General features: G+C 69.4%; 40 protein-coding genes and 2 pseudogenes. 16 read left to right on the top strand and 26 right to left on the bottom strand.

What is annotated here, in order from left to right:
• Positions 1-20: 20 nt before the first annotated feature.
• The 4 genes from ACYVK3_RS05485 to ACYVK3_RS05470 all read right to left on the bottom strand — a co-directional run bounded on the left by ACYVK3_RS05485 (position 21) and on the right by ACYVK3_RS05470 (position 5,641).
• Positions 21-1,325: an ABC transporter substrate-binding protein gene (locus ACYVK3_RS05485; protein ID WP_460496249.1), complete on the bottom strand. Its 1,305-nt coding sequence runs from the start codon at positions 1,323-1,325 to the stop codon at positions 21-23.
• Positions 1,326-1,362: 37 nt separating this feature from the next.
• Entirely contained in the window at positions 1,363-2,274 is a 912-nt protein-coding gene (locus tag ACYVK3_RS05480) for a carbohydrate ABC transporter permease (protein ID WP_460496248.1), read from the bottom strand.
• Positions 2,264-3,253, bottom strand: coding sequence for a carbohydrate ABC transporter permease (locus ACYVK3_RS05475; RefSeq protein ID WP_460496247.1), 990 nt, complete (start codon positions 3,251-3,253; stop codon positions 2,264-2,266). The genes ACYVK3_RS05480 and ACYVK3_RS05475 overlap by 11 nt, the downstream gene beginning before the upstream one ends.
• 216 nt (positions 3,254-3,469) lie before the next feature.
• On the bottom strand, positions 3,470-5,641 hold the full coding sequence (locus ACYVK3_RS05470; protein ID WP_460496246.1) for an MMPL family transporter: 2,172 nt from the start codon (positions 5,639-5,641) through the stop codon (positions 3,470-3,472).
• A 155-nt stretch (positions 5,642-5,796) separates the two neighbouring features.
• On the opposite strand from ACYVK3_RS05470, the gene ACYVK3_RS05465 reads away from it, so the two are divergent.
• Positions 5,797-6,564, top strand: coding sequence for a TetR/AcrR family transcriptional regulator (locus tag ACYVK3_RS05465; protein WP_460496245.1), 768 nt, complete (start codon positions 5,797-5,799; stop codon positions 6,562-6,564).
• A gap of 42 nt (positions 6,565-6,606) precedes the next feature.
• On the opposite strand, the gene ACYVK3_RS05460 is transcribed toward ACYVK3_RS05465, so the two are convergent.
• Positions 6,607-8,157 (bottom strand): Rieske 2Fe-2S domain-containing protein, encoded by a 1,551-nt coding sequence (locus tag ACYVK3_RS05460; protein ID WP_460496279.1) that lies wholly within the window; start codon positions 8,155-8,157, stop codon positions 6,607-6,609.
• A 132-nt stretch (positions 8,158-8,289) separates the two neighbouring features.
• Between ACYVK3_RS05460 and ACYVK3_RS05455 the strand changes: the two genes are divergently transcribed.
• Positions 8,290-8,508, top strand: a complete 219-nt coding sequence (locus ACYVK3_RS05455; protein WP_460496244.1) for a DUF2631 domain-containing protein — start codon at positions 8,290-8,292, stop codon at positions 8,506-8,508.
• Positions 8,509-10,141: 1,633 nt separating this feature from the next.
• Here the strand turns inward: ACYVK3_RS05455 and ACYVK3_RS05450 are convergent.
• The 7 genes and pseudogenes from ACYVK3_RS05450 to rpsB all read right to left on the bottom strand — a co-directional run.
• A pseudogene (locus tag ACYVK3_RS05450) lies at positions 10,142-10,414 on the bottom strand (DivIVA domain-containing protein); the annotation flags it as partial.
• Between the two features lie 21 nt (positions 10,415-10,435).
• Positions 10,436-11,590, bottom strand: coding sequence for a 23S rRNA (adenine(2503)-C(2))-methyltransferase RlmN (rlmN, locus tag ACYVK3_RS05445; protein ID WP_460496243.1), 1,155 nt, complete (start codon positions 11,588-11,590; stop codon positions 10,436-10,438).
• Positions 11,591-11,690: 100 nt separating this feature from the next.
• On the bottom strand, positions 11,691-12,635 hold the full coding sequence (locus tag ACYVK3_RS05440; protein ID WP_460496242.1) for a phosphatidate cytidylyltransferase: 945 nt from the start codon (positions 12,633-12,635) through the stop codon (positions 11,691-11,693).
• The gene (gene frr / locus ACYVK3_RS05435; protein ID WP_460496241.1) at positions 12,635-13,192 is read right to left on the bottom strand and encodes a ribosome-recycling factor; all 558 of its coding nucleotides are present in this window, start codon (positions 13,190-13,192) and stop codon (positions 12,635-12,637) included. Before frr ends, ACYVK3_RS05440 begins: the two co-directional genes overlap by 1 nt.
• Positions 13,193-13,249: 57 nt before the next feature.
• The gene (gene pyrH, locus ACYVK3_RS05430; RefSeq protein ID WP_460496240.1) at positions 13,250-13,975 is read right to left on the bottom strand and encodes a uridine monophosphate kinase; all 726 of its coding nucleotides are present in this window, start codon (positions 13,973-13,975) and stop codon (positions 13,250-13,252) included.
• Positions 13,976-14,094: 119 nt separating this feature from the next.
• Complete coding sequence (gene tsf / locus ACYVK3_RS05425; RefSeq protein ID WP_460496239.1) at positions 14,095-14,907, bottom strand: translation elongation factor Ts; 813 nt, start codon at positions 14,905-14,907, stop codon at positions 14,095-14,097.
• 11 nt (positions 14,908-14,918) lie between these two features.
• Positions 14,919-15,752 carry a small ribosomal subunit protein uS2 gene (rpsB, locus tag ACYVK3_RS05420; RefSeq protein WP_460496238.1) on the bottom strand — a complete coding sequence of 278 codons (834 nt, stop codon included), beginning with the start codon at positions 15,750-15,752 and terminating at the stop codon, positions 14,919-14,921.
• A gap of 426 nt (positions 15,753-16,178) precedes the next feature.
• Between rpsB and ACYVK3_RS05415 the strand changes: the two genes are divergently transcribed.
• The 4 genes and pseudogenes from ACYVK3_RS05415 to dprA all read left to right on the top strand — a co-directional run bounded on the left by ACYVK3_RS05415 (position 16,179) and on the right by dprA (position 19,786).
• Positions 16,179-16,706: a murein hydrolase activator EnvC family protein gene (locus ACYVK3_RS05415; RefSeq protein ID WP_460496237.1), complete on the top strand. Its 528-nt coding sequence runs from the start codon at positions 16,179-16,181 to the stop codon at positions 16,704-16,706.
• Positions 16,598-16,996 (top strand): annotated as a pseudogene (locus tag ACYVK3_RS05410) (YraN family protein); the annotation flags it as partial. The gene ACYVK3_RS05415 and the pseudogene ACYVK3_RS05410, both read left to right, overlap by 109 nt.
• A 73-nt stretch (positions 16,997-17,069) precedes the next feature.
• Complete coding sequence (locus ACYVK3_RS05405) at positions 17,070-18,614, top strand: YifB family Mg chelatase-like AAA ATPase (protein WP_460496236.1); 1,545 nt, start codon at positions 17,070-17,072, stop codon at positions 18,612-18,614.
• A gap of 8 nt (positions 18,615-18,622) precedes the next feature.
• Complete coding sequence (dprA, locus tag ACYVK3_RS05400; RefSeq protein WP_460496235.1) at positions 18,623-19,786, top strand: DNA-processing protein DprA; 1,164 nt, start codon at positions 18,623-18,625, stop codon at positions 19,784-19,786.
• Positions 19,787-19,802: 16 nt separating this feature from the next.
• Here the strand turns inward: dprA and ACYVK3_RS05395 are convergent, their stop codons facing one another.
• Positions 19,803-21,026 carry a hypothetical protein gene (locus ACYVK3_RS05395; protein WP_460496234.1) on the bottom strand — a complete coding sequence of 408 codons (1,224 nt, stop codon included), beginning with the start codon at positions 21,024-21,026 and terminating at the stop codon, positions 19,803-19,805.
• 79 nt (positions 21,027-21,105) lie between these two features.
• Positions 21,106-22,137, bottom strand: coding sequence for an SIS domain-containing protein (locus ACYVK3_RS05390; RefSeq protein ID WP_460496278.1), 1,032 nt, complete (start codon positions 22,135-22,137; stop codon positions 21,106-21,108).
• Positions 22,138-22,424: 287 nt separating this feature from the next.
• On the opposite strand from ACYVK3_RS05390, the gene ACYVK3_RS05385 reads away from it, so the two are divergent.
• The gene (locus ACYVK3_RS05385; protein ID WP_374209694.1) at positions 22,425-22,499 is read left to right on the top strand and encodes a 50S ribosomal protein bL37; all 75 of its coding nucleotides are present in this window, start codon (positions 22,425-22,427) and stop codon (positions 22,497-22,499) included.
• Between the two features lie 104 nt (positions 22,500-22,603).
• Positions 22,604-23,215, top strand: coding sequence for a TetR/AcrR family transcriptional regulator (locus tag ACYVK3_RS05380; RefSeq protein WP_460496233.1), 612 nt, complete (start codon positions 22,604-22,606; stop codon positions 23,213-23,215).
• A gap of 44 nt (positions 23,216-23,259) precedes the next feature.
• Here the strand turns inward: ACYVK3_RS05380 and rsrA are convergent, their stop codons facing one another.
• From rsrA to ACYVK3_RS05360, 4 genes are all read right to left on the bottom strand, one after another.
• Positions 23,260-23,559 carry an anti-sigma factor RshA gene (gene rsrA, locus ACYVK3_RS05375; protein WP_460496232.1) on the bottom strand — a complete coding sequence of 100 codons (300 nt, stop codon included), beginning with the start codon at positions 23,557-23,559 and terminating at the stop codon, positions 23,260-23,262.
• Positions 23,556-24,350, bottom strand: a complete 795-nt coding sequence (locus ACYVK3_RS05370; protein ID WP_460496231.1) for a sigma-70 family RNA polymerase sigma factor — start codon at positions 24,348-24,350, stop codon at positions 23,556-23,558. The genes rsrA and ACYVK3_RS05370 overlap by 4 nt, the downstream gene beginning before the upstream one ends.
• A gap of 365 nt (positions 24,351-24,715) precedes the next feature.
• The gene (locus ACYVK3_RS05365; protein WP_460496230.1) at positions 24,716-25,066 is read right to left on the bottom strand and encodes a WhiB family transcriptional regulator; all 351 of its coding nucleotides are present in this window, start codon (positions 25,064-25,066) and stop codon (positions 24,716-24,718) included.
• A gap of 139 nt (positions 25,067-25,205) precedes the next feature.
• Complete coding sequence (locus ACYVK3_RS05360) at positions 25,206-25,913, bottom strand: SOS response-associated peptidase (protein ID WP_460496229.1); 708 nt, start codon at positions 25,911-25,913, stop codon at positions 25,206-25,208.
• Between the two features lie 65 nt (positions 25,914-25,978).
• On the opposite strand from ACYVK3_RS05360, the gene aroA reads away from it, so the two are divergent.
• Genes aroA through hisN form a run of 3 tightly spaced genes read left to right on the top strand, consistent with a single transcriptional unit; the run spans position 25,979 to position 29,102 of the window.
• Positions 25,979-27,301 (top strand): 3-phosphoshikimate 1-carboxyvinyltransferase, encoded by a 1,323-nt coding sequence (gene aroA / locus ACYVK3_RS05355; RefSeq protein ID WP_460496228.1) that lies wholly within the window; start codon positions 25,979-25,981, stop codon positions 27,299-27,301.
• Complete coding sequence (gene rsgA, locus ACYVK3_RS05350; protein ID WP_460496227.1) at positions 27,301-28,293, top strand: ribosome small subunit-dependent GTPase A; 993 nt, start codon at positions 27,301-27,303, stop codon at positions 28,291-28,293. Before aroA ends, rsgA begins: the two co-directional genes overlap by 1 nt.
• Before the next feature lie 14 nt (positions 28,294-28,307).
• On the top strand, positions 28,308-29,102 hold the full coding sequence (gene hisN, locus ACYVK3_RS05345) for an FIG domain-containing protein (protein WP_460496226.1): 795 nt from the start codon (positions 28,308-28,310) through the stop codon (positions 29,100-29,102).
• A gap of 17 nt (positions 29,103-29,119) precedes the next feature.
• Here the strand turns inward: hisN and ACYVK3_RS05340 are convergent, their stop codons facing one another.
• Positions 29,120-30,088, bottom strand: coding sequence for an acetylxylan esterase (locus ACYVK3_RS05340; protein WP_460496225.1), 969 nt, complete (start codon positions 30,086-30,088; stop codon positions 29,120-29,122).
• A gap of 335 nt (positions 30,089-30,423) precedes the next feature.
• On the opposite strand from ACYVK3_RS05340, the gene ACYVK3_RS05335 reads away from it, so the two are divergent.
• Together ACYVK3_RS05335 and ACYVK3_RS05330 are read left to right on the top strand one after the other, a co-directional pair.
• Positions 30,424-31,419, top strand: coding sequence for a pectate lyase family protein (locus ACYVK3_RS05335; RefSeq protein WP_460496224.1), 996 nt, complete (start codon positions 30,424-30,426; stop codon positions 31,417-31,419).
• A 183-nt stretch (positions 31,420-31,602) separates the two neighbouring features.
• Complete coding sequence (locus ACYVK3_RS05330; RefSeq protein ID WP_460496223.1) at positions 31,603-33,015, top strand: RICIN domain-containing protein; 1,413 nt, start codon at positions 31,603-31,605, stop codon at positions 33,013-33,015.
• Positions 33,016-33,090: 75 nt separating this feature from the next.
• Here the strand turns inward: ACYVK3_RS05330 and ACYVK3_RS05325 are convergent, their stop codons facing one another.
• From ACYVK3_RS05325 to gcvT, 6 genes are all read right to left on the bottom strand, one after another.
• Positions 33,091-34,206, bottom strand: coding sequence for a Gfo/Idh/MocA family protein (locus tag ACYVK3_RS05325; RefSeq protein ID WP_460496222.1), 1,116 nt, complete (start codon positions 34,204-34,206; stop codon positions 33,091-33,093).
• Positions 34,206-35,579: a mannitol dehydrogenase family protein gene (locus tag ACYVK3_RS05320; protein WP_460496221.1), complete on the bottom strand. Its 1,374-nt coding sequence runs from the start codon at positions 35,577-35,579 to the stop codon at positions 34,206-34,208. The genes ACYVK3_RS05325 and ACYVK3_RS05320 overlap by 1 nt, the downstream gene beginning before the upstream one ends.
• Complete coding sequence (locus ACYVK3_RS05315; protein WP_460496220.1) at positions 35,567-36,859, bottom strand: enolase-like domain-containing protein; 1,293 nt, start codon at positions 36,857-36,859, stop codon at positions 35,567-35,569. The genes ACYVK3_RS05320 and ACYVK3_RS05315 overlap by 13 nt, the downstream gene beginning before the upstream one ends.
• The gene (gene uxaC / locus ACYVK3_RS05310) at positions 36,859-38,292 is read right to left on the bottom strand and encodes a glucuronate isomerase (protein WP_460496219.1); all 1,434 of its coding nucleotides are present in this window, start codon (positions 38,290-38,292) and stop codon (positions 36,859-36,861) included. The genes ACYVK3_RS05315 and uxaC overlap by 1 nt, the downstream gene beginning before the upstream one ends.
• A gap of 8 nt (positions 38,293-38,300) precedes the next feature.
• Positions 38,301-39,611: a Gfo/Idh/MocA family oxidoreductase gene (locus tag ACYVK3_RS05305; RefSeq protein ID WP_460496218.1), complete on the bottom strand. Its 1,311-nt coding sequence runs from the start codon at positions 39,609-39,611 to the stop codon at positions 38,301-38,303.
• Positions 39,612-39,722: 111 nt separating this feature from the next.
• A complete protein-coding gene (gene gcvT / locus ACYVK3_RS05300; protein ID WP_460496217.1) occupies positions 39,723-40,814 on the bottom strand; it encodes a glycine cleavage system aminomethyltransferase GcvT in 1,092 nt (363 codons plus the stop codon).
• 74 nt (positions 40,815-40,888) lie between these two features.
• On the opposite strand from gcvT, the gene ACYVK3_RS05295 reads away from it, so the two are divergent.
• Positions 40,889-42,343: a leucyl aminopeptidase family protein gene (locus tag ACYVK3_RS05295; RefSeq protein WP_460496216.1), complete on the top strand. Its 1,455-nt coding sequence runs from the start codon at positions 40,889-40,891 to the stop codon at positions 42,341-42,343.
• Between the two features lie 72 nt (positions 42,344-42,415).
• On the opposite strand, the gene ACYVK3_RS05290 is transcribed toward ACYVK3_RS05295, so the two are convergent.
• A complete protein-coding gene (locus ACYVK3_RS05290; RefSeq protein ID WP_460496215.1) occupies positions 42,416-42,748 on the bottom strand; it encodes an oxidoreductase in 333 nt (110 codons plus the stop codon).
• 248 nt (positions 42,749-42,996) lie between these two features.
• On the opposite strand from ACYVK3_RS05290, the gene lpdA reads away from it, so the two are divergent.
• The gene (lpdA, locus tag ACYVK3_RS05285; RefSeq protein ID WP_460496214.1) at positions 42,997-44,385 is read left to right on the top strand and encodes a dihydrolipoyl dehydrogenase; all 1,389 of its coding nucleotides are present in this window, start codon (positions 42,997-42,999) and stop codon (positions 44,383-44,385) included.
• Between the two features lie 30 nt (positions 44,386-44,415).
• On the top strand, positions 44,416-46,236 hold the full coding sequence (sucB, locus tag ACYVK3_RS05280) for a 2-oxo acid dehydrogenase subunit E2 (protein WP_460496213.1): 1,821 nt from the start codon (positions 44,416-44,418) through the stop codon (positions 46,234-46,236).
• Positions 46,237-46,255 lie beyond the last annotated feature (19 nt).

Here is a 46,255-nt window from a genome sequence, read left to right as displayed (position 1 = left end):
CGGACGGGCCGCCGGCGCACCTAGCCGATGGCGGCCTCGGCCTCGCTCATGAACTGTTCGGTCGTCTGCTCGGGGGTGGCGTCGCCGAACAGCAGGGGTTCGTAGACCCGCAGCGAGATGTCGGCGATCTGACCGGCCCCGATCGGCGGGACGGGCGGTCCCTCGCCCAGGCCGGGGCTGATCTCCGCGATGAAGTCGGCTCCCTTCTTGTCCGCCTCGGCGAGGTCGGGAAGGATCCGCTCGCGCTGTTCGAGGTTCGCGGGCAGGCCGCGGTCGGTGAGCATGAGATCGATCGACTCGTCGCTGTTGAGGAGGAAGTCGACCAGCTTGCCCGCCGCCTCGGCGTCCTCGGTTTCGGCCGAGACCGCCCAGAACATGGCGGGTTTGAGGTACATGCCCGGCTGCGTGGCCTCGGCCTCGCCGGGGAGGCGCAGGAGCTGGAGGTCGCCGCCGAGGACCTCTTCGAGCGCGGAGACCTGGTTGGACCAGTAGAACTCGGTGACGCCGGTGCCGGTCGCCAGCGGCGCCTGGTCCTGGCCGGCCGCGGTGGCCTCCACGATGACGGTGGCCTCCGGGATGGCGCCGGCCGACTGCAGATCGGTGACCATGGACCACCAGGCGGTCATGGTCTCGGCGGTGAATCCGAGGCCGCCGTCGGGGGTGTAGAGGCCCTCGCCCCGCTGCCGCGCGAAGACGTTGAACAGCGCCTCGTTGTTGAACGACAGTCCCGAGTTGCCGATGGCGTCGCCGCCCGCGGACAGGTCGCTGACGAAGGTCATGAAGTCGTCCCAGGACCATGTGGTGTCGTCGGGCATGGAGACCCCAGCGGCGTCGACGAGTGCCGGGTTCACCAGCAGGCACAGGGCGTTGACGCCGGTGCCGATGCCGTAGGTGGTGCCATCGAGCTGGCCGCCCTCCAGCACGGCCGGGTCGAGGTTGCTCATGTCGATGCCGATGTCGTCGAGGGCCAGCAGCGTGTTGCGCTCGGCGTATTCGCGCAGGTACCGCTCCTCGTGCTGCATCACGTCGGGTGCGTTGCCGCCGGAGACCGAGACGTTGAGCGCGTCCCAGTAGCCGGACCAGTCGGCGACCGACTCTTCGATGGTGATGTCGGGGTTGGCGCTCGTGAAGGCCTCGATGATCTGGCGCGTGTACTCGTGCCGGGGGTCGGACCCCCACCACATGAAGGTGAGCTCTCCGGAGCCGCCGTCGCCGCCGCCGTCGTCGTTGCCGCAGGCGGCGAGCAGCGGTGCCGCCGCCGCTCCGAACAGGCCGGCCTTGGCGAGTGTTCGCCGGCTCAGGCCTGAGGGGTTGGATGAATGCATCGTCTCGTCCTTTCAGAGGATGAGGTTGGTTGCCGTGTTACTTGATGCCGGTGGTGGCGATGCCTCGGACGAGGTACCGCTGGCCGGCGAGGAAGAACCCGAAGATCGGGCCCAGTGCCACGATGGACATCGCGAAGAGGGCTCCCCAGGACGTCTGGCCCTGGGAATCGAGGAATAGGCGCAAGGCCAGTGGCACGGTCTGCAGGTCGATGTCGCGGATGTAGATCAGCTGGGAGTAGAAGTCGTTCCAGGTCCAGATGAACGTGAAGATCGCGGTGGTGGCCAGCGCGGGGGTGCACAGCGGCATGATCACGCGGAGGAACACGCCCCAGTGGCTGCATCCGTCGATCTTGGCGGCCTCGTCGAGCTCGCGGGGCAGGCCGCGGATGAACTGCACCATCAGGAAGATGAAGAAGGCGTCCGTGGCCAGCAGTTTCGGCACGATGAGCGGCCAGAAGGTGTCGATCCAGCCGAAGTTGTTGAAGAGGATGTACTGCGGGATGATCACCACGTGGATCGGCAGCATGATGGTGGCCAGCATGATGGCGAAGAGCATGCCGCGCAGCGGGAATCGCAGCCGCGCGAAGGCGTAGGCGGCCATTGAGCAGGCGACCAGGTTGCCGATGATGGAGCCGGCGACGATGACCATCGAGTTGAAGATGTACCGGTGGAACGGGTGCGGCAGGGCGGTCCAGCCGTCGTAGTAGTTCCGCCACTCGATGCGCGAGGGGATCAGGCTCGGGTCGGAGAAGATCTCCTCGAGTGGTTTGAACGAGGCCGACAGCATCCACAGCAGCGGGTAGATCATGATCATCGCGAATACGATGAGGCCCAAGTGGATCAGGAGGCGTCGCAGCGATCCCAGCTCCGATCGGCCGCTCTTGCGGCGCCCGGTCGGCCCGGAGGCGGCGGGAGCCTGGTGGACGGGGGTCCGAGTCTTAGTCGCCATAGAACACCCAGAATTTCGACATGAGGAAGTTGAGGGCCGTGAACACGCCGATGATCAGGAGCAGGAGCCAGGCGAGGGCCGAGGCGTAACCCATCTCGAAGGCGGTGAAGCCGCGGTCGTAGAGGTACAGCGTGTAGAACAGCGTCGAATCCGATGGGCCGCCCTTGCCTCCCGAGACGATGAACGCCTGGGTGAACGCCTGGAACGCGTTGATGATCTGCAGCACCAGGTTGAAGAAGATGATCGGGGTCAGCAGCGGTACGGTGATGTTGAGGAACCGCCGCACCGGTCCGGCGCCGTCGACCCTGGCCGCCTCGTAGTACATGGCGGGGATCTGCCGCAGGCCCGCCAGGAAGATCACCATGGGCGAGCCGAAGGTCCACACGTTGAGGATGATCAGCGTGTCGAGCGCGAAATCGGGGTGGGAGATCCATCCTTGTCCTTGGACGCCGAACAGGGCCAGGACCTGGTTGACCAGTCCTTCGGTGCCGAAGACCTGGCGCCACATGATGGCGATGGCCACCGAGCCGCCCAGGAGCGAGGGCAGGTAGAAGATCGAGCGGTAGATCGGCAGGCCCCGCACGCCCCTGTCGAGGACCATCGCCAGGCCCAGCGCCATCGCGAGCTGGAGGGGCACGGAGATGAAGACGTACCGGAAGGTCACTCCGAGCGAGGTCATCAGGCGCGGGTCGTCGAGCATCCGCTCGTAGTTCGCCAGCCCGATCCAGTTGGCGTCCCCGATGAGGCTGTAGTCGGTGAACGACAGGTAGAAGGAGGCGACCATCGGCCCGATGGTGATGACGGTCAGGCCGATGATGAAGGGTGTGAGGAAGCTGAGGGCGGCCCAGCGCTCGCGGCTGCGAGCGGACCTGCCGAATCCCCGCTGGACCCGTCGCCGCGGCGCGGAGGCCGGGGGAGGCTTTGCGTCGTCGGGGTTGCGCGTTTTCGTTGGCACAACAGCGACTTCGTTGTCGGTCATAGAGTATTGAGGCCTTTCGGAGGGGGTTGGCTCCAAGTCACACCAGGTTATGCAACCGCTTGCTTCGTTGTCAATGGGTCAACTTAAATTCCTCAATATCTTTAGTAACTATGGCCCAACTGATTCGTCATCGCAACATGCGTCACATGCGGCTCGCGTGCAACGAGCAGCGGCCCGCCCCGGTGAGACCGGGACAGGCCGCTGAGGCTGCAGTGGTCAGACGTTCGCGGGCACCTTGCGGTCGGCCGGCGGTTCGACCGCCTCCTCGGTCTCCTTGAGGCCGTACTTCGAGTACAGGCGGGCCAGCGGGCCCGGCACCCACCAGTTGGCTCGGCCCAGCAGCCGCATCGCGGCCGGGACCAGGAGCATCCGCACCACGGTGGCGTCGAGGAAGATCGCCACGGCCATGCCCAGGCCGATCATTTTCATGAACGTGATGCCGCCGAATGCGAAGGCGCCCACCACGACGATGAGGATCGCCGCCGCCGCGGTGATGATCGAGCCGGTCTTCTGCATGCCGCGCAGGACGGCGGTCCGGTTGTCGGCGCCGTTGTCCCACTCCTCGCGCACCCGCGAGAGCAGGAAGACCTCGTAGTCGGTGGAGAGGGCGAACAGCAGTACCACCATGAGCAGCAGGTTCGAGGGGTTGAGGTATCCGGTCGCGGTGAAGTCGAGCAGGCCGGACAGGTTGCCCTCCTGGAAGATCCACACCACGATGCCGATCGCGGCGCCCAGAGACACGAAGTTCATCAGGACCGCCTTGACCGGCAGCACGATCGAGCCGAAGGCCAGGAACAGCACGATCATCGTGACGGCGACGATGTAGCCGACCATGGCCGGCAGGCCGTCCGCGATCGCGTCGAACATGTCCACGAGGTCCGAGGCCCCGCCGGTGACGAACAGCTCGCCGCCGGCCACGTCGATGTCGCGGACGTCCTCGATGAGGTCGCGGGACTCGGCGCTGAACGGCTCGACACCGTAGTGGACCTGCAGGAGCGTCGAGGCGCCCGATGCGTCCGCCGGGACGACCCGCTCGACGTCGTCGAGCCCTTCGAGCGTTTGCACGGTCTCGGCCAGAGCGGCCTCTCCACCGCCGGTCACCATGACGTCGAAGGTCTCGGAGTCCCCGCCGGGGAACTCGGCCGCGACGGTCTCGGTGACCACGCGGGACTCGGCGTCGGCGGGCATGTCCCGCTCATCGACGCCGCCGAACTCGGCGCCCGCGACCGGCCAGGCGAGGAACACCATGAAGGCGAGGACCGGCAGCAGGACCAGCACGGGACGGCGCATGACGCCGGCGGCCAGGCCGTGCCAGAAACCGGTGTCCGTCTTGGGCACGCTGTCCCTCCTCCAAGGCAGCCTTCCCTTGTCGACGCGGTGGCCGAGCATGTAGAGCAGGGCCGGGAGGGCCACCAGGGCCGAGAGCATCGCGACGCCGACGGCGGACATGACGCCGTAGGCGATGCCGTGCAGGAACGGCACGTCGACCAGGAGCAGACCGCCCATCGACAGGACGATGATCATGCCGGAGACCATGACGGTGCGCCCGGCGGTGGCCACGGTCCCGAGCACGGCCGCGCGCTTGTCACGCCCGTTCGCCAGCTCCTCGCGGAACCGCCGCAGCACGAACAGGGCGTAGTCGATGGACATGCCCAGGCCGATGATGGTGATGACGTTGGCCGCGAAGATCGAGACGTCGGTGAACTCGGTGATGACGCGGGTGATGGCGAAGCCGCCGAGGATCGCCATGCCGCCGATGAGCAGCGGGAGCGAGGCGGCCACGAGGGCGCCGAAGACCACGATCATGATGAGCAGCAGCAGCGGCATCGAGATCAGCTCGGCGATCTCGAGGTCCTCTTGGACCTGCTCGTTGATGTCGAAGAAGGTCGCCGCGCCGCCGCCGAGGGCGACCTCGAGGCCGTCGGTGTCGCCGGCCGCGCGCAGATCCTCGTGGACGGCCTCGTAGGTGTTCGCGAGGGCCTCGTCGGAGCTGCCTCCGGCGAGGGAGACGGCGACGAAGGTGGAGTGCCCGTCGTTCGAGACGAAGGTCGGTGCACCGGTGTCGTAGTAGGAGACCGCGCTGTCGACCTCGTCGAGGGCGGCCATGTCGGCGGCGGCGCCGGTGACGGCCGATTGGAAGTCGGGGTCCGCAACGGTCGAGTCGTGTGAGGTGTAGAGGACGACGACGTCGGCGCCGGTGGAGCCGAACTCCTCCTCGATCGCTTCGGCGTCGGTGACCGAGCGCGCCTCCTCGGAGACGAAACCGCCGTCGGTGAACGCATCGAAGACGCCCAGGCCCCAGGTCGAGCCGACCGCGAAGACCGCGACGATCCCGACGACGATGAGCCAGCGGGCCTTGATGACCGCGCGGCCTAGCAGGGAATACATATGCTTCTCCTCTTGGGGAGGCCGTGACCGCTGGTTTCGGGGGGCCGAACAGCGGTAGGATAGTGAGCATTGAATATTTAGCTAACGGCGTTAACCCTAATGAACGGTGATCGTAAAATCAACGGCGTTAACACGATTGTTCCAAGAGGAGTGCAGTGAGTTCCAACACCACGGGTGGCCCGAGCCGTCGCGAGCGGATGCGCGCCGAGACGATCGCCGAGATCAAGGCGAGCGCGCGCGGCCAACTCCTGGAGCTCGGCCCGAGCGGGATCTCACTGCGCGCCATCGCCCGCGAGGTAGGGGTCTCCCCCGCTGCGCTGTACCGATACTTCGACAGCCTCGATTCACTGGTGACCGAGCTGTGCTGCGACTTCTACGACGAGCTTATCGAGGAGACGCGCGCGGCCATGGACCAATCGCCGCCGGAGCACCACCTCGATCGGCTCAAGTCCTGGATCTGGTCGTTCCGGGTCTGGGCGGTCGCGCACCGGCGCGAGTTCGAGCTCATGCTCAACACCCCCGACGGCGAGAGCTCGATGTCGCTGCCGGCCGACATGACCGGCATGGCGTTCGAGGACCTCCACCCGGTCATCCGGAAGTCCCTCGAGCACGCCAAGATGTGCGGGCAGGAGTTCGCCGCCTACTACCGCCAGACCAAGGGCGAGGGCTTCGACTTCGCCCAGGTCGAGATGCCCCAGATCTCCGAGGACCTGCAGCGGGAGCTGCGGGAGAAGTGCGCGGACATGATCATCGGGGAGCCCCTGCCGCTGTCCTGGGTCTTCGCGTTCACCTCGGCCTGGGTCCGGGTGTTCGGCCTGGTCGCCATGGAAGCGTTCGGTTCCCTGCCGGTGCAGGCGAACGTCGACGAGTTCTACAAGACGCAGATCATGTCGATGATGAGGGACTTCGGCATCGAAAAGTGAGCGATGGCGGACCGACCGCGAAGGACCGGCCGCTCAAGTCGGCTACCCGGCCTCAGCGCGAGCGCTTCTGATGTCATGCCCGACGCTCGTCATGCACTTGCCGGAGCTCAGGTTCCACTTCCAGCCGTGCATCTGGCAGGTCAGCACGCCTTCCTCGACCTTGCCGAAGACGGACAGGTCGGCCTTGAGGTGCGGGCAGCGGCGCTGCATCGTCCAGCCCTGCATCGTGATGTCCTCGTCGTCCGGGCGCTGCTCGGCGTACCAGCCCTCGGCGTACTGGATGCGCTCCTCCGAGAGGCACTTGAAGAACGCGTAGACGAACTCGTTGTACTGGCCGATGCGCGCGGCGGTGAACCGGCACGACAGGAACAGCGAATTGACCCAGTCGACCTCGCGGATGTGCAGCAGATGCTCGATGAGGCGCCGCTCGGTGCGGAAGCGGTAGCGGACCTTCGCCCCGTCGTCCGGGTAGATCTTGCGCTCCAGGAAGTCGAAGATGATCGACTCGACGACCTCGTCGGAGTCCGGCGCGGTCAGGTCGAACCGGACCGGGCCGCCGACGCCGGTGGCGATGTGCTCGGCCTGGGCCATGAGCGGCTCGATGCGCTCGCGCAGCGTCTCGAGGATGTCGATCTCCGGGTGCGACCAGGACGCCTTCTCGACCGCGATGCGCTCGGCCTGGCGTTCCTTGTAGGCGTCGAGGTGCTGCTTCTTGTTGGCGAACCACTCGCGCACGTCCTCGACCGGGTGCGCGACGTTCGCCGAGCCGTCGGCGACGATCTCGGCGACCGAACCGGGCAGCAGGATGATGTTGTTCTTGCGTCCCTGCTCCTCCAGCCAGTCGGTGTAGGCGAGCTGGTCTGGGAAGATGTTGCCCTCGTCGCCGAAGACGTCGTTGAACTGGTACAGCTCGTCGTCGAGGAAGCAGGGCGGGCCGGCGATCGGGAAGACCCAGTCGCCGGCGACGTCGTCGATGTAGCGCAGGGACCGGTCGAAGCCGCGCTCGCGCTTCTGCTTGCCGAAGGCGCGCTTGGCGTTGTCGGGCAGCTCGTAGACCATCGGGAACCAGATCGCGCCGGAGAACTGGAGCATGTGGGCGTGGATCTTGCCGTGCTGGAGGAAGACGCTCATGTCGGTGGGACGGGCGTCGTTCTGATTGAGCAGGCGGGTGCCGTCGGCGTCCTCGACCCACAGCGACGAGTCGCCGATCGGGCCGTCGGTGGGACTGGTCAGCGCCTGGATCATGACCTTGACGCCGCCGGGCAGCTCGACGATCTCCTCGGAGACGGTCTTGATGAACTTGTGGAAGCCCAGCGCCCGCAGCTCCGTCTCCAGCTCGGAGGTAGGGTACTCCGGCAGCAGGACGGTGGTGTCCTTGCTGATGTGCTTCGAGAGGTTCTCCTCGTCGAAGTGGTCGCGGTGCAGGTGCGAGACGTAGAGGTAATCGGCGCGGCCGAGGGCGTCCCAGTCGAGCTGCGAGTTGTCGGGAAAGGGGAACCACGAGGCGAAATAGGCGGGGTTGACCCACGGATCGCAGAGGATCGAACCTGCGGCGGTCTCGATGAACATGCTGGCGTGGCCAGTGCCGGTAATGCGCACGGATACCCTTCCGGATTTGGTCGACAGTGCCTCAACTTTACAGCTCACACCGCGGCCGGGGCAGCGACGCTGCTCCTTGTGGCGTGCGAGACTGTCCCCGATATCGGATTGGTTGGAGGAACCCTAATGGCAGCCGAAGAGCAGATTCTCTCGCCCGATCAGCGCAAGCCCACCAACCGCAAGGCCATGTACACCGCCTTGGTGGTCGGCGCGGTCATCGTGCTGAGCTTCATGTTCGGCAACCACCTCGGCCGCGTCGAGGACATCTTCCTCGTCCTCACGGCCGCGATCCTGGTCGGCATCGTGGTCGTCGACGCGTGGATGGCCAAGCGGGGTCTGCGCTAGCGCGCACCGATCGTCACGGCAGACGGAACCGGGGCTGCGGATCGCAGCCCCGTTCGTCGTCGTATCGGGCGAACGAGCGTCAGTGCATCATGCCGCGGCGCGCGAACAGCTCTCTGACCTCGCGCAGTGCCGAGTCCACTTCGGCCTCGAAGTAGCCGCCCTGCACCAGGGAGAACTGGCTCGTGTCGAGCTCCCGGTCCGACAGCGGCACCGGGTTGCGGCCGGTCATGGCCGCCGATACCGCGTCGAACATCTGGTCGACCTGGGTGGGGTCGTAACCCGAGCCGAAGCGCCTGGGCTGGAAGGCCCGGCGCAGCTGTTCGAGGCGCTGCACGTCGTCGGGCGTGAACGGCGAGTCCGACGCCCGCATCTCGGTGGTCATCTCCTCGCGGCCGTGGCGGCCCGGCGCCTCGAATCCGCGGCCCTCGTAGGGATTGCGGCGGCCGAAGTCCGGCGGTGAGGCCGCGCCTCGGTGCTGCTGGGCGCCGAACGCGCCATTGTCCGCCGGAGGCGGCGGAGCGCCGTGGCCTGCCGAAGGGCCGGAGACGTGGCTCGGCGGGCCGAAGCCACCGGCCGGAGGCGGCGGGCTCGGCGGCGCGGCGCGGCGGCCGTAGCCGGTGTCCTCGGGCCCTTCGGGCGCGAAGCCGTCGTGCTGCGGTTCGGGCTGCTGGTAACCCCCGCTGTCAGGTCCGAAACCATCGCGTCCGTAGGTGCGTCCGCGCGATCCGTACGTCTCGCCCTGCGGCGGTTGGTGCGGCTGCTGGATCGGCGCGGTCGGCGGCGGGGGCGGCACGCCGGGCTGCTGCATCGGCTGGCGCGGCGCCTGCGGGATCGGCCCGGTGGGCGGCCCCGGCGGCGTCGGCGGCATGGGCGGCTGCGAAGAAGGTCCGTGCGGCGGCGTGGCCGCGCGGCGGCCGGTCTCGCCCATCTCGTCGTCGTAGGCCGCGCCGAAGCCGGGAGCGGGGTCCGGGGCCGCGCGACGGCCCGGTGGCCTCGAACCGGTCGCGGCAGGCTGGACCTGGGTGTCGTCGTTGGACGGCGGCGGGCCGTAGCCTCCGGCCGATGGCCGGTCCTGCTGCGGGAATCCGCCGCGCCTCGGGTCGGACTGCAGCGGCAGCTGCTCGGTCGCACCGTGGTGCGGCGAGGGTCCTGCGTGGGGCGCGTCGTGGGGGGGCATGCCCCCGCGCGGGGGCGGACCGGCGGCATCGCGCCCGGGCGGTCCGAAGTCGCCGCCTCGCGGCGCGGCCGGCTCAGGGCCGCGTGGGGCGCCGAAGTCGCCTTGATGCGGTTCGGGGGCGCCGCCGCGGGGAGGAGCGCCGTACACGTCGTCCTGTCCGCCTCGCTTCGCGAACGGATCGTCGTAGTCGTCGCCGGGAGGACCGGCGAGGAAGCCGAAGCCTTCGTCGTCGTCGCCGCGCAGGTCGCCGAAGCCGTCGGGGTCCGGCGGTGGGGCGGATCGGGAGGAGCGGCCGACCGGTTCGCGGGCCGGAGGAGGCGGCGGGGCGGCCGCGCGGGCCGCCATGATCTCGCTCGCCGGGATGGCCTGCGTCGGGGCCGGCTCGGGGTTGCGTCGCTGGCCGGGGCCCGCCTGAGCGGGCGGGACGGCCGCGGCGGCGGTGTCGGGCTTGCCGTAGTCGGGGGCCGGGGCGGTGCCGAGCACGCCCCGCTCCTCGAGCTCGGCGAGCTGGCGCGCCACCCGGTCGAGGTAGACGTCGACCTGCCACTCGTCGTACCCGCCGAACCGGACGCGGAAGACGACGTCGTCGACCTCGTCGGCCGTCACAGGGCTGCCGACGGGTTCCCCGGAGAGCGTGGCCTCCACGCGGTCCAGGAACGCGTCCACTTCGTCGACCTTGTAGCCCCGGCTCAACGCTCGGCGCCTGAATCGATCCCCATGACTCGCCACTACCAAGCCACCCTTCTCCGCCTAACTCGCGGCGCCGGCAGAGGACAACTCGCCCGACTCCGTGCCGGCAGCGCTGGTAGGACCAGCCTCCCGGACCGAAGCAGCCAGCTGCCCGCAGGCGCCATCGATCTCTTGGCCGCGCGTGTCGCGAACGGTCGTTGACACTCCCGCCGCACGCAGCCGCCGCACGAATTCCGCCTCCACCGGCTTGGGACTGGCGTCCCAGCGGCTCCCCGGCGTGGGGTTGAGCGGGATGAGGTTCACATGAACCAACTTACCCGCTAGTAGCTTGCCCAATAGGTCTGCCCGCCAAGGCTGATCATTGACATCGCGAATCATCGCGTACTCGATGGAAACGCGACGACCGGTCACTGAAGCGTACTCCCAGGCCGCCCCCAGCACCTCGGCGACCTTCCAGCGGGTGTTGACGGGGACGAGTTCGTCACGCAGCTCGTCGTCCGGGGCGTGCAGCGACACGGCCAGTGTCACCGGCAAGCCCTCGGCGGCAAGCTTTCCGATCGCGGGGACCAAACCCACAGTGGAGACGGTCACGTTCCGCGCGGACAGGCCCACCCCGTCCGGCACCGGGTCGGTGATGAGCCGCAGGGCGGCCTTGAGCCGGGGCCAGTTCGCCAGCGGCTCGCCCATGCCCATGAACACGATGTTCGACAGGCGCCCGAGGCCGCGTTCGGAGGCGATGCGGGCGCACGCGACGACCTGGTCGACGATCTCGGCCGTGGTCAGGTTGCGGGTCAGCCCGCCCTGGCCGGTGGCGCAGAACGGGCAGGCCATGCCGCAGCCGGCCTGCGAGGACACGCACGCGGTGATGCGGTCGGGGTAGGCCATGATGACGCTCTCGACCAGCGCGCCGTCGTGGAGGCGCCAGACGGCCTTGACGGTCCGGCCGCCGTCGCAGTCGTCGAGGCGGATCGGGTCCAGCAGGCGAGGCAGCAGGGCCTCGCCGATGGCCTCCCGCGCGGCGGCGGGCAGATCCGTCATCAGACTCGCGTCCGCGACGTGTCTACCGAAGTATTGGTTCCGCAATTGCTTGGCGCGGAAGGCCGGCTGCCCTATCTCGGATAGGACGGACCGGCATCCTGCCAAATCGAGGTCGGCGAGGTGCCGCGGCGCTGCCTTGCGGGGGCGCGGCTCGGTCAACGTGAGTGCTACAGACATGTCACGACCTAGTCTCGCATGTCCGGCAAGGAGCCCGCCAACCCCGGAACGCGGTTTTCACCCCGAGCCCTCCTTCATCGCCTTCACCAATCAGGACGCATCACCCAAGGAGGTAACGGAACCAGACATAGGCCACCGGTGCGACCATGAGGATGGAATCCAGTCGGTCCATCACTCCTCCGTGTCCGGGGATGAGATTGCTCATGTCCTTGATGCCCAGGTCCCGTTTGAGCAACGAGACCGACAGGTCCCCCAACGTAGCGGCCAGCGCCACGCAGACGCCGAACGCCACGCCAAGCGGGATCGGAACGTCGAAGAAGAACCAGAGCGTCAGCGACCCGCCCAGAGCCGCGGCCGCGATGGAGCCGCCGAGACCCTCCCAGGACTTCTTGGGGCTGATCCGCGGCGTCATCTGATGGCGCCCGAACAGGACGCCGGCGGTGTAGCCGCCGGTGTCGGAGAGGACCACGGTGAACAGCATGATGAGGACCTGGGCCGCACCGGTCTCGATGAACCGCGCCGAGCCCTGGTCGGAGTTCGCCAGCAGCATCACGAAGCCGGCCAGGAACGGCACCTGGACGAGCACCAGGGACGCGGCCGAGACGTCGGCGCGGTAGTCGGTGGCGCCCTCGGCGAGGCGCCACACGAACAGCGCGGCCACGCCCACGGCGGTGCCGAGCAGCAGCCCGGTCGCGCCGCCGTACCAGGCGAGGACGACGATGAGCGCTCCCGCGGCGGCCAGCGGGAACACCGGGACGTTCTTGCCGCCCCGGTGCATCGCGGTGCCGGTCTCCCAGCAGGCGACGGCGACGGCGATGACGGCGAGGCCGAGGAAGGCGATGGGCTGGATCAGCAATGAGGCCAGGACGACCGCGGCGAGGCCGAGGCCGACGCCGATGGCGACGGGCAGATTGCGTCCGGCCGAGGGCTTGCGGCGGCCTTCGGGCTCCGGCGGGCCGGCCTCGGCCGCGTCGGGCTCTCGCCCGCCCCCGTCAGGCGACGGGTGCGGGCGGCGCCCATGGGGGCCGTCGGGGAGCACGTTCATCAGATCTCGAGCAGTTCGGACTCTTTGGAGCTCACGAGCTCGTCGACGATGCCGGTGAAACGGCCGGTGAGGTCGTCGAGTTCCTTCTCGGCGGCGTGGCCCTCGTCTTCGGAGGCCTCGCCGTCCTTGACGAACTTGCCGATCTCGTCCTTGGAGCGGCGGCGGACGTTGCGGATCGCGATCTTGGCGTCCTCGCCCTTGGAGCGGGCGAGCTTGACCATTTCGCGGCGGCGTTCCTCGGTCATCGGGGGCAGGTTCAACCGCAGCTGGTTGCCCTCGTTGGACGGGTTGACGCCGAGGTCGGAATTGCGGATGGCGTCCTCGATGTGCTTGGTCTGCGAGGTGTCGAACGGTTTGACCAGGACCATGCGCGGCTCGGGGATGGCGATCGAGGCCACCTGCGGCAGCGGCGTCGGCGCACCGTAGTAGTCGACGGTGATCCGGTTGAACATGGCGGAGGAGGCGCGGCCGGTGCGGATGACCGCGAATTCCTCTTTGGCGTGCTCGATGGCCCGCTCCATCTTCTCCTCGGCTTCGAGGAGGGTGTCGTCAATCACGGCTTTTCTCACATTCTCTTGCAGCCTGACAGCACTTCTGACGGTACCGTCCCGGCCCTAGTCGTCGGCGGCGTGGATAAGGGTGCCGAGTTTCTCGCCGACCAGGGCGCGGCGGAGGTTCTCGTCGCCGTCGGCGCCGAAGACGAGCATCGGCAGGGCGTTGTCCTTGCAGAGGCTGAAGGCGGTCTGGTCGACGACCATGAGCTCGCGCTTGAGCGCCTCGTCGAAGGTGAGGTCCTCGAGTCGCTCGGCGGCGGGGTCGGTGCGCGGGTCGGCGGTGTAGACCGCGTCGACGCCATTCTTGCTCACGAGCACCACCTGGGCCTCGATCTCGAGGGCGCGCTGAGCGGCGACGGTGTCGGTGGAGAAGTAGGGGAGCCCCGCGCCGGCGCCGAAGATGACGACGCGGCCCTTCTCGAGGTGGCGGATGGCGCGCAGGGGGATGTAGGCCTCGGCGACCTGGGCCATGGAGATGGCGGTCTGGACGCGGGTGTCCACACCCTCCTTCTCCAGGAAGTCCTGGAGGGCGAGGCAGTTCATGACGGTGCCGAGCATGCCCATGTAGTCGGCGCGGGCGCGGTCCATGCCGCGCTTCTGGAGCTCGGCGCCGCGGAAGAAGTTGCCGCCGCCGACGACCACGGCGACCTGGACGCCTGCAGCCACGCCCGCGGCGATCTGGCGGGCCACGTTGTGGACGATGTCGGGGTCGACGCCGACGGCGCCGCCACCGAAGGCCTCACCGGACAGTTTCAACACGACTCGGCGGAAGGTGGCTTCACTCATGACGTTCCCCTGAAGTTCGCTCGGCTCCGGACATGGAACGAGGCGGCGGCCAACAGCCGCCGCCCCTTCGAATTGCTATACGGCTTGCGCCAGTGTAGTCGGCGGTCTCAGTCCGCAGACTACTCCTGACCGACCTCGAAGCGCAGGAAGCCCGTCACCTCGGTGCCGGCGTCTTTGAGGACCTGCTTGACGGTCTTCTTGTTCTCGATGACCGAGTTCTGCTCGAGCAGGACGAAGTCGCGGTAGTAGGCGCCCACCTTGCCTTCGACGATCTTGTCCCAGGCGCGCTCGGGCTTGCCCTCTTCCTTGGCGCTCTCCAGCGCGACGCGCTTCTCGGCCTCGATGGCCTCGGCCGGGACCTCGTCACGGGTGAGGTACTTCGGGCGCATCGCGGCGGCCTGCATGCCGACCTGGCGGGCGGCCTCGGCGTCGCCGGTGTAGGCGACGAGGACGCCGACCGCCGGAGGCAGGTCGGCGGCCTTGCGGTGCATGTAGACCGCGACGTCACCCTCCAGGGAGCCGATACGGCCGACGACGAGCTTCTCGCCGAGCTTGGCCGATTCCTCGGCGACGACCTCGGAGACGGTCTTGGCGCCGAACTTGGCGTCGGTGAAGGCGGCGGCGTCCGCGGGGCGGACCTCGTCGGCGAGTTCGACCAGCGTCTGGGCGAGCTCGATGAACGAGCCGCTCTTGGCGACGAAGTCGGTCTCGCAGAGCAGCTCCAGCAGCGTGTTGCCGGACTGGGCGACCAGGCCCTGGGCGGTGGTGCGCTCGGCGCGCTTGCCGACGTCCTTGGCACCCTTGATGCGCAGCGCCTCGAGCGCCGCGTCGTAGTCGCCTTCCGCCTCTTCAAGGGCCTTCTTGACGTCCATCATCCCGGAGCCGGTGGCTTCCCGGAGCTTCTTGACGTCAGCCATCGTGAAGTTGGCCATTGCTCCCCTTCTTACTGCTTGTCGGCTTCTTCGACGACCGTCTCGCCTGCCGGCTCGACGACCTTCTCGGTGTCTTCGGTCTTCTCGGCCGAGAGAAGTTCCTTCTCCCACTCGGCCAGGGGCTCGCCCTCGGCCTTGCCGGTCTTCGCTTCGGTGCCACCGGAGCGGGCCATGAGGCCCTCGGCGACGCCGTCGGCGATGATCTTGGTCAGCAGGGCGACGGAGCGGATCGCGTCGTCGTTGCCCGGGACCGGGTAGTCGACCTCGTCGGGGTCGCAGTTGGTGTCGAGGATCGCGACGACGGGGACGCCGAGCTTGCGGGCCTCGTCGACGGCGATGTGCTCTTTCTTGGTGTCGACGATCCAGATCGCCTGCGGGACCTTCTCCATGTCGCGCAGGCCGCCGAGCGTGCGGTCGAGCTTGTCCTTCTCCCGCATGAGCTGGAGCATTTCCTTCTTGGTGCGGTTGGCCGCACCGTTGGCCTCGATGATCTCGAGTTCCTTGAGGCGCATCAGGCGCTTCTGGATGGTCTGGAAGTTGGTGAGCATGCCGCCGAGCCAACGGTGGTTGACGAAGGGCATGCCGACGCGCGCCGCCTGCTCGGCGACGGCCTCCTGGGCCTGCTTCTTGGTGCCGACGAAGAGGACGGCGCCGCCTTCGGCGACGACGTTCTTGACGAAGTCGTGGGCCTTCTCCGCGTAGTCGACCGTCTGGCGAAGGTCGATGACGTAGATGCCGTTGCGGTCGGTGAGGATGTACCGCTTCATCTTCGGGTTCCAGCGACGGGTCTGGTGCCCGAAGTGCACGCCGCTTTCCAGCAGCTGCCTCATGGTGACAACCGACACGGTTGTAGTCCTTTCTTTCCCTGGTTCAATTGCAAGGCCCGCTCGAAGTCCGAGTGCCCCGCTCCTGGCGCTCGCCCTCGACGATCATGCAACCGGGAAGCCCCGGACCTGGGAGATCGCGATGGTCAGACCGCACCCGTCACGAATGGAATGGTGTGATCTCGACCGCGGCGAGCGCGCGAAGTCGGCACCGCGCATAGGCGCTGTACCGCTCTGAACAGTGTACGCGGAGACCGGAGGGCCCCGCGCGGCCGGTGGACCACAGTGATCGAAGCAATGCAAGCCTCGGCCCGATCGGGCGAACAGGGGAGGAAAGCCTCGGCCGATACGGTGCTTCTCAAGTTGTCCACAAGGTGATTCCAGGGTTATCCACAGCCTGACGACTTTTTCTTGCCGACTCCGGGACCATCGGCTCACCATAGTGTCATGAATCGACTACACAGAGCGATGGTCATGGCCGCGGTCCTCGGCGCTCTCGCGGCGGCCGGAGCGACCCTGTGGCCCACCCTCGCCGAGGCCCGGGAGGAGCGGGGCGGCTGGCAGGCGCCGGCCGGCCCCATCGACGTGGCGACCCGCTTCGATCCGCCGCCGCTGCCGTGGCTCCCGGGGCACCGCGGGGTCGATCTGGGCGCGTCGGCGGGCGACGAGGTGGTGGCCGCCGGCGCGGGCACGGTCGTGTTCGCCGGTGAACTCGCGGGACGGGGCGTCGTGAGCGTCGACCACCCGAACGGCCTGCGCACCACCTATGAGCCGCTCGCACCTGTGGTCGAGCCGGGCGAGACGGTCGCGGCGGGCCAGGCCGTCGGACGCCTCACGGCGGGCCACCCGTCGTGCCCGGTCACGGCATGCCTCCATCTCGGCCTCAAACGCGGCTCGGCCTATCTCGACCCGCTCCTGCTCTTCGGCGCCGGCCAGGTGCGGCTGCTCCCCCGGCCCGGCGGGGCCGGGCCGTGACGCTGCGGGACGTCGGCCCGCGCGAGCTCGGCCGCATCGGCGAGCGGCTGGCGGCGGCGCATCTGCGGCGGGACCGGATGCAGCTGCTCGACCGCAACTGGCGGCACCGGCTCGGCGAGATCGACCTCGTGGCCCGCCTCGCGGAGGTCGTCGTCTTCTGCGAGGTCAAGACCCGCCGCTCGACGCGTTTCGGCGGACCGCTCGCGGCGATCGACGGCGAGAAACTCGGCCGCGTCGAGCGGCTCGCCAGGGCCTGGCTGCGCGAGCACTGCCGATCCGACCAACCGTGGCGCGTGGATCGTGTCGGACTGACCGTCTCCGGCGCCGAGCGCATCGAACTCGAACACCACTGGGGGCGACGACATGGGTTACAGCAGCACCAGCACGGTCTGCATGATCGGGACGACCGGTGTGGTCGTCACCGTGGAGGCGTCGGTATGGACATCGGCCTCCAAGGCGAGCGAATCGGTACGCATGTCGGGCCTGCCGGACAGCGTCGTGAACCAGGCGCAGACCCGGGTGCGCTCGGCGATGGCGAACTCGGCGCTCCGGTTCCCGGACAAGGACAAGTCGGTGACGGTCAACTTTCTGCCCGCTTCGCTGCCCACCACCGGCTCGGCGGCGGACCTGGCATTGGCGATCACGATCATGCGCGCCGACGACATGGTGCCGACGCACCGGCTCGGCGACACCGTGCTGCTGGCCGAGCTCGGCCTGGACGGGAGCCTGCGGCCGGTGCCGGGCGCGCTGCCGGCGCTCCTGGCGGCCCGCCGGGCGGGCATGACGACCGCGGTCGTCTCGCCGGAGAACGCCGCTGAGGCGGCCCTGGTCGAGCAGATGAGGATCCTGGCACCGCGCAACCTGGCCGCACTCGTCGCCTGGCTGCACGGCCAGACCGAACTGGAACCGGCCCTGCCCGCCGAGGCGGCCCCCGCCCCGGACCTGCCCGACCTGGCGGATCTGCGAGGTCAGCCGAAGGCGAGAAGGGCGCTCGAGATCGCGGCGGCCGGCGGCCACCACATGTTCATGACCGGCCCTCCCGGCGCGGGCAAGACCATGCTGGCCGAACGCCTCCCGTCGATCCTCCCGCCGCTCACCGACGCCGAGGCGGTCGAGGTGACCTCGCTCCATTCGCTGCGGGGCCGGTTCGCCGAGGGCGCCGCCGAACTCATCAGGCACGCGCCGTTCGAGGCGCCGCACCATTCGATGACGGTCCAGGCGCTCATCGGCGGCGGCCGCCACGCCGGGCCCGGCTCGCTGGCGCTGGCCCACCGCGGCGTCCTGTTCGTCGACGAGGCCCCCGAATGGCGCAGGGAGGTGCTCGACTCGCTCCGCCAGCCGCTGGAAAGCGGCGAGGTGCTGGTGCGCCGGGCCGAGAGCACCGTCCGCTATCCGGCGCGGATGCTCCTGGTGCTGGCCGCGAACCCCTGCCCGTGCGCGCCGAACCGGCCGGTCGAGTGCCGGTGCCCGCCCGGGGAGCGGAAACGCTACTTCGCACGGATCTCCCGGCCGCTTCGCGACCGCATCGATCTGCGCATCGACGTGGAGGCGCCGTCGGCCTCGGCGATCCTGTCGGACCTGGTCGAATCCGAGCCGTCCGAGCCGGTGGCCAAGCGGGTCGCCGCGGCGCGCCAGATCGCCGCCGGACGGTGGGCCGACGCGGGCGAGCGCTGGAAGCTCAACTGCGAGGTCCCCGGCCCCGCACTGCGCTCGCCGCGATGGCGGCTGCCTCCCGCGGCCACCCGGACGGCCGACGACATGCTGCGGCGCGAGCGCGTCACCGCGCGCGGCTACGACCGCATCCTCAAGCTCGCCTGGACCGTCGCCGATCTGCGCGAGCACGGCCGTCCCACCGCCGACGACATCGACTCGGCCGCCGAACTGCGGCTCGGGTACACGATCACCTAGGAGGAGTTGTGACCGGTCTTCCCGACGATCCGCGCCAGGCGCTCATGCTGTTGTCCTCGATGGTCGAGCCCGGTGACGCCGAGCTCGACGACCTCCTCGGCGACGTCGGTCCGATCGAGGCGGTGGGGCGCATCTGGGAGGGCGAGGTGCCCGAACGGCTGCGGCGCATCACGAGCGCGACGGTCGTCTGCACCCGCGACCCGCGCGAGCGCTGCGAGGCACTCGTCAAGGCCACCTCCTCGTGCGGCTCACGGGTCCTGGTGCCGGGCGATGCCGACTGGCCCGAGCAGCTGCGGGACCTGCATCTGGTGTGCGACAACGAGGAGCCGCACCTGCGGCCGCCGCGCTGCCTGTGGGTTCGCGGCGAGGGCCGCCTCGCCGCGATGTGTCGGCAGTCGGTGGCGATCGTGGGCGCGCGGGCCGCCAGCGAGTACGGGCTGCACGTCGCCGACGACTTGGCCGCCGACCTGACCGAGGCCGGATGGACCGTGGTCTCCGGCGGCGCCTTCGGCATCGACCGGGCCGCGCACCTGGGTGCGCTCGCTCGCGGCGGGCCCACGGTGGCGGTGCTGGCATCCGGGGCCGAACAGCCGTATCCGCATGCCAACCGGTCCATGTTCGATCTTATTGTCCAGAAGGGGCTGATAGTGAGCGAGTGGCCGCCGGGTTCGCACCCGATGCGGCACCGCTTCCTCACCCGCAATCGGGTCATCGCGGCGCTGAGCGCGGGCACCGTCGTCATCGAGGCGGGCGTGCGCTCGGGGGCGCGCAACACCGCCCGGCACGCCGCCGAGCTGGGGCGGGTCCTGATGTTCACTCCCGGGCCGGTGACCTCGTCGCATTCGGCCGGCGTGCACCTGCTCGCCAGGGAGCCGTGGGAGGCGCGGCTCGTGACGCGGGCCGAGGAGGTCATCGAGGACGTCACCGGGATCGGCGGGCCGATGGCGCCGGCCCCGCCGTCGCCGCGCAGGCCGTTCGACAGCCTCAACGAGATCGAGGCGCGGCTGGTCGAGGCCCTGCCGCGCGGCTACGTGGTCGAGGACGTCCGCTTGGCGGCGGCGGCCGGAGTGCCGGTCGCGGCGGCCGCCGAAACGCTGGAGCGGCTGCGGCGATCCGGCTGGGTCGAATTGCTGGAGGGCAGGTGGCGCCTGGCGCGAGGAGGGGTCGGGTAGGCGCGTTCGGGGTCGGTCAGCAGGAGGCGTTGCCGGAGACGGGGTAGTCCACCGTGACGGTGTGGGGGTCGACGAGTTCGGCCCTCGGGGCCCAGCACTCGTAGACGGCACGCTCGACGCAGGAGGCGCCGGTGATCATCGCCGATTCGACGTCGGGATGGCGCAGGCGCAAGCGCACCCAGTCCTCGTTGCGGCTCAGCACGAGCACGTCGACGTCGCGCCAGCGCGCCTTCGTGTAGAACCGCTTCGGGCTCGTGACCGGGCTGCGGCTCGCCGCGCCGCGGACGTACGCGCTGAAGCCGTGCCCCGGGTCGGCGGTGACGCGCACCCGTTCGCCCTCGTGCTCGCCGAGGACGCCAGCGTGCACGGCCGGGTCGACGCGGAACAGTGCGCGACCCTGCTCCAGCCCCGGGATGCGGCTGATGAGGTCGCGGTGCTTGGCCCCGGCGACGCGGTCCCACACGTTCGACTGCGGCTGGTACTGGAAGAGCGCGATCTCGGTGCCGTCCGAGGTGTACGCGAGGATTTCGGCCCGCGCGGTCAGCGGCAGGTCGGCCAGGTCCGCCGTGGAGAACTCGGGGATGAGGCTCGAGCCGCTGGGAAGGAAGCCCGTGCCGAGGACCATCGAGCCGCGCCGCTCGCGGCCGGGCATGCTCATCAGGCCGGGGAAGTTCACGGCCTCGGTGCTGACGTAGTCGCAGGCGCAGATCGCCCGCCACCGCAGCGCGAACGCGACGTCGTTGATGTTGTCGGGGTCGCCGTCGAGCACCATCCGGTCGCCCGGCGTGCGCAGGTGCGCCACGTCGAACTCGCGGAAGCACACGCCGCTCACCAGCGGCGCCGAGGTGAGCTGGCGCGCCACCTGCTGGCGGTTGAGCGGCTTGATCATGCGGGTGCCGACGGTGACGAACGCGGTGGCGCGCACCGCGGAGACCAGGGCGCGCTCGGCCCCTTCGATCCGCGGGTTCTGGCTGTACTGGTGGACGGTCCTGAAGTCGGCCCCGGGCATGAGCGGGACCGAGACCGGTGCCACGCCGGCGCGGAGCATCTCCCCGCCGGCACTGGACACTTCGGACGCGTGAACATAGCGGTGGTAGGACCGGCCGCTCGGTTGGAACCCGTGCTCGTGTGTGTCCGAATAGAGCTCGAAGGCGGCCCCTCCGGCGATCGGACGCGCCGTGTAGCGCCTGTCGTGCCAGACGATCTCGGTGGTCGAGGTCGAAGTTGCCGGGGCCTGCATAGTGCGGAGCCTACAGAGACCGGGGAACGTTCGGGTTAACCGAATATGAACTTGAGTATCCGGGCAGCACCGGGACCGCTCACATGGTCTCGGTGACTTTCTTGAGACCTCTTGGAGCGTCTGGGTTCTCACCGCGCTCGATTGCCAAATGGAGCGCGAGTTGCTGCAGGGGAAGAATATCGAGAATAGCCGCAAGCCTTTCGTCGACGGCGGGGGTCCGGAGTCGAGCGGTCTGGCCGGGCAGATCGGCGGCGCCGACCACGACGACGTCGGCCTTCTGGCGGCCCAGTTGCGACAGCACGTTCCACATCGCGTGGCCGCCGGGGCCGGAGCCGACGACGGCGAGCACCGGCACGCCGGGGTCGGTCATTGCCAGCGGGCCGTGGAGCAGGTCGGCCCCGGAGAAGGCCAGCGCCGGCAGGTAGGAGGTCTCCATGAGTTTGAGGGCGGTCTCGCGTGCGGTCGGGTAGGCGTAGCCGCGGCCGGTGGTCACGAAGCGGTCGGCGAAGCGGTAGCGTCCGGCGAGTTCGTCGGCTCCCGAGCCGTCGAGGACGTCGCGGGCGAGTTCGGGGAGCTTGTCGAGCGCGGCGGCCTCGGCGGGGTCGACGCGGCCGGTGCCGGTGCGGACGCCCTCGATGAGCAGCAGGAGGGTGAGCAGCTCGGCGGTGTAGGTCTTGGTGGCGGCGACGGCGCGCTCGTGTCCGGCGCGGACGTCGAGGTGGAGTTCGGCCTCGGCGGCCAGGCGGGACTCGGGGTTGTTGGTGACGGCGAGCGTCAAGGCGCCGGAGGCGCGGGCGGCGGCCACGACCTGGGCGAGGTCGGGTGAGCCGCCGGATTGGCTGACGGCGATGACGAGGCAGTCGGACCAGTCGGGGCGCGAGTCGTAAACGGTGACGACCGAAGGGCTGGCGAGGCTCGCGGGCAGGCGGAGCCGGATCTCGGTGAGGTAGGCGGCGTAGAGGGCGGCGTGGTCGGAGGTGCCGCGCGCGGTGAAGACGACGGAGCGGGGCCGGTATTCGGCGATGCGGGCGGCGACGGCCGCGATGTCGCCGAGGGCGTGGTCGAGCAGGCCGGCGAAGACGTCGGGCTGCTCGGCGATGTCGGCGGCCATGCCCTTCCCCGCTCGGTGAGGCTCGGGAGCCGTGATTCGGTCCTGTCGGCCGTCTGGTTCGGTTGCGTCGGCTTCGCCGACCCGTCGCTCGTTCACGTCACGCTCCTTGCGCTGTTGCCGTAAAATATTAAATAAACTTTCAAATAAGCCTAGTCGACGCAGGGTCACAGCGTCCACCACCCGACGCGAGACCTTCTCTAGCTCCCTGTTTACCCTCAATGCCTTCGGAGTGACAGGGATAGGGCCGGTATGGTGGACCCCTGCACCCGACCGACCAAGGAGGAGCGATGGCAAAAGCCGCACGTAAGCGCAAGTCGCGCAAGAAGAAGGCCGCGAACCACGGGAAGCGCCCGAACAGCTAGCGTTCGGCGGGGCGGGCCTGGCGGCGAAGCATGCGAGCCGCGTTCGGCACCACCGCCCCGCTAACGCCGCTGACCGGACCGGGTCACGAACGAGACTTGCCCAGATGACCGAGATGCCGCGCCAATCGCGCGACGAGAACCAGCCGAGCACTCGCGAGCGGATTCAGCAGACCGCCATCGCGCTCTTCAGCGAGCACGGATACGAGCGCACGTCCCTGCGGGAGATCGCCGAGCAGCTCGGCGTCACCAAGGCCGCGCTCTACTACCACTTCAAGACCAAGGAAGACATCGCCGCGAGCTTCTTCGACTCGTACGCCGAAGACGTCGACCGCATCTGCGAATGGGGCGAGGCGCAGCCCCGGACCATCGAGACCAAGCGCGAGCTGCTGCGGCGCTACGCCGAGGTCATCCGCGCCCACGTATCGGTGCTGCAGTTCCAGCAGTACAACCAGGCCGCCCTCACGCGCCTGGACCGGGGCTCGATCTTCCGCCAGCGCCTGCTGCGGCTGCACGCCCTGCTCGCCGACGAGCACGATCTGCTGCTCCACCGCATGCGGGCCTGGGACGCGCTCACGACGCTGTACAGCAACTGGATCACCTTCCCGAGGACCGTCGATTCGGACCGGGAGGTGCGGGAATCGGCGCTGACGATCTCGATCCGCCTCATGGAGGCGAACGAGCGGGAGATGAACGAGGGGCCAGACCCCCGAGGCTGAGGGGCACGGCTCGGAGCGGCCGGCGTTCCGGCCGCCGTACCGGACTAGCGCTCGCGCTCGGCCACTTCCGTGAAGACCTCGCCGACCTGCTCGATGGCGCTGAGCTTCCGGCGCAGGCGGTTCTTCATCTCGTCGGGCGCCTTCTCCTGGCTGCAGCACCGGTGCACGATCGCGCGCACCTCCTGCTCGATGCCGTACTCGGCGAGGCACGGCGAGCACTCGTCGAGATGCGCCCGGATCACCGAGCGGCGGACTTCGGAGCACTCGTCGTCGATGTAGAGATAGACCTCTTCGAGGACCTCGCGACAGTCGAGTTCGGGCTGCTCCGATTCGGGGCTTGTCACCGTTGTCCCTCCCGTGCGGTCGACAGGCCGCGATCCGCGGCGTATGCGCTCAGCATCTGACGCAGCTGCCGGCGGCCCCGGTGCAGCCGCGACATGACCGTTCCGATCGGCGTCCCCATGATGTCCGCGATCTCCTTGTAGGAGAAGCCCTCGACGTCGGCCAGGTAGACCGTCAGCCGGAAGTCCTCGCCGAGGCTCTGGAGCGCGTCCTTGACGTCGGAATCGGGCAGGCGGTCGAGCGCCTCGGTCTCGGCCGAGCGCAGACCGGTGGCGCTGTGCGACTCCGCGTCGGCGAGCTGCCAGTCGGTGATCTCGTCGGTGGGCGAGGTCTGCGGCTGGCGCTTCTTCTTCCGGTAGGAGTTGATGTACGTGTTGGTGAGGATCCGGTACAGCCAGGCCTTGAGGTTCGTGCCCTCGCGGAACTGGTGGAACTTCGAGTAGGCCTTGAGGAACGTCTCCTGAACCAGGTCTTCGGCGTCGGCGGGGTTGCGCGTCATACGCAGCGCGGCACCGTAGAGCTGATCGATCAGCGGCATGGCGTCGCGCTCGAAGCGCGTGCGCCGTTCCGTGGCGGACTCGTTTTCCGACTCGGTCACCGTCTCCCTCTCATCGAGCATCGCCTTCGAGCCTACGGCAGCGACCTCAGAGGAGACGGAGGAAATGGGGGCGGCAGTGACGTCGGTACCACGATCGGGAGCCCGGCCGCTGTCGTAGTCGGGCGTCCACTCCGGTCCGCGGAGCAGCGCGGCCACGCGTTCGTCGTCGCGGCTGGGCCGAACGGTCATCATCATGCGGGTGCTCTCCAATGCATGTTGAGCGGAGACTCGAACCGCACAACGCCCCGGGGCCCGGGTTCATTCCTTGAACGGCGGGATCGGGCAGTCGCGAGCGCCACAGCCGTCACTCGGGGCGTACGATGACCCGATTTGCTCAATATAGTGGTGAAAACACAACTTTGCATTATCCCGGTCGTTATCGTGATTGGGCCCGTCCGGGCCCTGATCGCGGCGAATCCTCGACGCGTGATCTCCCAGTGCCTGCCCCGGGCCGACGGACATGACACCGCCGTCGGCCCGGGGAGGTCCGGTCACGCCTGCCGACAGCGCGGCAGCCGCGGCGCTCCCGGGCGCACGCCGCGGCCCTCTGCCGCTCGCCGTCATGCCCCCACCGCGAGGGGGTTGAGGTCCTTCCAGGCCTCGATCATCGCGCGGCGCTCCCGCGGGGCCGTGGCCCCCCAGATGCCGTGGCGATCGCGCGCCTCGAGCGCCCGCACCAGGCACGGGGTGCGCACGGGGCACGAGGCGCAGAGCTGGAGCGCGTCGTCGACGGGCTCGCGGGGCTCGGGGAACATGACGTCCGGATCGGCCTCGGCGCAGTTGCCCTCGCGGAGCCAGTCGTCGCCGCTCATCCGGTAGTTGCCTTTGATCTCATTGCGGTACTCGGCGGCGTCGAGCAGCCGGGGGTCTGTCCGGGCTCGCGCTACCTCATCGGGGCGGATCCGCCGCATATCTGCCTCCCTTAGCCTGCCGCCGCCGACTCCCTCGGGATTTCGAGCCTCTCGCAGGGATACACATCATCGACGGCGTCCTGTACACGAAAGAAGGGCGCGCGAGGGTACAGATACCGTTCCTAACTTGTGATAGATGTCACAATCCAGGAAGGGTCGAAGGCGCTTCCTCGGCTTCGACCGGGCGAGTCAGATCCGGCCCGTCGTTGCCCGTCCGACCGACCGCGCGCCCGACCTTGCGGATCTCCAGCCGCTCCGGCAGCTCCGGCGCGGGGCCGGCGAGCAGCTCGCCCTCATCGGCGTCCTCCTCCCCCAGCCAGGCGGCGAAACGCTCGGGCGGAAGGACGTACGGCATCCGATCGTGCACCGTCTCGATCGCCTCGCCCGCCGCCGGGCACGTGAGCACCGTGAAGCTCAACAGGCTCGTGTCCTCCCGGCTCCAGGTCTCCCACAGGCCCGCGAACACCACGCCGCCCGGCTGCGTGAAGTAGTACGGCTGCTTGCCACCGCCGGGAAGCTTGCGCCACTCGTACCAGCCGTCGGCCGGGATCAGGGCCCGCCGCGAGGCGAACGGCCGCCGATAGGCCTTCGAGGTGGATACGGTCTCGATGCGCGCGTTGAACATGCGCGTGCCGATGGACGGATCGGAGGACCACGGCGGGACCAGGCCCCACCGCGCCGGCTCCACGACGCGCTCGTCACGGCTCTTCGAGCGCCGGACGATCGGCGCCCGCGCCGTGGGCGCGATGTTGTAACTCGGCTTCCAAGCGCCGGCGATGAGATCGGCGGCGTCGAACAGGGCGGCCATGTCGCCGCCGGATTTGCTGTTGGCATACCTCCCGCACATGACCCCACGCTAACGCCGCACACCGACAACCCGGTTTGCGCCCACAGGGCCTCTAGAATGGGGCCGTGACTGGAACCGCCGCACCGAAGCAACGCCGTTGGACGCCGCCGTACGCCGAGCGCGAGCTCGACGCCGTCGTCCGCGTCCCCGGATCGAAGTCGATGACCGCCCGCGCGCTCGTCCTCGCAAGCCTCGCGAACAGCCCCTCGACGATCCGGCGGCCGCTCCATTCGCGTGACACGCTGCTCATGGTCGACGGCCTGCGCAAGCTCGGCACCGAGATCGACACCTCCGACGAGGACCTGTGGACGGTCAATCCCGCCACGCTGCACGGCGACGCCGAGGTCGACTGCGGCCTCGCCGGCACCGTCATGCGCTTCCTGCCGCCCATCGCGGCCCTCGCGACCGGTCCGGTGGCCTTCGACGGCGACCCGCACGCCCGCAAGCGCCCCAACGACGGCGTCATCAAGGCCCTGCGCGACCTCGGCGTCGAGGTCGACGACGGCGGACGCGCCGCCCTGCCGTTCACCGTGAACGCCACCGGCGCCGTCGCCGGCGGCGAGCTCGCCGTCGACGCCTCCACGACCTCGCAGCTCGTCAGCGCCCTGCTCATGGCCGCACCGCGCTTCGAGAAGGGCCTCGACCTGCGCCACGTCGGCGACAAGCCGGTCCCCAGCCGGCCCTACCTCGACATGGTCGTCCAGATGCTGCGCCAGGCCGGCGCCGAGGTCGACGACTCCGAGGAGAACCGCTGGCGGGTCGCCCCCGGCGAACTGACCGGCCGCGAATGGGACATCGAGCCGGACCTGCAGAACGCCGTCCCGTTCCTGTGCGCCGCCGTCGCCGTCGGCGGCCGCGTCACCGTCGAGGACTGGCCCACCGAGACCGCGCAGGCCGGTGACAAGATCCGCGACATCCTCGTCGACCTCGGCTCCCGCGTCGAATGGAGCCGCGGCGGCCTCACCGTCGTCGGGGCCCCCTCGACGCTCAGCGTCGACCTCGACCTGTCCGACGCCTCCGAGCTCACCCCGGCCCTGGCCGCGCTCTTCGGCGTATCGAGGGGCACCTCCTCCATCCGCGGGGTCGCCCACATCCGGGGCCACGAGACCGACCGCATCGCCGCGCTCGTCAAGGAGCTCACCAAGCTCGGCGCCGAAGTCGTCGAGTACGACGACGGCCTGCGGATCACCGCCCGCGCCACCCGCCCGATGACCTGGGAGACCTACGCCGACCACCGGATGGCCCACGCCGGCGCCGTCGTCGGCCTGGTGACCCCGGCCTTCAAGGTCTCCGACGTGGCCTGCACCTCCAAGACCTGGCCGGACTTCCCGGAGGTCTGGGAGCAGACCGTGCTCGCGCACGGCAACGGGCGGGAGAAGGACGCCTGATGCCGGCCCGGGAGTACGACGAAGAGGACGTGCGGGTGCGCCCCGCGCGTCGTTCCCGGCCCCGGACCAAGATCCGACCCAAGCACGAGAACGCCCGCGAAGCGTTCGTCACCGCCGTCGACCGCGGCCGCTACACCTGCCTGCTCGACGGCAGGGTGCTCAACGCGATGAAGGCCCGCGAGCTCGGCAAGCAGTCCATCGTCGTCGGCGACCGCGCCGCGCTCGTCGGGGACCTCTCGGGCCGCGAGGGGACCCTCGCCAGGATCGTCCGCATCGCGCCCAGGCACGGCGAGCTGCGCCGCTCCGCCGACGACGACAGCGCCACCGAGCGCGTCGTCGTCGCCAACGTCGACCGGCTCGTCATCGTCGCCAGCCTCGTCGACCCGCCGCTGCGCTACGGCTTCGTCGACCGCTGCCTCGTGGCCGCCTACGACGCCGGGGTCGCACCGGTGCTGTGCCTGACCAAGACCGACCTCGCGCCCGAGCTCGTCCCCGAGGTCGAGGCCTACTACTCGCAGCTGGAGCTCACGATGGTCAGCACCCGGCCCGACGAGTCGCTCGACCACCTCGTGGAGCTCCTGGCCGACAAGGAGAACGTGTTCTTCGGGCACTCCGGGGTCGGCAAGTCCACGCTCATCAACCGGCTCGTCCCCGGCGCCGACCGCGCCGTCGGCGAGGTCCGCTCGATCGGCAAGGGCAGCCACACCTCCACCAGCACCGTCGCCCTCCAACTGCCCGGCGGCGGCTGGGTCATCGACACCCCGGGCGTGCGCTCCTTCGGGCTCGCCCACGTGACGCCCGATTCGATCCTCAAGGCCTTCCCCGAGCTCGCCGAGATCGCCGCGGACTGTCCGAGGGGCTGCGCGCACACCCCCGACATCGGCGACTGCGCGCTCGACGCCGCGATCGGACCGGACGATCCGATGGCCGGGCGCCTCGACTCGTTCCGCCGCATGCTCGCCTCGCTGGCGGAGGCCGAGCCGCGGTACTGAGTAGGATGAGGCGCATGCCCACCTCGAGCTACAACGACGATCTCGGACTCGCGCATCTGCTCGCCGACAGCGCGGCCCGGATCGGCACCGAGCGGTTTCGCTCTTCGGACCTGCGGATCTCCACGAAGCCGGACATGACCGAGGTCTCGGACGCGGACACCACCATCGAAGAGGTCATCCGCTCGACCCTCTCCAGGGCCAGGCCGAGGGACGGCGTCTACGGCGAGGAGTTCGGCGACGACCCAGGCGCCTCGGGCCGCAAATGGATCATCGACCCGATCGACGCCACCCGCAACTACGTGCGCGGCGTGCCGATCTGGGCCACGCTCATCGCCCTGTACGACCGGGGCGAGCCCGTCGTCGGCGTCGTCAGCGCCCCGGCGCTCGACCGGCGCTGGTGGGCGATGCGCGGCGCGGGCGCGTATGCCGGACGCAGCCAGCGCGCGGGCAAGCGGATCCACGTCTCGGAGGTGGCGAAGCTCGCCGACGCGTCGGTGAGCATCTCCTCGATCACCGGCTGGACGAAGGTCAATCGCGAGGGCGCCATGCTCGCGATGCTCCACGAGGCCTGGCGCGAGCGCGGCTTCGGCGACTTCTACTCGTACTGCCTGCTCGCCGAGGGCAGCGTCGACATCGCGGCCGAACCCGAGGTGGCGCTGTGGGACCTGGCGCCGCTGGCCTTGCTCGTCGAGGAGGCCGGCGGGACCTTCACCGACCTGAAGGGACGGCCGGGGCCGGACGGCGGTTCCGCGCTGGCGACCAACGGCCTGCTGCACGAGCATGCCTTGGAGCGCCTCGGGGTCCGCTAGGTCCGGCCCCGCACCCGCTACTTGCGCTCAGCGAGGAACTTCAGGTGCTCACCGCGCTGGTGGATGCCGCCGCCCTCATGCTGGTTCCACGGCCACACGGTGATCCGCTTCTCGCCCTGCCAGCGGTTGTACGCGGCGAAGACGGTCGAGGGCGGGCAGACGTCGTCCATCAGCCCCACCGAGTACATCGCCGGGGCGGTGCCCCGTGCCGCGAAGTGGACGCCGTCGAAGTAGGAGAGCGTCGCGAAGACGCGGTCCTCGCGCAGGCGCTGACCGGCGAGGAAATCGACGAGCTCGTGGTAGGGGTAGGCGTCGGTGATCTCGACGGCGCGGCGGAAGTGGGTCAGGAACGGCACGTCGATCATCGCACCTGCCACGTCGCCGCGCAGGCCGCCGACGGCCTGGGTGATGCCGCCGCCCTGGCTGCCTCCCGCGATGACGATCCGGTCGGCGTCGACGGCCTCGTGGCCCTTGGCGACGTCGACGGCGCGGTAGGCGTCGGTGAACACGCGCCGGTAGTAGTAGTGCTCGGGCGCTTCGAGGCCCTGGGTCATCCACCCGCCCCTGGTCGGGCCGGTGGTCCCGTAGGGGTCGCCGGTGTCGCCGGGCTGCCAGTTGCCGTAGCCCTGGCCGCGGGTGTCCATCACCAAGTGGGCCCAGCCGGCGGCGGGGTAGGTGGTGTGCGCCCAGGGGTAGGAGCGGCCGCCGGAGTACCCGATGTACTCGACCACGCACGGGAGCGGGCCTTCAAGGCCCTTGGGCAGCAGGAGCCATCCCTTGATCGGGTGCCCGCCCCAGCCGGCGAAGGTGAGGTCGTAGACGTCGATGGCGGGGAGGTCGGCCTCGTAGGCTTCGAGCCGGACGTCGAGGTCGTGCGCGCCCGCTTCGCTGAGGGTCTGCTTCCAGAACTCGTCGAAGTCGGCCGGTTCGGGGACGTCGGGCCGGTATTCGCGGAGCTCCGCGAGCGGTAGGTCGAAAATTGCCATGACGAATTTCTAGCACGTCGGGCTGGAAGCGTTATCAGAGCTCCTGCGACAGCGAGTCGAACCGATGTCACCCGATGAAACGCCGACCGACCTCGGAGTTCGACTCGGGGGGAACACCCGTTCTGAACGGAATTGTCGGACGCAAACGCTTGCATTCCGTTTGAGCGAACGCTAACATCTATCGACACATATGAATGCATTTCCCGCGGCGACGCGTGCGGGGCAGTGGATCCGCCCGTCGCCGACGTGCCCGTGGAACGGTGGCCCCTCTCAACCACCGCGATCGACACGGGCCTCGGGTCCGCATCGAACCGACACTACGAGAGGACGAAAAAGTGAGCACCAACCCGGCAGTTCCGCGTATCAAGCGGCGCGTGCTCCTCGCTTCGACCGCTGGGGCCGCTGCGGCCGCCGGCGGGATCGGCGTCTGGGCGTCGCAAAGCGCCAACGCCGACAGCAACCCGCGGCCCACCTCAGGCGGCGCCGCCCCGCTCCAAAGCAGCGTCCAGGGATGGGCCAGCCAGAACGGCGGCGTCTCGGGCGGCTCCCACCAGACCCGCGTCTCGAGCGCCGACGAGTTTCTCTCCGCCATCGGCGAGGGCGGACTCATCGTCCGCCTGAGCGGCTCGATCTCGATCTCGGGCATGAACGACGTCGCCTCGGACACGACGGTCATCGGCGACTCGGGCGCTCGGATCACCGGCGGCGGCCTCGACATCAGCGGCCAGCGCAACGTCATCATCACGAACCTGACGTTCGACGACTGGGACGACGACGCGATCAACGTCCAGGAGAGCTCGACGAACGTCTGGATCCACCACAACACCTTCGGTGTCGGCAACGACGGCTGTCTCGACATCAAGCGCGAGTCGGACTTCATCACCGTGGCGTGGAACCGCTTCGACGGGCACGACAAGAACATGCTCCTCGGACACTCCGACGGCCACACCGCCGACCGGGGCCACCTGCGGGTGACCTACCACCACAACTTCTTCAACGGCACGAACCAGCGCAACCCGCGGGTCCGCTTCGGCGAAGGCGTCCACGTGGTGAACAACTACTACCGCGACATCGGCTCGTACGGTGTAGCAACCACCATGGACGCGGGAGTCATCCTGGAGGCCAACTACTTCGAGAACGTCGAAGAACCGGTGCACATCGGCGAAGGGAACTCCGAGGACGGCCGCCTGGTCGCGATCGACAACCACCTCGACAACTCCGGCGCGATCCTGGAGAACGGCAGTGTCTCCACGAACCTGCCGTACTCGTTCCGGGCGGACGACGCCTCGCAGATCGCGTCGATCGTGAGCGGCGGCGCGGGAGCGAGGTAGCGCCTCCTGCCTCACCGGCAACTGCCGCACAGTGGGGCCGACGAGGGCTCGCCGGCCCCGCCTGCATCAACCTGAGGCAGATTCGGCCTCGACTCTTGCAACCGTTTGCTGTTACCGCTACCATTCTTATATCGAGATGTCTAAATATATTGGCATCCTCCCCTCCCCCGAAAGGACCCTCAAATGGAGAACATCTTCAACACCAAGCACTCACGGCGCAAGCTCTGGACGCTCGCGGGACTCACCGCGGCCGGAACGGCGGCGGCTTCGACCGGTATCTGGGCTCCCCGGCACGCCCAAGCGCAGGTCGTCCCCGGAACCTGGTACACCATCGCGAGCCGGCATTCCGGTCTCGTGCTCGACATCCTCGACCTGTCCACGGCACCGGGGGCCGAGCTGATCCAGTGGAACAGCACCGGCGCCACCAACCAGCAGTTCCGCTTCGTCGACGCCGGCGGCGGCTACTACCGCATCCAGGCCCGCCACTCCAACCACGTCCTCGAGACCTACGAGTGGAGCACCGACAACGGCGCGACCATCGTCCAGTGGGACGACCTCAACGGCGCCAACCAGCAATGGCGGGTCGAGGAGAGCGGCGGCTACTACACCTTCGTCAACCGCCACTCCGGCAAGGCCCTCGACGTCTGGGAGTGGTCCACCACCCCCGGAAGCCGGATCTCGCAGTACGACGCGGCCGGCGACGCCAACCAGCAGTGGCAGCTCACGCCGGTGGGCGGCGGAGGCAACCCCGGCCAGACCGGCCTGGTGGGCTGGGCCACGCAGAACGGCGGCACGAGCGGCGGCGGCAACGCCTCGCCGATCAACGTATCCTCCGCCGGGGCACTGGCGGACGCGGTGAGCGGCAACTCGTCGAAGGTCGTTCGCGTGAGCGGAACCATCAACCTCGGCGACATGACCGACGTCGGCTCCAACACCACGATCATCGGCGCCTCCGGCGCCAGGATCACCGGCGGCGGCTTCCACCTCAGCGGCTCGCACAACGTCATCATCACGAACCTGACGTTCGACGACTGGGACGACGACGCCATCAACATCCAGGACGGTTCGACGAACGTCTGGGTCGACCACAACACCTTCGGGACCGGTTACGACGGCTCGTGCGACATCAAGCGCGAGTCCGACTTCATCACCGTCTCATGGAACCGGTTCAACGGCAGCCAGAAGAACATGCTGCTCGGCCACTCCGACGGCCACACCGCCGACCGCGGCCACCTCCGCGTGAGCTACCACCACAACTACTTCAACGGCACCAACTCGCGCAACCCGCGCGTGCGCTTCGGCGACCCGGTCCACGTCTACAACAACTACTACCGGAACGTCGGCGGCTACGGCTGCGCCACCACGATGGACGCCGGCGTCATCTTCGAGGGCAACTACATCGAGAACACCGACAGCCCCGTCGAGATCGGCTACGCCAGCTCCGACCCCGGCCGGTGCGTCTCCCGGAACAACCACCTGGTGAACTCGCCGACCCCGGCCTCGAGCGGCTCGGTGCAGGGAGTGCCCTACAGCTACTCCCTCGACACACCGTCGCAGATCGCCTCCATCGTCAGCAACGGCGCCGGCGTCGGCTAGGCGGCACCGGACAACCGATGCGAACACCGAGCGGTCGGGGCCTCACGGAGGCCCCGACCGCTCGCGCTGCGGAGCCTAAGCCCAGGCGAGACCGAGCTCGCTGAACAGCTTGCCGCCGCGTGCCGCGGCCTCCACGGCCGCGTCGGCGCCTCCGAGGAGGGTCACCGGGTCATCGCCGACGCGGCGCAGGTGCCCCTCGTCGACCAGCGGCGGGATCGGGTCGTTCAGCACGCGCTCCAAGACGCCGGTGAAGGTCTTGGCGCGCCGCAGCCCCGAGATGAGGCCGACGCCCCGCTGGCGGTGGAGCAGGAGGTTGTCGAGCAGATCGGTGCGCCCGTACTGCTTGGGCTCGTCCTCGCCGGGCAGTTGCAGCAGGTCGGTCGGGTACTGGAACCAGGCCTCGCCTTCGGTGCCGCGGACGTAGACGTCGCCTTCGACCTTGCGCTCACCGCAGAGCGTCACGGCGACGGTCATGGTCACGCCGCCCTTGTTGACCCCGCGCCACACGGCGGTGTCGTCGACCTCGATGCCGGGGCGGCACCGCAGCCGCTCGAGTTCGATGTCGCCGTCCATCGGCCAGTCCCCCGCGATCGCGAGCACCTGCTGCGAGGCGTGCGCGAAGGGGTTGGCGAGGGCTCCGTCGGCGATGAGGGTGCCGTTCACCTCGCGCTTCCCGGCCCAAGGCGAGCGCCGGTAATACGAGTCGGGCCGCTGCCAGGAGCCGGCGACGCCGACCGCTTCGAGCCGGCCGAGCCGACCGGCCTCCATGGCGTCGCGCAACGCGCTGAACGCGTGCGAGCCGAGGGCCTGGAAGCCCACCTGGACGGCGCGGCCGGTCTCGACCATGACGTCGTAGAGCCGCCTGTACTCCTCCAGGGAGGCCACCGGCGGCTTCTCGAGGTACACGTCGGCGCCGTGCCGCATCGCGGCCGAGGCGATCGGCACGTGCGTCGGCGGCGGGGTGGCGATGATGACGACGTGCGGATCGGTCTCCGCCAGCAGGCGCTCGTAGTCGTCGAAGACGGGCGCGTCGCCGATGGGGGTCTCGGCGTTCTCGGTGATCTCGGCGGTGTCGCACAGACCGACGAGTTCCACTTTGCCGGCGCGTCGCCTCGGCTCGAGGTTGTGTCGGTGGTGCAGTCCGTAGCCGTTCGCACCGACCAGGGCGATGCGAGGGATTCGAAGGTCCATCAGGCGTTCTCCAGGGTTGTGGCCACCCCGTGCCGGTCCAGTGCCGCCAGCCATGCCGTGGCGGCTCGGCGCAGCTCGCGGTCGACCGCCACCGGTTCGGGGACGACTTGCCGGACCCCGAGGATAGCGTCGATCCTCGCCGCCGGCCGCGGCCCCGCCTCGGCGAGGCTCTTGCGCAGGATGGCGGCGAGCGGGTCGTCCAGCGGCAGGGGCGAGCCGTCGTCGGCACGGCCCTCGCAGAAGCGGATCCAGGCGGCGAGCGGCAGGGCGACGAGATGGATCGGGTGCCCGGCCTCGGCGAGGTCGGCGATCGTGCCCAGCAGCCGCTGCGGCAGCTTCTGGCTGCCGTCCATGGCGACCTGGAGGCAGCGGTGCTTGATCGCGGGGTTGGCGAAGCGTTCGAGCACCTCGTCCCCGTACGCGACCGTGTCGCGCCCGTCCGGCGGCGTGAAGCTCGGTGCGATCTGGTCGGCGATGAGACGCTCGGCGAAGGCCCTGGCGCCCGGGAGCGCGAGGGTCTCGCAGATCGTCTCGACGCCGGCGAGCGCGCCGAGGTAGGCGAGCGCGGAGTGGACGCCGTTGAGGGTGCGCAGTTTCAGGCGCTCCCAGCCGGCGACGTCGTCGGTGAACGTGGCGTTCCAGTCGGGCCTGGGCCCGGCGAAGCGGTCCTCGATGACCCATTGGCCGAACGGTTCGGCCTCGACGGCGGCGGCGTCGGCGAGCCCGAGCGCCGCTGCGGCCCGCTCGAAGGTCTCGGGCGTGGAGGCGGGGACGATCCGGTCGACCATGCTGGACGGGAAGGTGACGTGCTCCTCGGCCCAGGCGCGCGTGTCGTCGTCGAGGAGCGGTTCGACGGCGGACCTGGTGGCGGCGCCGTTGTCGGGGAGGTTGTCGCAGCACAGGATCGTCAGCGGCGCACCGCCGTGCTTGGACCGGCGCGCGAGCCCCCTGGCGAGGAGTCCGGGGACGCCCTCGGGGTCGCGGTAGGCCTTCTCGGTGACGGTGAGGGTGACGATGTGGACGTCGTCGGAGGCGATGAGGTCGAGCGCGCGCTCCTCCTCGCCGGCGATGTGCAGGGTGTCGACGATCGAGCCGACGACGCGCACTTCGGCGCCGTCGGGTCCGAGGGTGGCCACCGTGTAGAGCCCGTCCTGGGCGGCGAGGGCGTCGATGACCTCCCGCGAGTGCGGGGCGGCCACGGTGATGCCCCAGCCGGTGTCGTCGGTGTAGACGGCCTGGTGGGCGCGGTGGAAGGCCCCGGCGCCAATGTGCAGGATGCCGGCGCGTTCCGGACGCGCGCCCGGAACGCGGACGGTTCCGGGCACGCGCGCGAGCGTGTGGTTGCTGAGGGCGCGCTCGTCTAGTGCTTCCACGCCGGTCCGTTCGGGTAGGAGTACTCGGCGATGGACTCGTCCTTGAGGGTGACGGAGTAGCCCGGCCGGGTCGGCACGCGGTAGCGGCCGTCGACGACGGTCACCGGGTCGGTGTAGTGCTCGTGGAGGTGGTCCACGTACTCGATCATGCGGCCCTCAAGGGTCTTGCCGATCCGCAGGTACTCGAACATGCCCAGGTGCTGGACGTATTCGCACAGCCCGACGCCGCCGGCGTGGGGGCAGACGTCGACGCCGTGCTTGGCGGCCATGAGCAGCGTGGCGAGGACCTCGGGGATGCCGCCGACGCGGCAGGCGTCGACCTGGCAGACGCGGATGGCCTCGGCCTGGAGCAGCTGCTTGAAGATGACGCGGTTGGCGGCGACCTCGCCGGTGGCGACGCGGATCGGCGCGACGGCCCGGGCGATCGTGGCGTGTCCGAGGACGTCGTCGGGGTGGGTGGGCTCCTCGATCCAGTACGGGTCGTAAGCGGCCAGGCGCCTCATGTTCTCGACGGCCTCGGGCACCGACCAGATCTGGTTGGCGTCCATCATGAGCAGGCGGTCGGGTCCGATGATGTCGCGGATGATGCCGGCGCGGCGCACGTCGTCGGCGACGTCGGGAGAGCCGACCTTCATCTTGACGGCGGTCCAGCCTTCGGCGACGGCCTCCTCGGTGAGGGCCTTGACCTTCTCGTCGGGGTAGCCGAGCCAGCCGACGGAGGTCGTGTACGCCGGGAAGCCGTCCCGCTCGAGCGTGGCGAGGCGCTCGGCGTAGCCGTCCTTGCCCGCGTCGAGGATGGCCTCGGCCTCGGCCGGGGTGAGCTCGTCGACGATGTGCCGGTAGTCGATCTGGGCGGCCAGTTCGGCGGAGTCCATCTCGGCGAGCAGCTGCCACATCGGCTTGCCTTCGATCTTGGCGCGCAGGTCCCACACGGCGTTGACGATGGCGCCGACGGCCATGTGGGTGGCGCCCTTCTCGGGGCCGAGCCAGCGGATCTGGGGCTCCTGGGCGAGCTCGCGGGTGAAGCCGACGGGATCGTCGAAGATGCCCTCGACGGTGCGGCCCACCACCAGATGCGCAAGCGCTTGCACCGATGCGCAGGTGATCTCGTTGCCGCGCCCTCCGGTGAAGGTGAAGCCCGTCCCGGTCGGCCCGCCGTCGGTGAACAGCTCGACGTAGGTGGCCGAGTAGTCGGCCCGGTTGATCGAGTCCGAGCCGTCCGCGTCCGCTGCGGTCGGGAAGCGAACGTCGTGGACTTCGAGGCGTTCGATCTTCGTCATCACTGTTCCATTCCGTAGATGCTGCGAGGGAGGTTATAGGCGAGGTCGACCGCGACTTCGGCGGCCTCGTCCTCGGTCATCCTGTGGTCGGCGACCAAGCGTGCGAGGAAGGCGGCGTCGACGCGGCGGGCCACGTCGTGGCGGGCCGGTATGGAGCAGAACGCGCGGGTGTCGTCGACGAAGCCGGCGGTGTTGTAGAACCCGGCGGTCTCGTGGACGGCCTCCCTGAAGCGGCGCATGCCCTCGGGCGAGTCCAGGAACCACCAGGGGGCGCCGGCGAACACCGAGGCGTAGCCGCCCGCGAGCGGCGCGATCTCGCGGCTGAAGGTGGTCTCGTCGAGCGTGTACAGGACGATGCGGAAGCGCGGGTCGTTGCCGAAGGCGTCCAAGAGCGGCTTGAGGCCCCGCGCATACGTGTTCAGGTCGGGAATGTCGCCGCCGACGTCGCGGCCCCAGCCCTCGTACAGCCACCGGTTGTGGTTGCGCCACGAACCCGGATGCAGCTGCATGACCAGCCCGTCCTCGACGCTCATGCGGGCGAATTCGACCAGCATCAGCGCGGGGAACGTCCCCTGCTCTGTCTCGTCGGCTTCGCCTTTGAGCGCCTTGTGGAAGATCTCGGCCGCCTTGGCGGGGTCGTCCACGGTCATCGAGGTCCGGTTGCCGTGGTCCGAACACGTCGCTCCGGCGGCGATGAAGTCCTGGCGGCGGGCGCGCAGCGCCTCGAGGAAGCCCTCGAAGGTGGACGTGTCGTGCCCGGTGATCTCGCCGAGTCGCCGCACCCGGTCGGCCCAGCCGGGCCAGTCGGGCTCGACGAGGTTGTCGGGTCGGAAGGTCGTGACGACCTTGCCGCCCTTGCCGCCCCATTTGCGGCCGTTCTCGGCCGGGAGTCCTTCGAGCTTGGCGTGGGGGTCGAGCGAGTCGATCGGGCTCTCGGTGGTGGCGAGGACCTCGATGTTGAACCGGTCGAACAAAGCCCTGGGCCGGTAGTCAGGCTCGGTGAGGCGGGCCGAGAGGTGGTCGTAGAACTCGTCGGCGGTCGCGGCGCTGAGCGTCTTGTAGATCCCGAAGACCTCCGCGAAGGTGTGGTCGAGCCACATCTTCGAAGGGGTGCCGCGGAACAGGTGGTAGTGCTCGGCGAAGCGCCGCCAGATCGTGCGGCCGTCGACCTCCGACGGCTCGCCCTTGACGGACGGCACGCCGAGCTGGTCGGGCGTGACGCCCTGGCTGTACAGCATCCGGGTCAGATAGTGGTCGGGCACGACGAACAGGCGCGCGGGGTCGGGGAACGGCTCGTTCTCCGAGAGCAGCCGGGGGGCGACGTGCCCGTGCGGGCTCACCAGCGGCAGGTCGGTGGTGCGCTGGTGGATCTCGCGGGCGATGGCGCGGGTGCGCTCGTCGGGCGGGAAGAGGCGGTCGGGATGCAACGTCAAGGGTGCTCCTACTGCTTGAAGAGGTCGGCGACGACGACCGGCCGGCCGGTGGCGATGGATTCGTTCGAGGCCAGCCCGGCGGCGAGGGCGTTGACGCCGTCTCGGGCGGTGGCCGAGCGCTGGTGGGGGTCGGTGTCGCCGTCGAAGAGGACGCCGAGCATCCGCTGGTCGCCGCCGCCGTGGCCGGCGCGCTGGTACTCACCGACGTCGATCTTGCTCGGCTTGGTCCAGAACGGGTGGAGGGTGAGCTCGTACCAGCCCTCCTCGGCGGCCGCGTCGGTGCCGTGCACCGAGGCGCCGTTGGGGCCCTTGAGGGCGGGGTTGACGTGGTCGTTCTCGACGACGAGCAGCTCGAGCCGGCCCTGGGTGCCGTTGAAGGAGACCCGGTAGCCCTCCCAGGGCGAGTAGGCGGTGAGCCGATAGGACAGCGTCGCACCTGAGGCGTAGTCGACCAGGGCCATCATGTCGTCGTAGATCGTCACGCCGGGAGCGAAGACGTTCTGGTCGCGGATATAGCCGTCGTCGGCCTCTGCGTCGAGGTAGAGCGACTTGAGCCCCTCGCTCTCCTCCATGTGCAGGGCGAACGGGTCGTCGACGGCGCTCGGCGAGCCGGCGGCGCGGTCGTAGCCGCGGTCGTGCCCGTGGCGCTTGCCGTTCTCGCCGTAGAAGGCGAGCCGACCTTTGGCAAACGCTTGTATTGGTGCGGAATCGAGCCACCAGTTCACGAGGTCGAAGTGGTGGCCGGACTTGTGCACGAGCAGCCCGCCGGACTGATCGGCGAGGCGGTGCCAGCGGCGGAAGTAGTCGGCGCCGTGCCGGGTGTCCAGGAGCCAGTCGAAGCCCACCGAGATGATCTCGCCGACCGCGCCTTCGCGCAGGAGCTCGGCGACCTTCTCGTGGAGCGGGTTGTACCGGTAGTTGAAGGTGACGGTCACCTTCCCGGCCGACCGCTCTTCCGCGGCGAGGATCTCGGCGGCGTGCTCCGCGGTGGTGGTCAGCGGCTTCTCGCAGATGACGTCGAGGTCGCGATCGAGGGCGGCGAGGATGTACTCGTGGTGGTACGCGTCGACGCATGTGACGATGACGGTGTCGGGCTTCGTCTCGTCGAGGAGCTTCGCGAAGTCCGCGGCGGCGTAAGCGGCCGGGGCCGGGACTCCGGCGGCCTCGATGGCCGCGCGGTGGACGTCGATGCGGTGGGCGTTGGTGTCGGCCAGCGCGACCAGCCGCGCCTTGTCACCCCGCTCCACCAGGGCATTGACGAACATGTTGGCTCGAGAGCCGGTTCCCACGAGTGCATAGCGATGGGGCGTGCCTGACATGTGACTCCTTCGTCTGCAAGGTTCTGGTAAACGCTATCGAAGATGTCACGCGCAGACAAGTACGGGTGGGGCATCCGGCCTGCGCACTTCGCCGTTCGAGCCTCGTCCCGTCTAGCTCGGCGTGGCCTTCACGAAGGGCGGCTTGACGACCCGTACCGCCAGTCGGCGACCGCGGACGTCCAGCTCCAGCTCCGAGCCCGGCTTGTACCCGGCGTCGAGCAGCGCCAGCGCCACGCCCTTCTTCAGCGAAGGACCGAAGGTCCCGGAGGTGGTCTCACCGACCTGCCGGTCGCCGTCGAGGACGCTCATGTGCGCGCGGGGCACCCCCTTGCCGACCGCTTCCAGGCCCCACAGTCGCCGCTTCGGACCGGCGGCGCGCTCGGCCTCGAGCGCGGCCTTGCCCCAGAACTCGGGCTTGTCCCAGCCGACCGCCCAGCTCAGGCGGGCCTGCACCGGCGTGATGTCGAGGCTCAGGTCCTGACCGTGCAGCGGGTAGCCCATCTCCAGCCGCAGCGTGTCCCGCGCGCCGAGACCGCAGGGGCTCGCGCCCGCGACGAGCATCCCGTCCCACAGGTCCCCCGCCGCCTCGTTCGGGACGACCAGCTCGAAGCCGGTCTCGCCGGTGTAGCCCGAGCGGCAGACGATGACGGCGGCCCCGTCGACGAAGCGCTCCTCGAAGGACATGTACTCGTGCTCGTGCGGCAGCCCCAGGTATTCGAGGATGCGCGGCGATTCGGGGCCCTGGACGGCCAGCACCGCGAGCGAGCGGTGCACGTTGCGGATCTCGATGCCGTCGGGCGCGGCCTCCTCCAGGCGGCGTGTCACCGCTGTGGTGTTGGCGGCATTGGGGACCAGCAGGACCTCCTCGTCGGAGAGCCGGTAGGCGATGAGGTCGTCGACCACGCCGCCCTCGGCGTCGCAGCACAGCGTGTACTGGGCGCCGCCGCTGCCGATCCGGTTCAGGTCGTTGGTCAGGCACCGGTTGACGAAGTCGACCGCGCCGGGCCCGTCGACCCACACCTTGCCCAGATGCGAGACGTCGAAGACGCCGACCCTCGAACGCACCGAAGCGTGCTCGGCGAGCACGCCCGAGGCGTAGTGCAGCGGCATCTGCCAGCCCGCGAACGGCGCGAACTTCGCCCCCTGCTCCAAGTGGCGGTCGTGCAGCGGCGATACCAGAGGTGACGATGCAGGCTCAGACATGGCTAAGACGATATCGAACGAATCCCAGCCCGTAGGATCGGTCCGTTTCCAATAGCGTTACGTAAGGACTGGACATGACTGACCTGCTCAGCGCCTCCGGCGACATCGCCGACGCGCGCGCCGACGTGATCGTCGTGGGCGTGCACGCCGGCGAGGACGCCGCGATCATCCCCGCCGTCGCCTCCGGCGTCGACGCCGCCTTCGGCGGGCGCCTGGCCGAGACGCTGGCCGCGCTCGACAACACCGGTTCGGCCTCCTCCCTGACACGGCTGGCCGCCCCGACCGATCTGTCCGCGAAGCTGGTGTTCGCCGTCGGGCTGGGCGACGCCGATGACCGGGACGACGAGACGCTGCGCCGCGCCGCCGGGACCGCGGCGCGGGCCGCGTTCGGCCTCGGCTCGGTGGCCATCGCCTTCGAAGGCGATCCCGAGGCCACCGCGACCGGCGCCGCTTTGGGCGCCTACAAGTTCGAGGGCTACAAGACCGAGGGCGGCGGCGAGGAGCCGCCGGAGTCGATCACGGTGTACGGCGCCTCCGAGGCGGACGTCGAGCGGGCGGCGATCCTGGCGGCGAGCGTGGCGCTCACGAAGACCTGGGTGAACACCCCCGCGAACCTGCTGCGTCCGCCGACGTTCGCGTCCGAGATCGAGCAGCGGGCCTCCGAGGCCGGCGTCGAGGTCGAGATCCTCGACGCCGAGGCGCTCTCGGCGGGCGGCTACGGCGGCGTCCTGGCCGTGGGCGGGGGCTCCTCGGCCGAGCCCCGTCTGGTGCGGCTGAGCTACCGGCCCGAGGGCGCGACGAAGCACGTGGCGCTGGTCGGCAAGGGCATCACCTTCGACTCCGGCGGGATCTCGATCAAACCGGTGGCGGGCATGTGGGACATGAAGACCGACATGGCCGGGGCCGCGGCCGTGGTCAGCGCCACGCTCGCCGCGGCGCGGCTCGGCCTGAACGTCAACGTCACGTGCACGGTGGCGCTGGCGGAGAACATGGTGTCGGGCTCGTCCTACCGTCCTTCCGATGTGGTCAAGGCCCGCAACGGGAAGACGATCGAGGTGCTCAACACCGACGCCGAGGGCCGGATCGTGCTGGCGGACGCGCTCTCGCGGGCCGCCGAGGACGAACCGGACGCGATCTACGACGTCGCCACGCTCACCGGCGGGCAGGTCGTGGCGCTGGGCCGGCGCACGTTCGGGCTGATGGGAACCGACACCGAGACCGAGCGGGTGCGCCGCGTCGGCCAGGAGCTCGGTGAGCACGGCTGGCCGATGCCGTTCCCCGAGGACATCGTCAAACTCATGGAGTCCTCGATCGCGGACGTGCAGCAGTGCGCCACGGGCCTCAAGCGGGACGCGCACATGGTCCAAGGCGGGATCTTCCTGTCGAAATTCGTGCCCGAGGAGATTCCGTGGGCGCACATCGACATCGCGGGCCCGGCCGACTCCGACTCCGCGTACGGCTACATCGCGAAGGGCGCGACCGGCATTCCGGTGCGCACGCTCGTCGCGCTCATCGCCGAGTTCGAGTGAACGGAGGCCGCACCGTCCTCACCACCATGTGGCGGGACGGTGCGGCAACAGTTGTGCAACCGTTATCAAGTGCTAGGTGCGGCGCTGCCGCTCCAGCTTCTTGCGCTGGTCGTAGTCGCGTTTCCGCTGGGGGTACCCGGTCTTGGCGACCTCGTATACCGGGATGCCTTGCTTGCGGCCCAAGGCGAACGCCCCGGCCGGGCCGTCGACGCGCCGGCGCGTCCACTCCCCGTCGTGGGCGATGAGCATGACCGTGGTCTCGGTGACCGTCGTGCGGGGCTCGATATAGGCCTCGACACCGGTCCGGCTCTTGATGAATTCGATGAGATGCCGCTGGTCGCCGTTGTCGGACGCTCGGTCCAGCGTGCCATTCTTGTTCTTCTTCTTGCGTCCAAACCAGCCCACTGCGGCTCCTTCCGCACCATTGAGGTGTCAACTATCAAGCGTACACACGGCCGAGACGGCGTGTGTTCAGCCGCACAGGAGCGGGGCTTTCGGAAGCGGGCGGTGAGGAGTTGAATGGTGTTGCACACTCCATTCCTCCGGGTCTAGTCGCTCGCGCACCGGGACCGGTGGAAGGATGGGACGCGTACCCAAGCACACGCGGCGACGCTAGCGGAGCCGTAAATCTGTACCGTTAAGTGGGGAGAGCAATGAGCGACCCGAACGCAGGATACGACGTAGTAATCCTGGGTGGCGGCAGCGGCGGCTACGCCAGCGCATTCCGCGCGGCCGAGCTCGGCATGTCCGTGGCCCTGATCGAGAAGGACAAGGTCGGCGGCACCTGCCTGCACCGTGGTTGCATCCCCACGAAGGCGCTGCTCCACGCCGGCGAGGTCGCCGACACGACGCGCGACGCCGATCAGTTCGGCATCCTCGCCGAGTTCCAGGGCGTCGACATGAAGGCGATCAACAAGTACAAGGACGACGTCGTCGCCAAGCTGTACAAGGGCCTGCAGGGTCTGGTCAAGGCCCACAAGGTCGACTTCATCAACGGCACCGGCAAGCTCGTCGGGCCGAACACCGTCGAGGTGGACAACGGGCAGACCGTCACCGGTCGCAATGTCGTCCTCGCCACCGGCTCGTACTCCAAGACCCTGCCGGGCCTGGAGATCGACGGCGAGAGGGTCATCGCCTCCGAGCACGCGCTGAACCTCACCGAGCTGCCGAACAAGGCCATCGTCATCGGCGGCGGCGTCATCGGCGTCGAGTTCGCCTCCGCCTGGAAGTCCCTGGGCGTCGAGGTCGAGATCATCGAGGGTCTCCCCCGCCTCCTCGCCGCCGAGGACGCCGACGCCTCCAAGCAGTTGGAGCGGGCTTTCCGCAAGCGCGGCATCAAGTTCCACACCGGCAAGTTCTTCGAGAAGGTCGAGAGGACCGGTTCGGGCGTCCAGGTCACCATCCAGGGCGGGACCGTCGTCGAGGGCGACCTGGTGCTCGTCGCCGTCGGGCGCGGCCCGGCGACGGCGAACTGCGGCTTCGAAGAGCAGGGCGTCACGATGGACCGCGGGTTCGTGCTCACCAACGAGCACCTGCAGACGAACGTGCCGAACGTCTACGCCGTCGGCGACATCGTCCCCGGCGTGCAGCTCGCCCACCGCGGCTTCCTCCAGGGCATCTTCGTGGCCGAGCACATCGCGGGCCTGAACCCCGCCGTGATCGACGAGACCGGCATCCCGCGCGTGACCTTCACCGAGCCCGAGGTGGCCTCGATGGGCCTCAACGAGGACAAGGCGAAGGAGCAGTACGGGGCCGACAAGATCAAGTCGGTCAACTACAACCTCGCCGGCAACGGGAAGTCCAACATCCTCAAGACGCAGGGCTTCATCAAGCTCGTCGCGGTCGAGGACGGGCCGATCGTCGGCGTCCACATGGTCGGCGCGCGCATCTCCGAGCAGATCGGCGAAGCCGAGCTCATCTACAACTGGGAGGGCTACGCTTCGGACGTCGCCCAGCTCATCCACATGCACCCGACGCAGAACGAAGCGATCGGCGAGGCGGCCATGCTCTTGGCCGGCAAACCGCTGCACGCGCACGACTAAGACACACGACCACAGGAGCTGAACAGAACGATGTCGACATCGGTAACGATGCCCGCCCTCGGTGAGTCCGTCACCGAGGGAACCGTGACGCAGTGGCTGAAGAAGGAAGGCGACACCGTCGAGGTGGACGAGCCTTTGCTGGAGGTGTCGACCGACAAGGTCGACACCGAGGTGCCTTCCCCCGTGGCCGGCGTGGTGCTGAAGATCGTGGCCCCAGAGGACACCGACGTCGAGGTCGGCGGCGAGCTCGCCATCATCGGCGACCCGTCGGAGTCCGGTGGGGACGCCCCGGCCGCGACGCCGGCGCCCGCCGCCGAGCCCGAGCAGCAGTCCGAGCCTGAGCAGCAGTCCGAGCCCGATCAGAAGCCGGAGGCGGAGCAGAAGCCCGAGCCCGAGCAGGCTCCCGCGCCCGAGCAGAAGCCCGTCGCCGAGCAGGGCGCCCCGGCGCAGCAGGAGCAGGCTCCTTCCTCCGCCGAGGGCACCGAGGTGCTGCTGCCCGAGCTGGGCGAGTCGGTCACCGAGGGCACGATCATCACTTGGCTCAAGTCCGTCGGCGACACCGTCGAGGTCGACGAGCCGCTGCTGGAGATCTCGACGGACAAGGTCGACACCGAGATCCCGTCCCCGGCCGCCGGCACCCTGCTGGAGATCAAGGTCGGCGAGGACGAGACCGCCGAGGTCGGCTCCGTGCTGGCGATCGTCGGCAGCGGCACCGCCGCTCCGGCCGCCACGCCCACGCCGCAGCCGGCCGCCGAGCCGCGCGCCGAAGAGGCTCCGGCCGTCACCGGGGAGGACCGGGTCCCGACCGAGACGGAACCGGCCGCCGCTCCGGCCGAGCAGACCACGCCGCAGCCGCAGCAGCCGGCCGCGGCCGAGCAGACCGCACCGGAGCCGGCCCCGGCCGCCGCTCCGGCTCCGACCGCCACGAAGCCGTCGGACTCGTACGTCACGCCGCTGGTCCGCAAGCTCGCGGCCGAGAACGACGTGAACCTCGCCGAGATCAAGGGCACCGGCGTGGGCGGGCGCATCCGCAAGCAGGACGTGCAGGCCCTCATCGACCAGAAGGCCGCCGAGCCGGCCGAGACGCCGGCCCCCGCCGCTCCCGCGGCGCCTGCCGAGGTCAGCCCGCTGCGCGGGCGCACCGAGAAGATGTCGCGTCTGCGCCAGTCCGCGGCGAAGGCCCTGCTCCAGTCCATGCAGACCACGGCGCAGCTCACCACGGTCCGCGAGGTCGACGTCACCAAGGTGGCGAAGATCCGCGCGGCCAAGAAGGACGAGTTCCTCGCCCGCCACGGCGTGAAGCTCTCGTTCCTGCCGTTCTTCTCGATCGCCGCGATCGAGGCCCTCCAGCAGTACCCGATCATCAACGCCTCCATGAACTTGGAGGAGAAGACGATCACCTACCCCGAGGCCGAGAACGTCGGCTTCGCGGTGGACACGCCCAAGGGCCTCATCGTCCCGGTGATCAAGAACGCCGGCGACCTGAACATCCCGGGCTTGGCGAAGCGGATCGCTGAGATCGCGGACAAGGCCCGCAACGGCGGCCTGTCGCCCGACGATCTGTTCGGCGGGACGTTCTCGATCACGAACACCGGCTCGGTGGGCGCGCTGTTCGACACGCCGATCGTGCCGCTGGGGCAGTCGGCGATCCTCGGCACCGCCGCGATCGTCAAGCGCCCGCGCGTGATCGACGACCCGGACCTGGGTGAGGTCGTCGCGGTTCGCTCGGTCATGAACCTGACCCTGAGCTACGACCACCGGCTCATCGACGGCGCCGACGCCGCCCGCTACCTGGCGGCGGTCACCAAGCGCATCGAGGAAGGCAACTTCGAGCACCAGCTCGGGCTGTAGGCCTCGAGCGGTATCACGC

The organism is Glycomyces tarimensis (assembly GCF_054776215.1).
This window is presented reverse-complemented; position numbering and strand designations above follow the sequence as displayed.

Bases quoted from the DNA above. Each gene is read 5' to 3' on its own strand.
- sucB (WP_460496213.1), top strand. From the start codon at position 44,416: ATGTCGACATCGGTAACGATGCCCGCCCTCGGTGAGTCCGTCACCGAG.
- ACYVK3_RS05295 (WP_460496216.1), top strand. From the start codon at position 40,889: ATGACTGACCTGCTCAGCGCCTCCGGCGACATCGCCGACGCGCGCGCC.
- tsf (WP_460496239.1), bottom strand. From the start codon at position 14,907: ATGGCCAACTTCACGATGGCTGACGTCAAGAAGCTCCGGGAAGCCACC.
- ACYVK3_RS05315 (WP_460496220.1), bottom strand. From the start codon at position 36,859: ATGACGAAGATCGAACGCCTCGAAGTCCACGACGTTCGCTTCCCGACC.
- rlmN (WP_460496243.1), bottom strand. From the start codon at position 11,590: ATGTCTGTAGCACTCACGTTGACCGAGCCGCGCCCCCGCAAGGCAGCG.
- ACYVK3_RS05485 (WP_460496249.1), bottom strand. From the start codon at position 1,325: ATGCATTCATCCAACCCCTCAGGCCTGAGCCGGCGAACACTCGCCAAG.
- ACYVK3_RS05455 (WP_460496244.1), top strand. From the start codon at position 8,290: ATGGCAGCCGAAGAGCAGATTCTCTCGCCCGATCAGCGCAAGCCCACC.
- ACYVK3_RS05305 (WP_460496218.1), bottom strand. From the start codon at position 39,611: ATGTCAGGCACGCCCCATCGCTATGCACTCGTGGGAACCGGCTCTCGA.
- ACYVK3_RS05380 (WP_460496233.1), top strand. From the start codon at position 22,604: ATGACCGAGATGCCGCGCCAATCGCGCGACGAGAACCAGCCGAGCACT.
- ACYVK3_RS05390 (WP_460496278.1), bottom strand. From the start codon at position 22,137: ATGGCCGCCGACATCGCCGAGCAGCCCGACGTCTTCGCCGGCCTGCTC.
- ACYVK3_RS05365 (WP_460496230.1), bottom strand. From the start codon at position 25,066: ATGCGGCGGATCCGCCCCGATGAGGTAGCGCGAGCCCGGACAGACCCC.
- ACYVK3_RS05405 (WP_460496236.1), top strand. From the start codon at position 17,070: ATGGGTTACAGCAGCACCAGCACGGTCTGCATGATCGGGACGACCGGT.
- rsgA (WP_460496227.1), top strand. From the start codon at position 27,301: ATGCCGGCCCGGGAGTACGACGAAGAGGACGTGCGGGTGCGCCCCGCG.
- ACYVK3_RS05395 (WP_460496234.1), bottom strand. From the start codon at position 21,026: ATGCAGGCCCCGGCAACTTCGACCTCGACCACCGAGATCGTCTGGCAC.
- hisN (WP_460496226.1), top strand. From the start codon at position 28,308: ATGCCCACCTCGAGCTACAACGACGATCTCGGACTCGCGCATCTGCTC.
- ACYVK3_RS05325 (WP_460496222.1), bottom strand. From the start codon at position 34,206: ATGGACCTTCGAATCCCTCGCATCGCCCTGGTCGGTGCGAACGGCTAC.
- ACYVK3_RS05415 (WP_460496237.1), top strand. From the start codon at position 16,179: ATGAATCGACTACACAGAGCGATGGTCATGGCCGCGGTCCTCGGCGCT.
- ACYVK3_RS05440 (WP_460496242.1), bottom strand. From the start codon at position 12,635: ATGAACGTGCTCCCCGACGGCCCCCATGGGCGCCGCCCGCACCCGTCG.
- ACYVK3_RS05330 (WP_460496223.1), top strand. From the start codon at position 31,603: ATGGAGAACATCTTCAACACCAAGCACTCACGGCGCAAGCTCTGGACG.
- ACYVK3_RS05475 (WP_460496247.1), bottom strand. From the start codon at position 3,253: ATGACCGACAACGAAGTCGCTGTTGTGCCAACGAAAACGCGCAACCCC.
- ACYVK3_RS05360 (WP_460496229.1), bottom strand. From the start codon at position 25,913: ATGTGCGGGAGGTATGCCAACAGCAAATCCGGCGGCGACATGGCCGCC.
- ACYVK3_RS05370 (WP_460496231.1), bottom strand. From the start codon at position 24,350: ATGATGATGACCGTTCGGCCCAGCCGCGACGACGAACGCGTGGCCGCG.
- ACYVK3_RS05470 (WP_460496246.1), bottom strand. From the start codon at position 5,641: ATGTATTCCCTGCTAGGCCGCGCGGTCATCAAGGCCCGCTGGCTCATC.
- gcvT (WP_460496217.1), bottom strand. From the start codon at position 40,814: ATGTCTGAGCCTGCATCGTCACCTCTGGTATCGCCGCTGCACGACCGC.
- ACYVK3_RS05340 (WP_460496225.1), bottom strand. From the start codon at position 30,088: ATGGCAATTTTCGACCTACCGCTCGCGGAGCTCCGCGAATACCGGCCC.
- pyrH (WP_460496240.1), bottom strand. From the start codon at position 13,975: ATGAGTGAAGCCACCTTCCGCCGAGTCGTGTTGAAACTGTCCGGTGAG.
- lpdA (WP_460496214.1), top strand. From the start codon at position 42,997: ATGAGCGACCCGAACGCAGGATACGACGTAGTAATCCTGGGTGGCGGC.
- ACYVK3_RS05480 (WP_460496248.1), bottom strand. From the start codon at position 2,274: ATGGCGACTAAGACTCGGACCCCCGTCCACCAGGCTCCCGCCGCCTCC.